The following is a 57,671-nucleotide window of genomic DNA, read 5'->3' as shown; positions in this document are numbered from 1 at the left end:
TAACACAAACTATCATTACATAGTTCCGGAGATAGAGGATGACACAGTGATAAGCCTTGACTGCGAGAAACTTACAGGTGAATACGAGGAGGCCAAGGAGCTGGGGATCAAGACAAAGCCTGTGGTTATAGGACCATACACAATGCTTAAGCTATGCAGATATGTGGGATCAAAGAATGCAGAAGATTTTGCTGATGATGTGGCAGAGGCTTACAGACAGCTTATCGCCGAGTGCGATGAAGAGAATGTGGAGTGGCTGCAATTTGATGAACCATCATTGGTGAGAGATATGGATGACGATGATAAGGCACTTTTCCACAGGGTGTATGACAGGGTATTTGCAGATCGTGCAGACTGTAAGATACTTCTCCAGACATACTTCGGTGATGTGAGGGATGTGTATGAAGATATCATAAATATGCCATTTGCCGGAATAGGCCTTGATTTTATAGAGGGCAAACAGACCGGTCAGCTTATAGACAGATACGGCTTCCCTGGGGATAAGGTACTTTTTGCCGGCCTGGTAAATGGCAAAAATATATGGAGAAATCATTACGACAAGACTCTCAATGTAGTAGGGCAGCTCCGCGATAAGAAGATAGATGTGGTTCTGTCTACATCATGCTCACTGCTTCATGTGCCATACACACTTAAGCAAGAGACGAAGCTATCACAGGACTATCTGAGGTTCTTTGCATTTGCAGAGGAGAAACTTATTGAACTCTCGGAGCTTGCGGCACTTGCCGAGAGTTATAACTATACAGAGCTTGAGGCATACCACAAGAATCAGGAGTTATTTGCGGGAACAAGAGACTGCAACAGCGACGAGGTGAGACAGAGGCTTGCGGCAGTGACTGAGGCAGATTATGCAAGACTTCCGAAGAGAAGCGAGAGGCAGGCACTTCAGAAGAAGGAATTTGGGCTTCCTGAGCTTCCGACAACCACTATAGGTTCATTCCCACAGACTAAGGATGTGAAGTCACAGAGAGCACAGCTCAGAAAGGGAGAGATATCTGAGCAGGAATATGTGGACTTTGTAAAGGGAAAGATAAAGGAATGTGTAAAGTGGCAGGAGGACATCGGACTGGATGTGCTAGTGCATGGCGAGTATGAACGAAATGACATGGTTGAATATTTCGGTGAGGCACTTGGCGGATTCCTGTTCACTGAGAAAGCATGGGTACAGTCATATGGAACGAGATGCGTAAAGCCGCCTGTGATATGGGGTGACGTATACCGCAAAAAGCCGATCACGGTTGATTGGTCTGTATATGCGCAGTCGCTCACAGACAAGATCATGAAGGGAATGTTGACCGGTCCGGTGACGATACTCAACTGGTCATTCCCAAGGGAGGATATATCAATCAAGGAATCTATATCACAGATAGCGCTTGCGATCAGAGATGAGGTGCTGGATCTGGAGGCGCATGGAATAAAGATGATACAGATAGATGAGGCTGCACTCAGAGAAAAGCTTCCACTCAGAAAATCTGATTGGTATACGGAGTACCTTGATTTTGCGATACCTGCATTCCGTCTGACACACAGCGGTGTGAAGGCTGAGACACAGATACACACACATATGTGCTACAGTGAATTTACGGATATCATACCTGCCATAGATGATATGGACGCGGATGTGATCACATTTGAGGCGTCAAGATCCGATCTGCAGATCCTGGATTCTCTCAGGGAGAACAACTTTGAGACAGAGGTGGGACCTGGCGTATATGATATTCACTCTCCAAGAGTTCCGTCGGTGGCAGAGATCGTGAAGGCGGTAAATGTCATGCTCACGAAGATAGGCAGGGATAAGCTTTGGATCAATCCGGACTGCGGTCTTAAGACCAGAGGTGTGCCTGAGACTGACGCCAGCCTCAGAAATATGGTTGAGGCTGCCAGACAGGTAAGAAAATAATATATAAAATGCTTGACAAATTCACATAAATATTACGCAAGTCAGTCATAATGATGATCTGGTTATACGGCTGGAGAAAGAGGATGAATACCGGGAAGTCGAGAATCTGGTGCGGGACAGTTTCTGGAATGTGTATCGTCCCGGCTGCCTGGAACACTATGTGCTCAATCAGCTGAGAAATGACAGTGCATTTGTCCCGGAACTGGATTATTCGTTGCAGAAGGCTGCAGGACTTGGCTGCGGTGCACTATGCTTTGAGGGGAATATTGATTTTTATGGCAAAAGCGGATTCAGACCGGCAAGCGAGTTTGGCATTCGCTATCATGGACTTGATGAGGGGGAGGATGCATCGTTTTTCCTCTGCAAGGAGCTGATTTCCGGATATCTTGATGGAGTCACGGGTGAGTACGCTCCGCCAGAAGGATATTTCGTGGACGAAAAGGCTGTGGAAGAATTCGACAGGCAGTTTCTATATAAAGAGAAAAAGACACTGCCCGGACAGATATTTTCATAAGGAGGACCCGCCGTAAAATAAAAGAAAATTGTTACTAAAGCTCGCAAAGTTGCATAATCTGCCGAAAAAAGGTTGGAAAAGTTGCAAAAATCACCGCGAAAAGGTTGGAAAAGTTGCAAAAAATTGATATCATAGGGATAGAAAAGTTGCAAATGCAGTACGTGGGGTGATTTTATGCTGGAAAGATCGGCAAAAAAATATATAGATTCATGGATTCAGAGCGGCAGAGACGCTTTGCTCATAACGGGAGCGAGACAGATTGGTAAGACATATCTTATAAAAGAATGCCTCAGGGAAAGTGGAGTGCCATATGTGGAATTGAATTTTATTGACCAGCCGGAGCTTGTCACATTGTTTGGCGGTGCCAGAGATGCAAAGGATCTGCTTATGAGACTTAGTCTGGTGACAAAACAGCCTCTTGAGAAAGGCCGTACGATCATATTTCTGGATGAGGTGCAGGAGTTTAAAGATATAGTGACAAGAGTGAAGTTCCTGGTGGAAGATGGAAGCTACAGGTATATCATGAGCGGTTCGCTTTTGGGCGTAGAGCTGAATGATCTCAGATCTGCGCCGGTTGGATATCTGCGTGTATGTGATATGTATCCGATGGATCTGCACGAATTTATGGTTTCTGTTGGTGTGAATCAGAATGTGATCGACACACTGAAGGAATGCTTTACGCAGAGGCTGCCTGTTGATTCGTTTGTACATGAAAAAATGCTTGATGTATTTAATCTGTATCTTATCGTGGGCGGAATGCCGGAGGCGGTCAATACCTATGTGGAGACAAATGATCTTGCGAAGGTAGCGGAGGTACATGAAAAGATAGTTAAATTGTACAGAAGTGATTTCACAAAGTATGAGACAAGGTACAAGCTGAAACTGCAGGAGATATATGATGTTATGCCGGGACAGCTTGATCAGAAAAATAAACGATTCCAGATCAATAGTATAGGTAAAGGCCTCAGTTATGATAGGGTTGCAAATGATTTTCTGTGGCTTAAGGATGCTGGGGTTGCGATACCGGTCTACAATATAAGTGAGCCGAAACTTCCGCTTGTGATCAGTGAGAATAGGAATCTCTTTAAACTATTTTTCTCCGATGTAGGGCTGCTGACAAGTAGGTATTCGGATCAGGTGAAAATGGCGATACTGAATAAAGAAAAGTCTATAAACAATGGTGCGCTATTTGAAAATATGGTTTCCCAGGAACTACTCAGCAAAGGTCATAAAGAATATTATTTTAACAGCAAAAAGCAGGGTGAGCTTGATTTTGTAATAGAACTGAATGGTAAAGTAGTTCCACTGGAGATAAAATCGGGTAAGGATTACAAACGACACTCTGCGCTGTGCAATGTCTTGGCTGATGAAAATTACGGAATAGAATATGCATATGTTTTTTCGGAGGGAAATGTAGAGGTCAGCGGCAAAAAAGTATATTTTCCGATATATATGACAATGTTTCTGGAAAACGAAAAGATGGCTGATACGGTATATAAACTCGACCTCTCAGGGTTGACGTTCGATAAGGATATGTAGCATCAGTTTTCGCCTGTTGGCGAGCCGATGTTAAAAAAATAGGAGAGACAGCATGAAGATAAAGATGTGCGGAATCACGACCCCGGCCGATGTGGCCGCGGTGAATGAAGTGAGACCTGATTATATAGGAATGGTGATGTATTTCCCGAAATCAAAGAGAAATGTCAGTGCGGAGACTGCGCGCAGGTTGCTTGAAGAACTGAGGAAAGATGTGAAGAAGGTTGCAGTGGTGGTATCCCCGGATGCGGAGCAGATAGCGGAGATAGGTGAGCTGGGATTTGATGTGATACAGATTCATGGACAGACCAGCGATGAGCTTATAGAGAGTGCGCATTTGCCTGTGTGGAAGGCGTTTAATGTGAAGGATATGGATATGTACCCACATTATCAAAGCCTTTCGAATGTTGCAGGTTATGTGTTCGATGCCGGTGAACCTGGAAGTGGCAAGACATTTGACTGGAACAGTTTGACGGATATCGACAGAGATGGAAGGCTGTTTGTGCTTGCCGGAGGTCTCACGCCGGACAATGTGCGGCGGGCGATAGAGCAGGTGCATCCTGACGTAGTCGATGTGTCATCTGGCATAGAGTACGATGTGGTAGGTGGCGTCCAAAAATCGGGCAAGGATCCGGAGAAGATGCGCCGGATGAAGAGGAATACCGCTGCTTGGCAGATTTCGGGTAAATCTGATAATTGATTCTCGCTAATCACAGTCAAAATGGTGAAAAAGATACAAAATTGTATCTAAATACTCATATAAGCGGAAAAAAGGACAAAGTTTGGAGGCTTTGTCCTTTTTCATGAGATAAACTTAATTTAGCGATAATTTTGTATCTATTTCACATGCATGGTAAATCCAAATTCCCACTCATCCTCGTCAAATCTGTATTTCTCATCAAGCTCGGGGCCGCAGCTGTTGGAGCCGATTCCGTTCTGGCGATAGTCTATGCACAGGACGGACTTGTCACTCTCTGGCAGCTCGTAGTTGTGGGTTGCCACTGTGAGTTCCTCTGCGGTGTAAGGCGAGGCGTTCATTGAAAATGGCACAGCGGATGTCACGGTTATGCTGTGGGCTGTTGTAGCTGCGATCGTTTCGGCTGTCTGCGCATTGCAAATGCTCTGATATGATGAACCGTTGACAAAGTTATTTTTGTCGGAGCTATTCCTGTCAGACTCGTCGCTTGCTCCAGGGGCACTGACCTGAACAAGGCTACAGTCAAAGTGGCTTCCATTTTCCTGTGGCATGATATAGTCCTCGTGCATCTCGTCAATGGATGCAGAAAATGAGCCATGCCAGCTTGCATGGTGCTTGTCTGCGTAGCTTTCATATGGACCCATACCGATATAATTTACATTTCGCATATCTTCTATCAAAATCATCCTCACGCCAAATCTTGGGAGCGTAGGGAATTCAGCATTTTTCTTTACATGCATTTTTGATTTTATAGTTCCTTCAGGTGTTATTATCCATTCAGCGTTTATCCTCAGAACAGGCTGTACCGTTGGTGCTGAGAGGCTTGACGTGCACGATATCACGGCACATCCATCTTTTATAATGCAGCCAGTCTCATATGTCCTCTCGGATATCATGTCATAGTGGGCTCTTAACCACTCGTTCTTGATATTTCTGTCGTTGTCTGTAGGCGCGCGCCAGATAGTCTTATCGCATGGAGCAGCGAGAAGTTCCTGACCGTCCATTGCAAAGCCTGTAAAGTTTCCTGTGTTCCTGTCAAATATATATTCAAAATTACTTCCGCTGACAACAAATTCTGTGTCGCTTTCCGATACATGAAGATGGGCAGAAGCTGTATCCTGAGTAGTCAGATATTGTTCCGCCAAATTCTGCGCCTTGTCCAAAGACGATGCTTTATCCAGGACCTTGTCTGCGTTCTGTTTTTGTGTGGCAAGTTCTATCTCGTCAAATCCCAACACATCACCTTTCTTTACGAATGCACTGTCACAAGCTGCCTTATATATCACACGGAGAAACATTCTGTGTGTAATAATATCTTTTGTGCAATCGGCGACATCTGAACATTCAACAACACTGGAACGATCAGTAACATCTGAGCTGCCAGAAATGTCAGCATGACTTGCTGCATATAAGTCTGACAATGATTTCTGTATATTTGTAGTAGGGTTCAGGCTGACAGTTCCATCGCCGTGAGGTGCCACGGAAGGAACATCAATATTTCCGGATGTAACCACCTGTCCATCACAAGTGACTTCATAGCTCATAGTGAGGTAGTCCCTGATGTCAGTGAAATCCATGTAGTTGTGCAGAGTCAAAACTCCATTTGTCTCATCATATCCAGTGATCCTTACCGGGCGGTTGATGTTCTTGAATTCAAGAAGTCCTGTGTGTGGTCTGCGGTCCGGATACACCAGACCGTCCATACAGAAGTTGCCGTCGTGGATAGTCTCACCGCTGTCTCCACCGTAGGCGTACATATCCTTGCCGTTTGCCGCCTTGCCCCTGTATATGGCGTGGTCGCACCACTCCCACACAAAACCGCCACAGGTGGTCTCGTGGCTGTCGAAGAACTGGAAGTAGTCCTCCAGATCTCCAGGGCCGTTGCCCATGGCATGACAATATTCGCACAGGATGTAAGGCTTGTCGCCATCACCATCTATATACTCAGCCATCTCGGATATGGATGGATACATTCTGCTGTAGAGATCCAGATTACTGTAATCGTATTTTCTCTTGCCGTCTGTATACTGGGCGCTCTCGTAGTGGGTGAGACGGGAGCTGTCATAGGACTTGACCCATGCCAGAGCCTTCTCAAATGTCACGCCGTATGCACTCTCATTTCCCATGGACCAGATGACCACGCTGGCACGGTTCTTGTCCCTGATGACGCAGTGCCTGATGCGGTCCAGTATGGATTCGCAGAATTCAGGGTTGTCTGCGATCGGCTCATTCCACCTTGCAGCCTTGTTCTCCCAGCTATTATCCGAATAGAATAATTCACTTGGACCATGAGCCTCTATATCCGCCTCATCTATCACATAGAATCCATATTCGTCGCAGAGCTCATAGAAATAAGGAACATTTGGATAATGGCTTGTCCTTATGGCGTTGACATTGTGCCGCTTCATGAAAGACATATCCCTGATGATCTGTTCTCTGCTGATCGTAAAACCGGTCACAGGGTCAGAGTCGTGTCTGTTCACTCCGTGGAACTTGATCGGCATGCCGTTGATGTACACGATCTTATTCTCTATCGTTATCTCCCTGATTCCTATCCTGTCAGTGATGACCTCACCGGCGCATCTTATGATGACAGTGTAGAGATATGGCTTTTCTGCATTCCACAGCACAGGGGAGTCAATCGACAAAGTAATGCTGCTGGAGCTGGCTGTGGTTTTAATCTCGGCTGCATTGGTATTGGCATCGCTCTGAGCGGAAATTTCACATTTTACACAACCTGATGAACATATGCTGCCATCGGCGTCCAGAATAGTAACTTCAATATCAACATTTGAATCAGCGCCTTTATCAACCACTGTTTCCGATTTTGATGAAAAACGGTCTTCAACGCAGGAATATTCTGTAAATGCTGTGAAGTCTATGGTTACATCTGCCTTAGTTGGCTCCGTTATATCGTCACAGCTGGTCTTTATGAAATAGTCGTATACAGCACCCTCAGAGCGTTTCAGGATATATACATCCCTGAAAATACCGCTCATGCGGAACTTATCCTGATCCTCAAGATAGCTTCCGTCGCACCATTTGAGGACCAGCACGCAGAGCCTGTTGGAGCCGTTTCTTATGAATTCGGTTATGTCAAATTCACTGGTCGAATGGGATACCTGGCTGTAGCCAACATACCTGCCGTTGAGCCATACATAGAAACAGGAATCTACACCCTCAAAGTTCAAGTGCGCGAGTGGCGCGTCCTCGTTCTGATCGTAGTCGAAGTCGGTCACATATGCTCCGCATGGGTTGCCCTTTGGAACATAAGGTGGGTCAAATGCAAATGGATACCTGACATTGGTATACTGATGATAGTCGTATCCGTGCATCTGCCATACTGATGGAACCGGAATATCATCGAAACCGGATATATCATATCCCTCACTGTAGAATTCGTCTTGAAGCTTGTAAATGCTGTCGTAGTAGCGGAACTTCCAGGTTCCATTCAGAAACTGTACTCTGTCCGAGAGATCCCTTGCATCAAGGGATGTGCTGTATGCCTTCCCAGCAGGAATATAGTAATTCCTATTCGGCATGGTGTTCTCATGCAGAATATGCAGATTTTCGTAGTGACGCGGAATGATCATAACAATACCTCCTGTGGTTAATTTAATATATAAAACGTTGTATATTCGTAGTTTGTTAGATATATTATAAGATAATGTCACATGAAAAGTCCATACATATAATGAGACAAAATATGCACATTCTAGTTTTATAAGACGGATACGCCGCACCCTGCAAGTCCGCTTGCAGGGTGAAGTCTCTGAACAGACAAAAGAAAAAGTATAAAGCATACAGGATGTGCCTGCACACGCTTCAAAATAGTGTAAAAATAGTGAAATAATAGTGTAATTTGCCATATAGAAAGGAGCCACACATGTATACAAACTCAGCATATCTTCACAACTCACTGCTCGACATAGTGGACAAGAGCAGACCGCTCATAGTCACAAGCTGCGGAACGTACAAGCTGTATACACAGAAAGAGTTTACGACCTACAGACCTAAGGGGCGTAAGGATTATCAGCTCATATATGTGGCGGCGGGAAAGGCACATTTTGAGATAAATGGGCAGGATGTGATCGCCTGTCCCGGAAACATGGTGATATACAGGCCGAGACAGATGCAACGGTATGTGTATTACGGAGACGAACACACGGAGGTGTTCTGGGTGCATTTCACCGGGGGAGAGGTGAAGCAGACACTCAGGCGGTACGGAATAAATGACGATGTGAATATGTTCTATGGTGGAGACCATGCTGAGTACAGAATTTTGTTCAGGCAAATGATACAGGAGCTACAGCTCTGCCGGGATGACTATGAGGAGATGTTGGAATACATATTCAGACAGATGCTTATCTCAGCTCACAGGCAGCAGGAGCAGGATGATTCAAAAACCTTTTCGGCCATGGCAGAGGAGATGGACCGTGCGGCGGCATATTTGGGAGAGCATTATAACGAAGAGATAGTGGTGGAAAGTTATGCAAATGAGCATAACATGAGCGTGAGCTGGTTCATACGGAACTTTAGACAGCGCATCGGCACCACGCCCACACAGTACATCATGTCAAAGCGTATAGCCAACGCCCAGATGCTTCTCGAGAGCTCGGACTACAACATGACGGAGATAGCAAAGATAGTTGGATACGATAATCCGCTTTACTTTAGCAGGGTGTTTAAAAAAGAAAAAGGAATGTCTCCTATGGAGTACAGGAAGTCGATCAGGCGGTGATGGCAGTTTGGACTATGCGCAGACAAACAACTGGAAATTCTTATAGTAAAGTGTATATAATATAGAAGAAACTGCCATGTGTTGTGGCTAAGTTAGTAATGAAAGATGATTGAATGATTGGAGGAACTGAATATGAAGGTTTTAATGTTGAATGGAAGTGCGAAGTCACAAGGCAATACATATCGTGCGCTTTACGAGGTAGGAGAGCAGCTTAACAAAGAGGGAATAGACTATGAGATATTCCAGATCGGTGCAGATCCACTGAGAGACTGCATAGGCTGTGGACAGTGTACGGAAAAAGGCTGTGTGTTTGATGACGATAAGGTAAATGAGTTCGTTGCCAAGGCAAAGGAAGCAGACGGACTGGTATTTGGAACACCTGTATACTATGCTCATCCAAGCGGACGTGTGCAGTCATTCCTTGACAGAGTATTCTACAGCAGCGGCCGTGCATTTGCATTCAAGCCGGGTGCATCTGTGGCAGTTGCAAGACGTGGCGGAACATCAGCATCATTCGATGTGATGAATAAATACTTTGGAATATCACAGATGCCGGTGGCTGGCTCTACATACTGGAATCTTGTACACGGACGCGTGCCTGGAGAGGCTGAGCTGGATGCGGAGGGTATGCAGACCATGAGGAATCTTGCTAAGAACCTTGCATGGATGCTCAAATGCTTTGAAGCCGGCAAGGCAGCAGGTGTTGCACTCCCTGACACGGAGAGAGGCAACCAGACGAACTTTATAAGATAAATTAGTAAAGATTATAATATCGTGAAGCAAATGACAAAGATTGAGTTTAACCTAAATCAGAACATAGTGTTAATGGTAGAAAGAGAGATTACATATGTAATCTCTTGAACTATAGTCAAGGTATGGAAATGGTAAGTATTCTACTGCTAACACTTTTTAAAATATAAATGCGTTTGATTCAAAGGAGATTTGGTTTGTGTTTGTTATTGCTGATAATGTGGCATCCGACAATGATCTGGTGATTCATGTAATTGCGTTTATATTGTGCTTATGATAAATAGAATATGTCAAAATGATAAGCGAGCTGTGGCCTTGTAAAGATCACAGCTCGTCGTCCGTCTCGATATAATCCGGCCGGTTATTGTTCATGGTTTCCTGGCTGGAGATGGTTCTCTGGCGTTTTTCCTGCCGGTAGGCATTAGGCGACATGCCGGTGGTCTTGCGGAAGATCTTGTGGAAAGCCTCGGCGGACTGGTAGCCGCATGAAAATGCAATACTTTCTATAGAAAGCTCAGATATGGTAAGCATATGCTGGGCTTTTGTTATGCGGAAATTCTGCAGGTATTTCACAGGACTCATCCCGGTGTACTGCTTGAACAGGTCGGAGAAATAGCTTCTGTTGATTCCAACGTAGTCAGACAGCTCCTCCACCTTCATTGGCATATAGAGATGTCGTTGTAACTGAACATATTAGCAAAATAATTTGTTGACATCAATATAGATATACTACATTATTGAATTACAAACTAGGTTGATCTGAACTTATATATAATTAAAGAGGGGGATAAAACACAATGAAAAAATAAGACTAATTCTGGTAATGTTGGCTATACAAAGAAAAGGGGATTGCCAGTTAATAAAAATAATAACTTGGTGAAAAGGACGTGGCAAAAGGGATTTGGTTATTCTTCAGGCACTGGAAACAGTAACTATATGTGGACATATTCAACTTTGAAGAAACAAATTGACAGTGGAAATCCGTGTATGTTTTCTATTGCAAATGGATACTATTATAATCATACTGTTGCAGTGGTAGGTTATAAGGAATATAAGAATATGAGAACGGGAAAGGTGTATACGTTTTTGGTGGCCCACGATGGCTGGAGTACCACAACAAGATACATAGCAATGAAAAATACTGGTGCGAGCTATGTCGCGTGTCAAACATCGATAAAGGTTCCGTCAAAAAAGAAGTAGAGGAGAAGAAAATATGAATATGGCAATTGTTGTGGCTGCAATCGGAGTTGTGGCAGTCCTTGTATCAATAGTTGGTATAGCGACTAAAAAGATGCCTTTGGTGATTACGGCAATGGCATTATTAGGTATTTGCATAATAGTTACGGGGGTAGAATTGTATAATGCACAAATGTGGCAGGAAATAGCTGTTGGGGCATTTGCTGTAGGGGGATTGTGCGTATGTGCATCTATTATTATGATGATAATTAGGTGGAAAAGAAAGTAGGAATTTGTAATATGTGTCAGCACTTATATTCTGGAATATCACAGATGACGATCACAGGCTCACCATATTGGAGAATTTTGCACACAGACGCCTGCTGATTTTTAGAAGAATATGCTGATGGCATTGATTTACTTTTGGTTAGCATACAGTAATAATGTCTGGTGCCTTTGCCACTGGAGATAATTTTAAAAATCATCATCTGTATCAATATAATCCGGCCGGTTGTTGTTCATGGTTTCCTGGTTGGAGATGGTTCTCTGGCGTTTCTCCTGCCGGTAGGCATTGGGCGACATGCCGGTGGTCTTGCGGAAGATCTTGTGGAAAGCCTCGGCGGACTGGTAGCCGCATGAAAATGCAATACTTTCTATAGAAAGCTCAGATATGGTAAGCATATGCTGGGCTTTTGTTATGCGGAAATTCTGCAGGTATTTCACAGGACTCATCCCGGTGTACTGCTTGAACAGGTCAGAGAAATAGCTTCTGTTGATGCCTACGTAATCCGACAGCTCCTCCACCTTCATAGGCATACTGTAGTGGTTCTGAATGTAGGAGATGGCGTGGTTTACGTAGGCATTTCCCGATGGAGTCTCCAGCTTGTCTTTCTGTGCATTTGCGATGACAGACAGAGCGAGGTAGAGCATGCCCATGAGCCTGAAGTGGTCTGCGTGATCCGAGGTGTTGTGAGCAAGCATATCAAATACGTACTTTTTCAGTTTGTCGCCATCCTCGCAGGTGAATATAGGCTGGTTCTGGGTGAGCCCGATACTGCTCAGCGTGTCGTGGGCGCATCTGCCCGAGAAACCGAACCATACATAACGCCATGGATGGTGTTCGTCCGATATATATGTGGCGGGGGTGTCAGGTTCAATGAGGAAGCCCTGACCCTTTTTCAGATGATAGTGGGCTCCCTTCACATAGAAGTCGCCCTCCCCCTCAAGTACAAAATGTATAAGGTAGAATGTTTTGACCGCAGGGCCTGCCTTGTGCAGCGGTTCGGTTATCGAGTGTCCGAACACATTCAGGTAGAGGTCTGTATCATTCTCCTGGGGGAATTCCATTACGATCTTATTTTCCATTTTACAAACTCCGCATTTTCTTAATAAAGTAACTTCATAAATTGATCTGATAATCTTCAGGAGATTTTGGCAAAGTCCATATACAGATTCTCGTACTGTTCTAAATTTATAAGATTTGAACGTTTCTGTAATGAAGGCATATGAACTCGTTCTCTCATTATAATATATAAGAGTATAACATACATTCAACCGGATTATCCATACAATAATATGTTCCGCCAGAAAAAACAATCTAACAAATGGACATATATTTGCAACGCTATGCCATGTTCAAAATCTGTATATTGTTATAGAATTATATTCACAAAGCAAGAAGCGCAACGGCGTAGCGCAGAAAATGTGCGCAATATGGACAACAAAATAACGGACATTAAGAAAAAAATATAAAAAGATGGAGAAAGGTGGAGTTACAGACAATGAAGAAAATCGCAGAACTAAAGGAAATTATCGCAGGTGGAGAGTTTGACGAGAAGCTTGCACAGATCTATCTCGACAAGGATATGATCCCATACAACAGGCAAAGATATGTAAAAGCTCTTGATAAATTTACAGAGTTATTCGGAGATCAGGAGGTTGCTATCTACAGCGCTCCCGGAAGAAGTGAGGTGTGTGGAAACCATACAGACCATCAGAACGGACATGTACTTGCTACATCGATCAACCTTGATGCCATAGCAATTGTGGCACCTAGAGAGGACGGCGTGATCGAGCTTGTGTCAGACGATATGCCAAAGGAAGTTATCAATGTAAATGATATCGAGCAGGATCCTGCACTTGAGGGAACAACAACAGCGCTTATCAAGGGCGTTGTTGCAGGAATCAGAGACTACGGATTCAAGGTAGGCGGTTTCACAGCATTTGTGACAAGCGATGTGCTCATGGGAGCTGGAATGTCATCATCAGCAGCATTTGAGAGCCTTATAGGAACTATCCTTTCAGGCCTCTACAATGACATGAAGGTTTCATCAGTTGATGTTGCAAAGATAGGACAGTACGCAGAGAACGTATACTTCGGCAAGCCATGCGGACTTATGGATCAGATGGCATGTGCAGTCGGAGGACTTATATATATCGACTTCTTCGACAAGGCTAATCCTGTCATCAAGCAGGTCCCAGTTGACTTTGAGGCTCACCAGTACAGCCTGTGTATCGTTGACACAAAGGGTTCACATGCAGACCTCACAGACGACTACGCAGCAATCCCTGCAGAGATGAAGCAGGTTGCAAATTACTTCGGCGAGGAACTCCTCAGCAGAGTTTCAGAGGAGGATTTCATCAGCAAGGTTGGTGAGATGAGAGCCAGCGGCAAGGTGAATGACAGAGCAGTCCTTCGTGCGCTTCACTTCTACACAGAGCAGGACAGAGTTGCAGAGGGTGTTGCAGCACTTGAGAATCAGGAATTTGACCATTTCCTCGATGTTATAAAGAGAAGCGGAGATTCATCATTCAAGCTTCTTCAGAATATATACAGCGCAAAGGATCCACTCACACAGAACGTATCAATAGCACTTGGATTCTCAGAGAAGTTCATCGGCGAGGATGGTGTGTGCAGAGTACACGGCGGCGGATTTGCCGGAACCATCCAGGCATTTGTCAAGAATGCGGCTGTTGCTGAGTACAAGAAGAACATCGAGTCGATCTTCGGAGAGGGCGCATGCCACGTCCTCAAGGTAAGACCTTACGGCGGAATCAAGGTAGTTGAATAGATATTTGCGAAACATGACAGTGTATAGTGTTTGAGGCAATTTAACATACCAATCAGGGGTCGTTTCCACTTAACTCAGCCTGCAGCGCATGTAACAGCTGGCTTGCCAGCTGTTGTGGGTAATAGTCAATGCTGATTTTTTAGCATTGACTATTACCTAAGGACCGGCGGCCTCGTATTCCCCTGATTTGGTAATGTTAAATTACCTCAAACATAATACAGGTTTATGGGTTTCGCAAATATCTGTGCGTGAAAAAATATAAGGATATGTAGAAAGAAGGGTTACAACCATGATAGATACAAATATCAAGCAGCTCGTTGAGTACGGAATTGCAAATGAGCTGATAGAGGAAGAGGATAGAATATATACGACCAACACCATCCTCGAGATGCTGAAGAAGGACAGCTACGAGGAGCCGGGTGAGGTGCCAGCTATAGATACACCGGAAAAACTTGAGGAGTGTCTCAAGGGGATTCTGGATTACGCAGTTGAGAATGGACTTATCGCAGAGAATTCAGTTGTCCTCAGAGATCTGTTCGACACGAAGATCATGAATGCGCTGGTTCCAAAGCCAAGCCAGATCATAAAGACGTTCAGAGAGAAGTATGCAAAGTCCCCAGAGGAGGCGACAGACTTCTATTATAAGCTCAGCAGAGCAACAGATTATATAAGAACATACAGAGTTGCAAGGGACATCAAGTGGGTAAAGCCTACAGAGTATGGTGATATCGACATCACCATCAACCTTTCAAAGCCTGAGAAGGATCCGAAGATGATTGCCCTTGCTAAGACCATGTCACAGTCATCATATCCAAAGTGCCAGCTGTGTATGGAGAACGAGGGATATGCGGGAAGGATCAACCATCCAGCAAGAGAGAATCACAGGATCATTCCTATAGAGGTAAATGGCAGCAAGTGGGGATTCCAGTATTCTCCATATGTATACTACAATGAGCACTGTATCGTGTTCAACGGACAGCACATCCCTATGAAGATAGAAAAGGCTACATTCCAGAAACTCTTTTCATTTGTTGGACAGTTCCCACATTACTTCCTGGGATCAAATGCAGACCTTCCTATAGTAGGTGGATCTATCCTCACACACGATCACTTCCAGGGCGGACGTTATACATTTGCCATGACAAAGGCACCTGTTGAGACAAAGATTACATTTGCAGGATATGAGGATGTTGAGGCAGGAATCGTGAAGTGGCCTATGTCAGTCATCAGACTTGACGGAGAGGATCCAGACAAGATCATAGAGCTTGCCGACAAGATTCTCGGCGCATGGAGAGGCTACACAGATGAGGATGCGTACATATTCGCGGAGACAGACGGAGAGCCTCACAACACGATCACTCCGATCGCAAGAATGAGAGATGGCAAGTACGAGATGGACTTAGTCCTTCGTAACAACATCACCACAGAGGAGCATCCACTTGGTCTCTATCATCCATGGGAGCAGTACCACAACATCAAGAAGGAGAACATCGGACTCATCGAGGTAATGGGACTTGCGGTACTTCCTGCAAGACTCAAGGGCGAGATGGAAGAGCTGGCAGAGGTTCTTGTGGCAGGTGGAGACATCAAGGCTCATGAGAATATCGCAAAGCATTACGACTGGGTACAGACTTTCATTGGAAAGTACGACATAAATGCAGACAACGTACACAAGATCCTTCAGGATGAGATCGGCGATGTATTCGCAAAGATCCTTGAGTGTGCAGGCGTTTACAAGAGAGATGAGGCCGGAAAGGCTGCATTCCTCAAGTTCGTAGATTATGTGAATGCACAGTAATATAGTGTGCACTAAAAATGCAATAATATATGTGTATCTGTGACAGACGTATTCCATAACTAATATTTATTAATGCCACATTTTATTGTGCATAACAGGATGTAGTGGTATAGTGTTGGAGAAAACGTCATTACAAAATAAAAATGTTTATAAACTGGTGATCGACATTTGCGCAAGACATTAACAGTGCCCCCAAAAGCACAGGTGTCCGGCAGATGGTTATGAGTCACAGTATCATAAAGGAGGAAAACATTATGAAAATTTTGGTAACAGGCGGAGCAGGTTATATAGGAAGTCATACATGTGTTGAGCTGCTTAATGCAGGCTACGAGGTAGTAATTCTCGACAACCTTTACAATGCCAGCGAGAAGGCAGTCGACAGAATCAAGGAGATAACAGGAAAGGATCTCACATTTTACAAGGCAGATATCCTTGACAAGGAAGCTATGGACAAGATATTTGCAGATGAGAAGCCTGACTGTGTAATACATTTTGCAGGACTCAAGGCAGTTGGTGAATCAGTTGTAAAGCCACTTGAGTACTATCAGAACAACATCACAGGAACTCTTAATCTGTGCGAGGTTATGAGAAAGAACGGATGCAAGAACATCATCTTCTCATCATCAGCTACAGTATACGGCAATCCTGCATTTATCCCTATCACGGAGGAGTGCCCAAAGGGAACACCTACGAACCCATATGGCTGGACAAAGTGGATGATCGAGCAGATCCTCACAGACCTCCACACAGCAGATCCAGAGTGGAATGTAATTCTTCTCCGTTACTTCAACCCAATCGGAGCTCATAAGAGCGGACTTATCGGAGAGGATCCAAAGGGTATTCCTAACAACCTTCTTCCATATGTTGCACAGGTTGCAATCGGAAAGCTTCAGAGCGTTGGAGTATTTGGCAATGATTACGACACACCGGATGGAACAGGTGTGAGAGATTACATCCATGTAGTAGACCTTGCAGTTGGACATGTAAAGGCTATCAACAAGATCAAGGAGAATCCTGGAGTTAAGGTATACAACCTTGGAACAGGAAATGGTTACAGTGTCCTTGATGTTATCAAGGCGTTCAGCAAGGCCTGTGGACATGACGTTCCATATGTGATCAAGGAGAGACGTCCTGGAGATATTGCAACATGCTACTCAGACGCTTCACTTGCCAAGAAGGAGCTTGGCTGGGAGGCTCAGTACGGAATCGACGAGATGTGTGCTGATTCATGGAAGTGGCAGTCGATGAATCCAAATGGATATAATGACTAATTCCAAAATATAAATAACATAAAGCAGCAGAGCACCGACAAATACTATATATAATCAGATGTAGATTTGCCGGTGCTCTTTTCTGTGTATTGACTTTTTAAAAGAGACGTTGTATAAGTAAGTAAACTACGCTTTCTGCGGTCTTTGTTAATTATGCCCTTTTTTAGGGCTTTATCAGATAGAAATGGGTGTTTGACATATGAGACTAGAAATACTGCTTTCGTGTATGAACCTTCAGGATGAGGATATCATAACGAAATCCCATATAGAGTCCGACACGATCATAGTCAACCAGTGTGGATATGATGGGTACAATGAATATGACAGGAACGGACATAAGACAAGAATTTTTTCGGTGAATGACAAGGGTCTTACCAAGAGCAGGAACTATGCTATAAAGCATTCTGAGGCGGATGTTTGTCTGCTGTGTGATGACGATGAGGTGTTCAGCAGGAATTATGAAGAAGGGATACTGACTGCGTACAGAGATCTGCCAGAGGCGGATGTCATCATATTCAACATAGGCAACAGACCTGCCCATTGGGGCGACATGCCTAAGAAGCTTGGATATCTGGATCTCATGCATGTGGCATCCTGGCAGATATCATTCAAGAGAGAGAGCATAGTCAATAATAATGTATATTTTGATGAGCGCATGGGTGCGGGCTCGGGCAACGGAGCTGAAGAGGAATTCAGATTCCTCACGGATTGCAGGAAGAACGGACTTGCAATATATTATGTACCATTTGTCATAGCGGATGTTGCGCAGACAAAGTCAACATGGTTTAAGGGGTATAACGAAGAATTTTTCATAAACAGAGGTAATACGACAAGATACATCATGGGTTATGTACCGGCGGTATTGTACGCAGCGTATTACAGCATAAGGAAGAGACATCAGTTTGACAGTGATATATCATGGTTTAAGGCCTTCAGACTTATTATGAAGGGAATACATGAGAACAGGTTAGGGAAGAAGAAATGAGTGAAAAAATATTAAGTGTGATAATTCCGTCTTACAACAGCAAGCCATATCTTGACAAATGTCTTGGATCACTTGTTGTTCCGGAGCTTATGGACAAAATAGACGTGATAGTGGTAAACGATGGCTCGACAGACGGCAGTGAGAGTATATGTGAGGAGTACATTGAGAAGTATCCTGACAGCTATTCACTTATTAATAAGGAGAACGGAGGACATGGCTCAGCGATAAATGCCGGAGCTGAGAAGGCCAGGGGCAGATACATGAAGGTGCTTGACGCCGACGACTGGTTTCTCACAGAGAGTATTCCTGAGTTTATAGGAAAGCTCGAGAATGCCAGTGCGGATGTTGTTCTGACATGTCACCACACCATCAATATAACAACAGGGGAGATAAAGAACTGGAGATGTTTCCCTGATGAATTCGACAGAGAATATACTATGGAAGAGGTCATGTCAGACTGGAAAAAATTTGACAGAAGCCTCACATTCCATGGAATAACATATAGAACACAGTTTTACCGTGAGAATGGAGTCAGACTTGCAGAAAAAGTATTCTACGAGGATCACGAATATGCGACATATCCATGCTGCTTGGCAAAATCCATACTGCCACTCGATATGTTCGTGTACGAGTACAGGATCGGGGATGTGTCCCAGAGCGTATCCGCGCAGAATCAGTTCAAGAGAATCGACCATACCAAGATGGTCATAGTAAAGATGCTCAAGAACAGAGAGGACATCTCGGAGCAGTGGGCTCTTGAATACTGCGACAAGAAGATACATCTTCTTCTGCTGAGCTTCATGGTAACTTCCATGCTATGCGATTCCGACAGAAAGAGAGGTGTTGCACGGGTAGATCAGCTTATGAGTTATATAGTCAAGAGAGACAGACACGTCGTTGATATGACATTGAAGCATTATAAGATACTTAAGCTTCTGAATGCTGCGCATGTGGGTCTGGAAGGCTATAACAAAATGCTTAATTCAAAGCTTTACAACAAGGTAAGGCACAATAAGAGTTTTGAATAGATTTACTATGGAGGATTAACGAAAAATGAAAGTAAAAAGCGGAAGCTTTTTAGAAGTTTTTAATTATAAAGATCTTTTAAATCAGCTTGTCTCAAGAGATATAAAGTTAAAGTATAGAAGAAGTTTTCTTGGATATGTGTGGAGTATCCTGAACCCATTGCTCATCATGATCGTAATGGTTATCGTATTCTCCAAGATGTTCAACAGATCGATACCACACTTTCCTGTGTACCTTTTTGCAGGACGTATACTGTACGAATTTGTAATAGGTGCATGTGGTAAGGCACTTGGAAGTATAACAGATAATTCGTCACTGCTTAAGAAAACGTATGTGTCAAAGTTTATGTTCCCGCTGGCAAAAATCACAAGCTCACTTGTTGACTGCCTGTTTTCACTGGGAGCGTTTCTTATCGTTATCATATTCACACGTTCACCATTTTATTGGACGATGCTGTTGTTCCCGTTCATATTCCTTCAGGCCTATATATTTGCCTGCGGATTGGGCTTTTTTCTTGCACAGCTCCATGTATTCTTCAGAGATACAAGATATATATGGAATGCGGTCACCACAGCGTGGATGTACTGTTCAGCGATATTCTATCCTATAGATATGCTGCCAGACTGGTTGAAGTTACTTGTGAATTACTTCAACCCACTGTATGTGTATATCAAGCAGTTTAGATGCATAGCGCATCAGGGAGTGATGCCTGATCTCACTACTATCGGTCTCGGATTCCTCTATGCATTCTTTTTCTTTGGACTGGGAGTGCTGTGTTTCAAGAAGAATCAGGACAAGTTCATTCTGTATATTTAGGAGGTGTGGCAGTTGGCTAACGTAGAAGAGAAAAAGAACGAACTTGATGATAAGAAGATTTTCACCTCAAATGCACAGCGTACAACAACTGTGGCAAAGGGTGAGACCATTATAGAGCTCAAGGATGTGACCATAAGATTCAACAAGAACAATCTGAAGGTGGACAATCTGAAAGAGTATTTTATAAGACTTGTGACAAAACAGTTGATGTTCCAGGAGTTCATAGCGTTAAAGGACATCAATCTTGATATAAAGAAGGGCGAGGCGTGGGGCTTCCTTGGAACCAATGGTGCCGGAAAATCCACCCTGCTCAAGGTAGTCAGCAGAATATTGAAGCCTGCCAGCGGTACTGTTAAGGTATCGGGAACTGTGGCAGCCCTCATAGAGCTTGGAGCCGGAATCGATCCACAGCTCACGGCCCGTGAGAATATATTTCTCAACGGAACTCTGCTGGGATATTCAAAGGCATTTATAGAGTCAAAGTTTGACGATATAGTTGAGTTTTCAGAGTTGCAGGATTTCCTTGACTCTCCGGTCAAGAACTTTTCTTCAGGTATGAAGACAAGACTTGCATTCTCCATAGCGACGGCGGTTGAGCCGGATATTCTCATTGCGGATGAGATACTTGCTGTAGGTGATATGCGATTCAAGAAGAAGTGTGCGGCCAAGATGACTGCCATGCTGGAGGATGGAACGACCCTGCTGTATGTATCCCACAACATAGCTGCTGTCAAGAAGCAGTGTAACAAGGCTATGTGGCTGGATCATGGAAATGTAGTTATGGTGGGAGATGCTGATACGGTATGCGATGCATTCAAGGCCGAGATGGATGCACCTGCACCGGCAAAGGCCCAGAGCAAGGACAAGAAATAACAAGAAATCAGGCAAGATGTTTGATATACAACACAGGAGGATTGGATAATGTTACAGAATGTGAAGTTGCAGAATGTGATGCTGCAGATGAATCTGGATGTGAACTTGATAGAGTATCCTGAATTCAGCGCCATTGGAAAGGGAGAGGAATCACCATTTATATACGACTCAGAGAAGAAATGTCATGTTGTTGAGAAGCTCACAAAGGTTAATTTCATGAGCTATTACAACTGCATTCAGGTAAAACGCTGGTCAGAGTATACAGGGGTAAAGAACTTCAAGCTCCACCTCACAATGAAGGGAAAAGCTACAATATCCGTATATGCAATATATTCAGCATCCGTTGCGGTTACCTACAATCCACTTGTATCACAGGTAGTTGAGAGTGATGAGGTTTCAGAGGTGGTTGTGAACATACCAGAGACAGATAAGGCTCTTGTAGGTTTCTATATGGATACCCTGGAAGATACAGAGATATACAGCGGATACTATTCTGCTGACATCGAGGAGGACAGAATAAGAGATGTAAATATCTCTCTTGTCACAACAACATTCAAGAAGCAGGAATATATCAAGCGTAATATAGACCTCATCAAGTCAAATGTACTCTATGATGGAAGCGACCTCAAGGGACACATGTTTGTACATGTCATTGACAATGACAGAGAACTCGATCCATCAGAGCTCGACAGTGAGGATCTCAAGGTTTATATGAATAACAACGTAGGTGGAGCCGGCGGTTTCACCCGTGGAATGATAGAGGCACTGGAGCTTCCAAAGAAGCCTACACATGTACTCCTCATGGATGATGACGTTATGGTCATGCCAGAGAGTTTGTTCAGAACATATTATCTGCTCAGACTCCTCAAAGACGAGTACAAGAAGTGCTTCCTGAGTGGAGCCATGTTCGATTACGACATACGCCAGAAGCAGTATGAGGACGTGGGATTTGTCCACAAGGCAGACGGATCATACGGTCCGGTCAAGTCAGCTATGGATATGAGGCTTCTCAAGAACATAGTTGCAAATGAGAACTACAGTTTCAATGTCGATGATGCATATGCAGGCTGGTGGTACTGCTGTATACCTGTGGAGCACATCGAGGACAGAGGCTTACCACTTCCGGTATTTGTCAGAGGTGACGATGTAGAGTTCTCACTGAGAAATAAGCCGGGATTTATAGCACTTAATGGTATCTGTATATGGCATGTGGGATTTGCAGGCAAATTCAACGCCGCCATGGAGCTTTATCAGGTTCACAGAAACAGTTTTGTTATCCAGGCGGCAAGCGGAATATGTCAGGATGTGGATTTCCTTGCGAGAGTAAAGGGAATGTTCTGGAAGGATATAACCAGATTTGCATACAACAATGCTGAGCTGCTCATAGATTCCATTGAGGATTACCTCAAGGGACCAGAGTATATCATGCATCTTGACGGAGAGCAGAGCCTCAAGGAGCACAATGCTAAGAACGAGAAGCTTGTGCCGCTGGCAGAGCTTGGCTATGCAGGGGATCTTCCTACAGATCCATACAAGTATGAGAGTCTTAATCTGTTCCGCAAGGCAATGTATGTGCTCACGATAAACGGACATCTTCTTCCAAACTTCATGCTCAGAAGAACACCGTATATCATCGCGTACGACTGGTTCTTTGTTCCGGGAAAGAATTACATGAAGAAGACTCTCGTTGCCGTGAACAAGAACGGTGGAACAGGAGTCAGAAGAACGATCAACAGAAAGCGTTGTTTTGCGCTTATAAAGAGATATAGAAAAGTATTGGCTAAATACAAGAAGACACATGTGGAAGTTGAGCAGGCTTACAGAAATGCATTTGACGAGATGAAGACAACTAAGTTCTGGAAGGAATATCTGCATATATAAAGTGATATGGAAGGAGTATCTTTAGGGTATGGCTACTATTAAAGGTATAAAAAACCGTTTGGCGGCTGCGGGAAGAGCACTGGGGGGAGATTACACCTCAGAGAAGAACGGTTCGAAGCCAAAGGATAAGCTCAAGGCGTCCCAGCGAGTAAATGCGGCGCAGAGGGCGATGAGCGGTGATTACGCTCTCAGAGACGGCAAAAAGCCTGTTGTAAAGGTCGAGCCTGCTGAGATCAGGATGAATAAGGTATTCACCACGAAGGAAAAAGCAGAGCCTGAGATCAAAGTGTTTGAGAAGCAGGAGAGTGCCAGACAGAGAGAAGAAGAGCGAGTAGAGTGGAGAAAGAAAGCGGTGAGACGCGACAGCGACAAGACAGTCGGATGCATACATCCTGATTACTGCTGTGGCTGCGGCGCGTGCTACAGTGTATGTCCGGTAAATGCTATAAGCATGAAGTATGATTCAGAGGGATTTCTTGCTCCTGTAGTGGATCGCAGCAAATGTACAAACTGCGGTCTGTGCAGAAAGATCTGTCCATCTATAAATCTTGAGTATAAGAACACTGTCGAGCCTGCATGCTATGCGGCATATGCAGACGATGAGATAAGGGCAAAGAGTTCGTCAGGTGGAATATTCACACTGCTGGCTGAGTATGCATTTGAGCAGGGTGGAGCTGTATGCGGAGCAGGATACACAGACGATTTCAAGGTTGAACACTTTATCATAGAGAGCCCGGATGATCTGGACAAGCTCAGAAAATCCAAGTATGTTCAGGCTGATGCATCGAAGGTGTATGCGGACGTTAAGAAGATACTCAAGGAAGGCAGAGTGGTAGTATTCTGCGGATGCGGATGTCAGGTCGCAGGACTTTACGCAACACTCAAGAATGTGGATATATCAAATCTCTACACAATAGATCTGATGTGCCACGGCGGTCCATCGCCAAAGCTGTTCGATGATTATCTGAACAAATACCACGGCAAGGATCAGGGCAAGGTTGCTGATGTTGGATTCAGAGACAAGGACTACTTCGGCTGGTCTACAGAGATGACTGTAAAGTACACTGACGGAACAGTTTATCACAGAACAAGGACACAGGATCCATATTACAGAGCATTCCTTCCTTGTATATCGACGAGAAAGTTCTGTGGACACTGCGCATATGCGAAGCTTCCGAGAACAGGTGATATAACACTTGCAGATTTCTGGGGAATCCAGAAGTACAACAGAGATTACACTGACGGCAAGGGAACATCCATTGTGTCAGTCAACAGCCCACAGGGTGAGAAGATATATGCTGCCATAGCAGACAAGCTGCTCCTGAACAAGGAGATACCTTGTGATGATGTACTCAAGACAGGACAGCCATTTGACCACTGCTTCAAGAATCATCCTGCCAGACAGAGATATTTTGAGCAGATAAAGAATGGCTCATCCATGGAGAAGGCGTACGATTATGCCATCAAGGACAAGTACGATGTAGGTATATATGGCGTGTGGTTCGGTGCGAACTACGGAAGTGTTGCTACCTATTACGCACTTCACGAGATCATCAGATCATTTGGTCTGTCAGTGCTCATGATAGACATGCCTGCAGCCAAGACCGGAGCCGGCAAGCCTGACACCCATGCGAGAAGATTTGCAAAGGCACATTACCATGAGAGCAAGAGATACACACTGAAGGATATGAGGGAGCTCAATTCCAAGGTCGATACATTCATCATGGGATCAGATCAGGTGTGGAACAGAGGTATAAGCAGAGGCTTCGGCTTCTCATTCTATTTCGATTTTGTTGAGCCGGATAAGAAGAAGATCGCATTCTCTGCATCATTTGGACATGACAGGGATTTCTGTAATGTACAGGACAGGGAGACGATATCTGAATACATGAGACAGTTTGATGGAATATCCATTAGAGAGACCAGTGGAGTTGAGATCTGTAAGGATGTGTATGGAATAGATGCGGTGAGAGTTCTCGATCCTGTATTTGTTGCAGACAGAAAGGTATTCGATTCACTGGCAGACAAGGCAAAGAAGAAGCACGATGGCAAATATATGCTTGCATATATACTTGATCCAACTCCGGAGAAGAGAGCCGCAGTGGTTGAGGTTTCAGAGAAGCTCGGCCTTGAGGTAGTTGTTCTTCTGGACGGACGTCCAAAGGACCCGGTGAAGAACCGTCAGATCATGGATATGGACGACAAGATCGTCGACGACATAACAGTCGAGGACTGGCTGAACTATTTCAGAAATGCAGATTTCGTTCTCACTGATTCATGCCACGGAATAAGCTTCTCACTTGTATTTGAGACAAACTTTATCGGACTTGCAAACAGTGCAAGAGGAATGACAAGATTTGAATCCCTCGTGGATGTATTCCAGGTGAGAGATCATTACGTTCAGGATGCGGCAGACATTCTTGGAAATGATGAGCTGTTGAAGCCTGTGGATTACGACAATGTTAATAAGATACTTATGTCAGAGAGGGAGAGATCCCTTGCATGGCTTAAGGAAGTATTGTTCAGACCTAAGGAGTTTGAGGGTTATAGAGCATATCCAATTATAGATAAGAGATTGGCGGAAGATAAGGAGGATTAAGTAACATGGCAAAGTATGATTACCTCATAGTAGGAGCCGGATTATTCGGCGCAGTATTTGCATACGAGGCAGGCAAGAGAGGCAAAAGCTGTCTGGTTATAGACAAGCGTCCACATATTGCCGGCAACATTTACACAGAGCAGGTGGAGGGTATAAATGTTCACAAGTATGGCGCACATATATTCCACACATCTGACAAGAAGATCTGGGAGTATGTAAACCAGTTTGCAGAGTTCAACAACTACATTAACTCACCTGTAGCTTCATACAAGGATGAGCTGTACAACCTTCCATTCAACATGAACACATTCAGCAAGATGTGGGGAATCAAGAAGCCTTCAGAGGCAAAGGCAATCATCGAGAAGCAGATCGCAGATCTGAACATTGGAGAGCCAAAGAACCTTGAGGAGCAGGCACTCAAGCTTGCCGGTACAGATGTGTATGAGAAGCTTGTCAAGGGATACACAGAGAAGCAGTGGGGAAGACCATGTACAGAGCTTCCTGCATTCATTATCAAGAGACTGCCTCTGAGATTCATATACGACAACAACTACTTCAATGACCGTTTCCAGGGAATCCCAATGGGCGGATACACACAGATCATTGAGAAGATGCTTGAGGGCGCTGAGGTCAAGACTGACACAGATTACTTCGATTTTATCAAGGAGAATCCTGACATCGCAGACAAGACTGTATACACAGGTATGATAGATGAGTTCTTCGGATTCCAGTACGGACCACTTGAGTACCGTTCAGTAAGATTCGAGACAGAGGTACTCGATGAGGAAAACTACCAGGGAAATGCTGTTGTGAACTACACACACAGAGATGTTCCATACACAAGAATAATTGAGCACAAGCACTTTGAGTTTGGAAAGCAGCCAAAGACAGTTATCAGCCGTGAGTATTCAGCAGAGTGGAAGCCGGGCGTAGAGCCATACTACCCTGTAAACAACGACAAGAACAATGCGCTTTACGAGAAGTACAAGGAGCTTGCAGAGACACGCAAGGATGTAATATTCGGCGGAAGACTTGGACAGTACAAGTATTATGATATGGACAAGGTAATCGCAGCAGCACTTGAATGTGTTGAGGCGGAGTTCTAATCGTGAGATAGAGCATATTATAAAGCCATACAAAGGGACGCATACCGGAATACAGATTTTCCGTATATGCGTCCTTTTTGCGTGCCGGAAGCATGGGTGATACGTCAAAATAAAAAAGATATACACTTTCGACAGAACGTGATAGAATTATACTAATTATGGGCATGTTATTTGGTGGATACGATGCCCAGGGGGTAAAAATTAAAAGGGTAAAGGGTGTATATGTTATGACAAGGAAGAGGATTGCGGTACTGACAGCCCAGGCTGATGAGTACACCCAGGGTAGATTCCTCTCGGGGTTTTTTGAGAAGGCATTTCAGCTTGATTATGATGTGTGCGTGTTCTCAATGTATCTGAAGTATCAGGATACAGCTAGCAGAGAAGTGGGGGACGCCAACATATTCAACCTGATAGAATTTGACAAATATGATGCGGTGGTCATATGTACTGACAGGATCAGGACGCCGGGAACAGAGGAGGGACTCCGGTGGCGTGTGGAGCATGAGTTTGATGGTCCGGTACTGATAGTCGGCGACGAGATAGAAGGATATAAATCCATAAATATTGATCACAGAAAGAATATATGCGGGCTTATGGATCATCTCATAGAAGAGCACGGATACCGTGATATAGTGCTGCTTGATGGCTGGGAGAATACTGCCAATTCCGAGCTGAAGAAGCAGGGATTCTTTGACAGCATGAAGAGTCATGGTATCGATGTGGATGAATCGTCGGTCTACTATGGCAATAACTGGTTTGACTCAGGACGCCAGACCGCAATGGAGATAACAGAGAACAGAGACAGACTTCCACAGGCTGTGGTGTGTGCCAGTGATCACATGGCACTGGGGCTGGCGGCTGAGCTGGAACAGAGAGGCGTGAGGGTCCCTGAGGATATAGCGATAACGGGATATGACGCTGCGGAGACGAACGATGACAGAGTCATACCGCTGACATCGGTTGATATACCTGCAAAGGTTGACGGCGAGTACGCCGCAAAATGGATAGACGCAGAGATAAACGGAAGATCTCTGGAGAACTATAGGAGCAGTGCGTCTATACACTGGGGAAAAAGCTGTGGATGTGAGCAGTGTACGGAGAAGCCGGGAAAGAGAGACGTGACGGCATGGGATATGAACGCTCAGCCGGGAAGCTATGGTTCATACTATAACCATATGATGGAGGATCTGTTATCCCAGAGAGATTACAGGGAATTCTACAATACCATATTCCAGTATGCCCACACGGATGGCAACATGAGCAGTTTCAGTCTCTGCCTGAATGAATATTGGAAGTTTCCTGAGGTCATGATGGGGTCAAATGCACTGAGAGTCGGATACACGAAGAATATATACAGGGTCATCAGAAGCTGCGGTGATGGAGACGGTGCGATAGATTTCGATGACTGTTTTGACGTGTCCAGACTGATACCTGAGCTGGATGCAGACAGGGATAGACCTGAGGCTTACATATTCACTCCACTCAATTTCGACGACAGATGTTTTGGATATGCGGTTGTGAGCTATGGAAGCGAGTGCAGGGCGTACGATATTTCATATAGCACATGGATCAAGCAGATCATGCAGGGCATGGAGGCGTTCTACAGACAGGCGAGTCTTCAGAAGCTTCTGGACAAGGTCAATGCATCGCAGATCCGTGATGATCTGACCGGAGTGTACAATTATAACGGATTTATGGCGAGGTGCAGGGATATGTGTAACGATGCCGTTACACATGGCAGGAGCATTGAGCTGCTGGCTATAGATATAAAGGGACTGGGACAGATAAATGCAAGTCTCGGCAGAAAGGTCGGGGACGAGGCCATACAGGCACTTGCCAGAATGATCTCGGCATCCCTTGAGAAATCCGACGTATGTATGAGAATGTGTAACGATGAGTTCATCGTGGCATATCAGGTGATGGGAGATGCGGAGGATCACGCAGACGCCATAGTTAAGAGTGTGGAGAGCCGTACCAGGGAGTTTAACAGGACAAGTGGCGACAATTTTGTCATGGAGATATGCTATGCGGTGGACAGACAGATGGTTGCGAATGCGGAGGCTCTGGACAACTATGTGAACGCACTCATAAGCAACAAGAACAATGCCAAGATGAAGGCGTACATTGAGAGCACGAGAAATGCAGAGCTGTCACAGGAGGATATAGAGAAGGACAAGCTTGCCACGGAGATTCTTGACAGGAATCTGCTCACATATCATTTCCAGCCTATAGTTAATGCCCGCACAGGTCAGATCTATGCCTATGAGGTGCTCATGAGATCGGCAGGAGAGCAGTACATGTCTCCTCTCGACATAATACAGAGTGCTGAGAGACTTGGACGTCTGAGCGATGTGGAGAGAGCCACATTTATCAATGTGTTGAGACTCGTTGAGGACAAGCGAGAGGAACTTGAGGGCAGAAAGATATTCTTTAACAGTATACCGGGCTGCAGGCTGTCGGAGGAGGACACCGCTGTCATAGAGAGCAAACTCAGGGAATTTGGTGGACAGGTGGTCGTGGAATTCACCGAGGAGGCTGAGATGAGCGACCAGCTACTGGATCAGATAAAGGACAAGTACGGCAGGATGAACATAGAGACCGCCATAGATGACTATGGCTCAGGTTATTCAAATGTCAACAATCTTCTCAGATATATGCCGCGTTACGTGAAGATAGACAGGATGCTCATGACAAATATACATGAGGATCCGCAGAAGCAGCATTTTGTTAAGGATATTATAGAATTTGCGCATGACAATGATATCGTCACTCTGGCGGAGGGCGTTGAGCTGGATGTTGAACTCAAGGAGGTCATCAGACTTGGCGCAGATCTCATTCAGGGTTACTACACGGCGAAGCCTTCACCGGAGGCGATTGCCGAGATAGATAAGAGGATCATAAACGAGATAGTCCAGTACAATCAGAACGAGATCACAAAGTATGGCAAGAAGACCTATGTCATAACCGATGAAGACGAGATATCGATGGTTCAGCTTGCATTTAACAAATATACGGCGCTTGATTTCAAGAAGATAGATGACCAGTACAGGTACGTCAACATGACAGGTACACCGGGCTTCAAGTCCAACATGCTGATAACCATAGGAGACGGCTTCAGAGGCGAGCTCAGGGTGGACAGCATAAGCCTTGGAGGAGAGAAGGGCATACCTTGTATAAAGATAGAAGACAACTGCGATGTCAGGATAGTTCTCACCGGGGACAATGAGCTGCGCACAGGCGGTATACAGGTAGCCGAGTCGTCAAAGCTCGAGCTTGCCGGAGACGGAGATCTGAGGATCACCCTTGCGGGCGGCAGATACTTTGGAATAGGAAACGATTTTGCGTCGAGACACGGAGATCTGTATTTCAATCAGGATGGAACGCTGTTCATAACGGCCACCGGAATGAGGGGCATTGGAATAGGATCCGGCCTTGGCGGTAATATATATATTGGACACGGACGATACGAGATAGATCAGAGAGGTCAGGAGGGTGTGATGATAGGCTGCATGGACAGCGACTGCACTCTTCACATAGAGAACTGTGACATGGAGATATACAATGGAATTGCCAGGAGTGTATCCATAGGCTCATATAACGGAAGCGCGGATATAGCTATTGACAATATATCCGGCAAGATATCCGGGGCATCCATCTCGACAGCAGTCATAGGAACCATGAATGGAAAGTTCTGCAGGGTTGCCATGAAGAATATCAATATTACCATGAACATCAGGGCAAATGAATGTTATGGTATAGGCTGCCGTGAGGGCGATACGGACGTCAGCATACAGTACGCTTACGTCAAGGTGGTGGCACAGGGCAAGGATGCCTACGCCATGGGTAACAGCACCCACACCGCCAGACTGGAATTCTCCAACTCGGATATCAACACACAGGTGATCAACAGTGTGGGAACTGATATAGGTGCAGAGGAGAAAAATATCGTGATCGGTAACGGTAGAGTGAGCTTCATGGTGAACGGAATATCAAAGAACAGGGAAGTGCAGATGGTCGATCTGTAGGCGCCTATTCCGAAGCGTACAGTTAATCATTATTAATATTGTGTTGTTGACTGTTGTGAAGTATAATACAGCCGATTGACATGATGGGAGAATATTTATGGTTTTTTCGAGTTTAATATTTTTGTTTGTTTTTCTCACTGCAAACCTGATAGCATATTTTGCGGTGAGCCCTGAGAAACGCAATAAGGTATTGCTGATATTTTCACTGGTGTTCTATGCCTGGGGAGGCCCGAGATATCTTCTGCTCCTGGCGGGAGAGACTCTGGTGAGCTGGCTGTTTGCCATTCGCATAGATGAGGCACGTGCCGGATATACCAAGAGATCTGAGAAGTTTTATCTTGTGTGTGACCTTGTGATAATGCTTGGCTGTCTTGCGATATTCAAGTATCTGGGATTTTTCCTTGGCAACATAAAGGCAGTGTTCGGCGTGCCGAAGACCGTGCCTGGAATAGCTCTCCCAATAGGAATCTCTTTCTATACATTCCAGCTCATATCATATGTGGTGGATGTGTACAGGAACGAAGTCAGACCACAGAGAGAATACTGGAAGCTCCTTCTGTATTCAAGTCTGTTCCATCAGTGTATAGCGGGACCTATCGTCAGATATGAGACCGTTGCTGATCAGATAGACAACAGGGAGATAACAGCGAACGATATATACATGGGGCTGAGAAGATTTTCAGTCGGACTGGCAAAGAAGGCGATACTGGCCAATTCCTGTGCCAGCATAGCCGACACCCTGCTCCCGGCGGGAGTAGCGAGCCTCAAGGCTCAGACGACACTTGGAATGTGGATTGGAATGATAGCGTATATGCTTCAGATATACCTTGATTTCTCAGCATACTCAGACATGGCCATCGGAATGGGAAGGATGGTAGGTTTCCACTATGATGAGAACTTTAACTACCCATATATGGCTACATCGGTAAATAATTTCTGGAGGAGATGGCACATATCACTCAGCTCATTCTTCAGGGATTACGTATATATACCGCTTGGCGGCAACAGATGCAGCACAGCGAAGTACATCCGCAACATGGCTATCGTGTGGTTCCTCACGGGAATGTGGCACGGAGCAAGCTGGAATTATATATTCTGGGGAGTTTATTATCTGGGCTTCCTCCTTCTGGAGAAGTTTTATCTGGGCGGAAGACTCGGCCCTGTGGCATCCCGAATATATACGCTGCTCGTTATCCTGTTCGGATGGACCATATTCAGATTTGAGAGCCTTCGTGAGCTTGGAACAGTGCTTGCGGGAATGTTTGGAATAGGAACATCGGGATTTGCAAATATGGCACTTGGAACAATATTTGTGAAGAACATATTCTTCCTGATATTTGCATGTATTGCGTGTACGGATCTGGGCAAGAGACTCAGAAAATGGGCTATAGAAGTTGGAAAGGTCAACCCACTTGTATTCAACGTGTTCAATGTAACTGAGATGATAACACCGGTACTTATGCTCGTGATCTCAGTGCTGGCGCTTGTGGGTGCAAGCTATAATCCTTTCCTGTATTTCCAGTTTTAATGGGTGATTTTTATGAAGAGAAGATATACCAGAAGTCAGAGACAACAATTAAAGAAATTCAGAACTCTGGGTGTTCTTATATTTGCCGCAGTCATGGCGATAGGAGCATTTATTGGTCTGCTGTTTTTTGTCAGACCTAAGAAATCCACGATGGAGAAGAGGACACTTGCAAAGTTTCCGTCATTCACTATAACGTCATTCCTCGACGGATCATACTTCGAGGACGTGTCACTGTGGTATTCTGACACATACCCTATGAGGGATAAGCTTGTGTCGGCTGACCAGAGCCTTAAGAAGCTGTACGGAATACAGCTCGGAACGCAGGTGGTTGGAGGAAATGCCAAGGGCGATGAGATACCTGAGGTGGACAAGAGTGCGGTGACCGCCACTCCTGATGATGCAGGCAAGGCGACAACTGAGAGTACCACGGAGGTTACGACAGAGGATCCTGAGATAGGACTTCCTGCGAGTCTGACATCGAAGAACAAGCAGGATGCGACAACTGAGAGCGGTTCGGTCCAGACGGTCGATCCACCAGATTCAAAGGCTATGGACAATGCGTTCCAGAAGCAGCTTCAGGACAACCTGTATGTGAAGGATGGTTCTGCGTACAGCCTGTACTATTTCGTTCAGGACTCCGCAACAGAATATATAGATGCTATCAACAATGCAGCGGCACAGCTCTCGGGCCAGACAAATGTGTACGATATTCTTGTGCCGAACAATTCAGGTGTCCTGCTATCGGATGACGAGCTGGATAAGCTTGGCGGTTCCGATCAGAAACAGGCGATAGAGTATTACTATGGCATGATGAATGGCGTGAAGACGGTCGATATATTTGACACGTTAAAGGCGCATAAGGATGAATATATATTCTTCAGGACAGATCACCACTGGACCGCGGATGGCGCGTACTATGCGTATGAGGATTTCTGCAAGACGAAGGGCATAACGGCCATTCCACGTGACAAGAGGAAGACGGATACCTTCAAGGGATTCCTCGGAAGCTTCTACAGCACCCTGCAGAACTCTGACATGAAGAATAATCCTGATACGATATACGCCTACGAACCGATAGGAACAAATGACATGACCTACTGGAACGAGGATGGCTCGGAGCAGAAGTGGAATGTCATAATGGATGTGAATGGATGGGATAAGGGAACCATGTATTCTACATTTGTGGGCGGTGACACGCCGATGGCAGTGATAGAAAACCCGAAGGTGACAGACGGTTCATCGTGTGTAGTAATGAAGGAGTCCTACGGAAATGCATTTATTCCATTTCTTGTGGATCACTACTCCAAAATATATATCATAGATTACAGATATTCACAGGTAAACATCCTTGACTTTGTGAAGAGCAAAAAGGTCAATGATTTTATCTGTATAAATAACATATCTCTCATAGGAGATAAAGATGTGGCGGCTACTATAAGCAGTCTGCTGCACTAGGGCATAATCGGAGGATTTGCAGACAGATGCCCGGAGATGGTCAACAGATATATGGAGACTGTTTCTGAAGGTACCAGAGGATTGTTCATGTTCTGCACCATAGATAATGACAAGGATGTGGATGTGTTCCAGGCGCTTGCAACTGTCGACAGACTTCTCTATCAGGAGAAGCGTGCAAAGAAGCTTCGCCGGATGGCTGAGTAAGACAGATATAAAAGACAAAATATATAAAGGCTTGAAAGAAGGAGAATGTATCATGGAGAGGTTAGGTTTCATAGGCATGGGTAATATGGCACAGGCACTCTGTGCAGGATTTGTGAATTCAGGGAAGATAGCGGCTGAGAGTGTATATGCATATGCACCACACTATGACAAGCTGGTGAAGAACTCAGAGAAGTATGGATTTACCCCGTGTAAGACACTTGCAGAGCTGGTGGATGCCGTGGATACGGTCATCATGGCATGCAAGCCTTATCAGATCAATGACGTTCTCGTTGAGATAGGAGAGAGACTTCACGGCAAGGCTCTTGTGTCGGTGGCAGCTGGCTGGGATTTTAAGAAGTACAGTGAGTATTTTGACAGTTCGGTGAGGGTGCAGTTTGTGATGCCGAATACTCCGGCAATGGTATATGAGGGAGTTATGCTCTTTGAGGCACAGAATTCCCTTGAGGAGGAAGAAAGGACACAGATCAAAGAGCTGTTCGCGGCTGTGGGAATTGTGGAGGAGCTTCCATCGAATCTCATGGGAATAGGAGGCGCAGTAACCGGCTGTGGTCCTGCATTTGTGGATCTGTTCATAGAGGGATATGCGGATGCAGCGGTTAAGTATGGTGTGCCTAGACAGACTGCGTACAGACTCATATCACAGATGATACTTGGTTCAGCAAAACTTCAGCTAGAGACAGGGGAGCATCCCGGCGTGTTGAAGGACAATGTATGTTCCCCTGCGGGAACAACCATCTGCGGTGTTGCATCCCTCGAGGAGTCAGGCCTCAGGAGTGCATGCATTAAGTCTATAGATGCGATCATGAATAAGTAATAACGGCAAAGCCCCTGTATGATTGAAATATCATACAGGGACTTTTTTATTTCTTGACTTTTTTATTTCTTGAATTTTGAGAGGATGCTTATAAGCTGCCTTATGTTCAGCGGCTTTGACAGGTGTTCGTTCATGCCCGCCAGACGGCATCTTTCGAGATCTTTAGCAAATGTGTTGGCGGTGATGGCGATGATAGGAATGTTCTGTGCATCCGGATGCTCGAGCTTTCTTATGGCGTAGGACGCCGAGATTCCATCCATCACAGGCATCTGAAGATCCATAAGGATGCCGTCGTAGGTTCCGGCAGCAGATGTGGAGAACATGGCAACGCACACGGAGCCGTCCTCAGCGCGCTCACAGGAAATACCATTCATACCCAGAAGTTCAGACACGACCTCATAGTTGAGTTCGTTATCCTCTGCCACCAGAAGGTGCATTCCTACACACAGGGATTCTGCGTCGCTGCTATCACCGGATTGTCCAGACCACAGATCATCCTTTATGATATAAGGGACGTCGATGCTTACCTCGATGATAGTTCCACCACCCGGATTGCTCTGTACTGTGATGGTACCCTGCATTAGATCCACAAGCTCCTTCACTATGGCGAGCCCCAGACCGCTTCCGCGCACTTTGCTGATCCTGGTGTCTGTCTCGCGGGAGAATTTGTTGAACATGCTCGCCTGATATTCAGGCTTTATTCCAATTCCCGTGTCGCTTATTCTGGCGACGAGACGTATCTTATCGGAGCCCGGTATATTCTCCTCATATAATTCAAACCCAACGTCGCCATGACCAGGTGTGAACTTGATGGAGTTAGACAGCAGGTTAGAGTAGATCTGTTTCAGCTTGAGTCCATCGGCCAGGATGTAGTCGTGATATATATCGTGACAGTTGAAGGTTATATTGAGTCCGTCGTTCATGAGAGCCTGATCGAAAACCATGTTCAGAGTATGACACAGCTCGGATACAGATGTTTCACAAGGCTTAAGCTGCTGTCTGCCGTTTTCCAGATTCGTTATGTCAAGGATGTTGCTGACGAGCTGTTCTATATAAGCCCCGGACGTCCTGAGCTTGCCCAGACAGTCGTCTATCTTGCTTGGATCGCCTAGTGATCGCTTTGCTATGTCGGCAAATCCCATTACGGCATTCAGAGGTGTTCTTATGTCGTGAGCCATCTTGGACAGAAACTCGGACTTTGCCTCGTTTGCCTTGTTGGCCTCCTCTGCCAGGAGCATCCAGCTCTGTTCACGTCTCTTTTGTTCGCTGATAAGCCTTGTTGCATACAGTATGTTGGTCACGTTGCCAAGAGCATCTCGCTTCTTCACAATAAATCTTGCCGAGTGCCAGTTGCCGTCGTTGGCGAGATAATCCATGGCTATGGTCTCGTCTGTGTGGAGACGTTCTGCGATGGTCGACAGATCAAAGAAATCAAGTATCTTGTCCTGATATTCGGGAACGACGAAGCGGTGACACAGCTCCTTCATCTTGGAGGAAGCTCTTCCCATGCGGCCTGTAAGTCTGTGTACCTTGTTATCGCTGGACACCTCCTCGTACATGTCCTGTGTAAGATCTATCCTGTATATTGAGAAGTAGATCTTGCTTATGGCAGATATGATCTCATTGTTCAGGTTAGCCTCGTCAAGTGCCTCCTGGAGCTGCCTCCTCGAATTTTGTTCAAAGCTCACAAGCTCGTCTATCTGCTTGAAGCCAATCAGCACCCTTGAAGATGAAGCCGCTGAAAAAGGGAATATCTCAGCCTCAAAGTTTTCCTGGCCCGCTGCGTTCGGAGTCACCCGGTATCTGTAAGAAAGCTTAGGGTGAGCGGCAAGATGATTCTGTATATGCTCTGCGCTGAGGATTTCTGTGAAGTCCGGGGCAGATTCTTTGATGACATATTTTTCGTAATACTGTCCGATCAGCTCTGAGTAGCAGAATGTTTTCCCAGCTTTGATGTCGTGTATGTGGGCAGCATTTGCCGCTGGGTCAAGCTTTAAAGGCTCGAGAGAATCATTCTGAAGATCCACGCAGTAGACGGATATGTAGTCCGTGCACAGAACAGACATGAACGTCCTTTCGCGGTTCAGATCCGACAGGCTCTTTTCGAGAGAATTATTGCGCTGCTCAAGAAGCTCGGTCATTCTGAGAGTCTCCCTTACATTTCCGAGATGACCGCCCACAACCCCAAGCAGACTTATAAAGGATTCCGAACTATCTATGTGGGGATTGTCCACACCGATAAAGCCTTTGAGCTGGTCCTTATAGAAGATAGGAAATGCTATTTCAGAGTGGATATCCTGCATGACCAGAAGCTGATACTCGGAAGGCATGAGATCCTTCACATCCTCCACGTTATCTATGATCATACTGTCGCCGCGCTCAAATGCTTCCAGCCAGTAAGGCATGTCGGCGGAATCTACGGACTGAAGATTGTCAATCCATGGCTGCACATTGTCACCGCACCACTCATATGAGTTGCGGAATACGTTGTCAGTCTCATCCCAGTCAAAAATATAAACTCGTTCTGACGAAGTGCAACTTCCGATGATACGGAGCAGAGTCTGTATGGATGCTCGGAGTTCAAAACGGTTCTGGGCTCTGTCAATGGCAACCATCTGCTGTAGTATAACAAAATTATCCATAAAATACCCCCCCTTTAGGTGTGTAGATTTTTGATATATTAATACATAAAGCTCTGTTTTTAAGACAATTTTACCTATTTTGAGAGAAAAAATCCATATTAATGTCAATTAATTCCATAGACAATATTTGTTAAAGACAATAGAATTAATGCGGGTATTTACAAAGATTTTGCGTAATTATACAAAAGATCCAATATATGAAAAATACAAAAGCAGTTGCAAGTGAAAATACTACATTGAGGAGTGGATCAAATGAGAGAAAAAGTTTTGATTGTTGATGACATCGAACTGAACAGAGAGATTCTGGCGGTTGCGCTTGGCGATGAGTACGAGGTACTGCAGGCATCAGATGGTGTACAGACGATAGAGATCCTGAAAACGGATAGCGAGGGGATAACTGCTATGCTGCTGGATCTCATCATGCCGAATGTGGATGGATACGCTGTACTGGATTATATGAGAGAGCATGGTCTGCTGGAGAGAATACCGGTTATCGTCATAAGTGCTGAATCCGCAAGGGATGTTGAGGTGAAATGTCTTGAGATGGGTGTTACGGATTTCATAAGAAAGCCATTTGACAGTGTTACGGTCAGGAGAAGAGTCAAGAACACAGCCGAGCTGTTCATGTACAAGAATCATCTGGAGGATAAAGTCAGACTGCAGACAAGAGAGCTGGAGGAGAAGAACAAACTGTTTCAGGCTCAGGCAGAGCAGATACGTGAGACCAATGAGAAGATAGTGGATGTTTTAGGCACGGTTGTTGAATACAGAAATCTTGAGAGCGGTGAGCATATCAAGAGGGTAAAGGAATTTACCAATATACTTGCAGAGAAGGCTGCGGAGAAATATCCGGAGTACGGCCTTACACCGGAGAAGATAGCTGTAATAGTTGCAGCCAGTCCACTTCATGACATAGGCAAGATAGCCATTAAGGACAGTGTGCTCCTGAAGCCGGGAAGGCTTACAGATGAAGAGTTTGAATATATGAAGACCCACACGACAAAGGGCTGTGAGATACTTACACAGATTGCAGGCACGTGGAGTGAGGAATACGAGAAGATCAGCTATGAGATATGCCGTCATCATCATGAGAGATATGATGGAAAGGGCTATCCTGACGGACTGGCCGGTGAGGATATACCGATATCGGCACAGCTTGTGTCCATAGCGGATGTGTATGACGCTCTTGTGAGTGATCGCGTGTACAAGAAAGCGATAGAGAAGGGCAAGGCATATCAGATGATACTTGATGGAGAGTGTGGAACATTTTCACCGAGACTTATAGAGTGCTTCAAGGAGTCCAGACAGGAATTTGAAGAGCTTGTGTGCAGATATGAGATGAAGAAGGAGAACCAGATATGAACATCAGAGAGTGTTATGATACAATAGGAGCAGATTTTGAGGATGTACTTGGCAGACTTGGCAGTGAGAGCCTTATACAGAGATTCGCACTTAAGTTTATAGATGATGGAAGCTACAATGAACTGACAGAGGCTCTTGCGGAGAAGAATGCCGAGAAGGCATTCAGGGCAGCACATACACTGAAGGGGATATGCCTGAACCTTGGACTTAAGAATCTGTATACAGTGAGCTCGGATCTGACAGAGAAGCTCAGGGGGAGAGAGCTTGATGGATATGAGGCTTTGTATGAGAAGGTCAGTGAGCAGTATAAGATAACTGTAAATGCTCTTAAGAGTGTTGAATAGATCATTGTAGTGTGAGAAAATAGAAGAGATTTATGAGATGAAGAAGAGGACTATTGCCAGAATGATGGCAGCTGTTATGGCCGTGAGTATGCTTGCTGGTTGTGGTGATTCAGACGGCGATACAGCGAAGAAGGTGAATCTTGATCCAGATCATCCGGTATCACTGAAGATATGGCATTACTACAATGGAACCCTAGCAGGCAATATTTGACGATCTGGTTGATGAGTTCAATGCTACCAAGGGCAAGGATGAAGGGATATCTGTCCAAGCCGGTGAACATAGGAAAGTTTGAGGAAATGCTCTACGAGGTATGGAGCAGTCATAACAGAGAATTCAGCGTATTGCGCTAAGGGGGGTAAATATGACACAGCACTTGCAGACGATGATGTGTGAATACACCATACTGATAATCATGCTCTATATAGGTGTGAGATGTCTTAATCAAAGAAATAATAAGATCATAAGATCGTTTTCTCATTTTGTATTCGGAGTAATTGCTTTCCAGATAATAAATATACCTGTAAGAATGGTTGACGCAGGACTGGTGCGTATGCCGGCCGCGGTGGTTTTTGTGTTGAATTGCGGATTCATGATCGCAGAGACATTTGTGACATATGAATGGTTTTATTTTTTCGAGAGCATACAGAATTCATTATTTGTGGAAAAAAAGATAATACGGGCATTGCGCAGTATTCCGCTTGTTCTGATGATTGTGCTGTGTGTGGTCTCGTGGTGGACAGGCTGGCTTTTCTACGTGGATGATACGGGCATGTATCGCAGAGGAGCATTGTTCGCACTTCAGGTGGTACTTCCATATACCTATGTATTTGTGACACTCGTCAGTGCGATAGTATATTCCATTACCAGAAGAGAGAAAAGATCTGCCGTCATCATAACTATAGCACTCATACCTGCGCTTATATGTTCAGTGTTGCAGATTGTTGCGGGTGGTTCTTATGTTCTGGCTGGACTGACGCTTTCGGCGATGTTCGTGTATATAGAGCTCTGCATGGAGGATATCAGAAAGGTTGAGAAGCTTGAGGTTATCGAGAAGGCCAACCACGAGCTGGAGAATGCCCTGGATATGGCGAATAAGGCTAACAACGCTAAGACGGTGTTCCTCAACTCCATGTCTCATGATATAAGAACCCCTATGAACGCGATAATAGGCTTCACAGACCTTCTGAATGACAACCTGTCCGACCAGGACAAGGCGCGCGATTATATAGCCAAGATCAGATCATCAAGTGATTATCTGCTGTCCCTTATCAACAATGTATTGGAGATGGCAAGGATAGAGAGCGGCAAGACAGAACTGGACGAGAGCAGTATATCACTTAAAAGTCTTGATTCGGTGTACTGGCTGTTTGAAAGTCAGATGAAGGAGAAGAACATAGACTTTACATGGAATGTGAATGTGAAGCATAACAATGTTCTATGTGATGTAGTGAAGATAAAAGAGATACTCATGAACATCATCAACAACGCATATAAGTATTCTCTTCCAGGAGACAGCGTTGCGGTGAAGATCGATGAGCTTCCATGCGACAGGGATGGTTATGTGAGGATACGCACAGTGGTCAGTGACACGGGAATTGGAATGTCGGAGGATTTCCTGGAGCATATATTTGAGGATTTCAGCAGGGAACAGACATCCACGGAGAGCGGACAGTTTGGAACAGGACTTGGCATGGCTATAGTTAAGAAGATAGTCGACCTTATGGGGGGAGATATAGATGTGCAGAGTGAACCGGGAAAGGGTACGACATTTACTGTTACACTTGAGCATCGTATATCCCAGAATGTTGAGGATGCTGGTTCGGTAGAGAAGCGCAACGAGGATTATTCATTTGAGGGCAGAAGGATAATCCTGGCGGAGGATAACGATCTGAACGCTGAGATAACAATGACGATACTTGCCGGTGCAGGCATGGAGGTCGACAGAGCCGCAGACGGAATCCAGTGTATAGACATGCTGGAGAAAGCGGAGCCGGGATACTACGATCTCATCCTCATGGATATACAGATGCCGAACATGGATGGTTACAAGGCAACCATGATCATACGAAAGCTGGACGACAGACGCCTGGCGGATATACCTATAATCGCTATGACTGCAAATGCGTTCAACGAAGACCGTAAGAAAGCCTTTGAGGTGGGCATGAACGGATACATAGCCAAGCCGATAAGCGCAGAGGATCTAAAGATGACGCTGGCTGGGATCGTGGAAGAATAATTTTGATGATTTTTCACATAATAACTCCAAAGCAATTATTTAACATGCAATGGAGGGTTAATACTGTTTATGAAGGCGACAGGAATAGTGAGAAGGATAGACGATCTCGGAAGGATAGTCGTTCCGAAGGAGATAAGAAAGGTTCTCAGGATAAGAGAGGGGGACCCGTTGGAGATATTTACCGGCAAGGAGGGCGAGATAGTTCTCAAGAAGTATTCGCCCATGGCTGATCTGACTGCATTTGCACAGCAGTATGTGGAGGCCATATCCCAGAGCCTTGGACTGCCGGTTGCCATCACGGACCGGGATTCAGTCATAGCGGTGGCGGGAATGCCGAAGAAGGAGCTGATGGGCAAGGAGCTTCACAGTGAGCTTGAGAGCGTGATAAACGACAGGAAAGCGATAGTTGCCCGCAAAGGCGATGCGAAGTTCATACACATAACCACAGACGACCTGGATTACGATGGACAGGTGGTGCAGACCATTATATCAGAGGGCGATGCAGTGGGCTCTGTCATCGTGATAGTGCGTGACAGCGGACACAGAATAGGTGAGATAGAGCAAAAAGCAGCGGTGATCGCGGCGGCATTTCTGGGCAAACAGATGGAAGGGTAGCCGGTAATGCAAGAATTTGGCAAAAAGTGAGTAAAATCAAGGGGTTTCGGCCTCGAAATCCCTTATTTTCCTTGACAAATATAACCATTTTAGGTATAACTATACATGTTGAGCTCAGAGTTTTCTGCTTTTGCGGGTAGCAGGCGGATGACAGAGAGCATTTATTTTTTAAAGGAGGAATTATCTAATGAATAAGACAGAATTAGTTGCAGCAATCGCTGAGAAGACAGAATTATCAAAGAAGGACGCTGAGGCAGCATTAAAGGCTTTCACAGACGTTGTAGCAGATGAGTTAAAGAAAGGTGAGAAGATTCAGTTAGTTGGATTTGGTACATTCGAGGTATCAGAGAGACCAGCTAGAGAGGGTAGAAACCCAAGAACTGGCGAGACAATGACAATCGCTGCTTCAAAGGCACCTAAGTTCAAGGCTGGAAAGGCATTAAAGGATTCAATCAACTAATCTTTAAGGGTTTGATATGAGACTTGATAAATACCTTAAGGTATCCAGAATCATCAAGAGAAGAACCGTGGCGAACGAGGCATGCGATGCCGGAAGAGTCATGGTCAACGACAAAGTGGCTAAGGCCGGAACCGATGTCAAGGTTGGAGATGTTATCGAGATAGAATTTGGCAACAAGACGGTGAAGGTCAGAGTTACAATGATTGCAGATTCCACTAAAAAGGAAGATGCCAAGGATATGTTTGAGTATGTGTAAAAATATGCCGGAATATACATAGTGTATTCCGGCATATTTTTTTTGTGGGCTCATATAGTTTATTAAATAGCTTGAGAAGGTTTCTGAACATGGGGGAAGTTAATAAGGCAAAAACCCACAAGGTGGTCATGGACAACAGGAACAGTCTGTCCATGACAGGGATCAGCAAGGTCACATCCATAGATCCTGATCTGGTTCTGCTGGTGACCGAGCAGGGGAAACTCAAGATAATAGGCAAGAATATGCAGGCGACAAATCTGGACCTTGACAAGGGAATACTGGATCTCACAGGAAATATCAACTCCATGATATATTCGGGTGACAAGGAAGGTGCTTTTTCTATAAAGGGGTTGTTCAAGTGATGAGCGATATGGCGGCAGGGCAGCTCTGGGGATATGGGATATGTGTTGCAGCCGGAGCGTGCTCAGGTGTACTGGGATCGCTGTTCTGGTTCATCTCAAAGCTCTTTAGGAACAGCCGCACGGTGGCGTGGATATGCGATATTACACTTTGGTTGATATTAAGTGTAGTAGTTATGGCGGTCAGTTACATATGCTGTGACGGAGATCTGAGACTATATATTTTTTTAGGATTTTTTTCAAGCTTTTTACTTGTATTTTTTACTATAAATTGGGCTGCTTCGAAAATTGCAAACCATATATTGTGTAAGAAAAAACAAGATTCAAAAAATGTGAAAATGTGACGGCAAAAAGTGCGTTGACATAATTAGTCTTAAATAGTAAAATTATGTCAATATGTTCGTTTGGATACGAACTTTTTGTATATTATTACAAGAAAAGACAAGTAATAAAGTAATGAATGGGGAGTTTCTAATGAGTAAGACGGTCGGCAGATCAAAGTCAAAAAAGAATAACAAGATCACAACGAAGCTTGGAATGGTTCTGGTTGTGAGCTGTCTGATATTGCTGGCAGTGGTTGTACTGTACAAAGCACAGAGCCTGAAAGCACAGAAGGAGAGCCTGCAGGTTCAGGCGGCGGAGCTTCAGGAACAGCTTGACAGTGCGAAGGAAGATTATAAGAAGCTTGAAGAGCGTGAGAAATATATGCAGACAGATGAGTATGTTGAGGATGTGGCCAGATCACAGCTAGGTCTCATATATCCTGACGAGATCGTGGTAAAGCCTGAGGAATAAAGTCAGAACATAGCGGATGCTGATTTCAGCATTCGCTATTTTTTTGCGCATTTGACGGATATACTTCTTGTCACTATGAACAGGAAGGCGGGAAAATGTTGATGAGAGAAAAGGTAAATGGGTTCGTCGGAGTGATGGCGGTGGCTATTCTGTGTATGGTCAGCGGCTTATGCATGGTCTGGGGGATAGCCCCGGTGGTTCTGGCTGTGTATGTGGCGGCCTGTGCGGTGTGTGGGAGATACATGATAACCTGCATCGGGTGTGCGGCGGGAGTCGCAGCCGGATCTATGGGCATAGCAGGGCTGTTGCACGCATATGAGTATATGATACCGGGGCCTGTGTATTCCGGTGTGATGGTGACGGAGAAATATCTGGTGCTGCTGGGACTTGCGATGTGTCTTATGAAGATCGTGTACTCCAGAAATTCCGGATCGTATGTCAGGGTGATCGTCGTCATGTCGGCTGCCGTGCTTATGGGAAACATAGTGGTATATGCGGATAACATGCTTATGGCTGCAGCTTATGGAGTGGTGGAGGCTGCGATATTCATGTGTGCCAGTGTGATACTGAAACCGGGGATTGGACTTCTATATACATATATCTGCGGGGATGCCTCGGATGTGGAGAGGGATGAGAGCTGGAATATAAGTCAGGGCATAGTGAGCCTCATGGCGCTGGCGGCGGTCGTTCTGTGGGTTGTTCCGGGTGAGGATATCTACGGTGTGAATCCGGCATTTATGCTAGCTCTGGTTCTGATATTGTACGCGGTGTATAGAACTGGAGCGGTGTACGGATGCGGAATGGCGGCGGTGGCGGGAAGCATCGTGTCGGTCAAGCTGAATGACAGCAGGTGGCTCATGTGGATGCTCCTTGTGACGCTGGTCATGCTCATAGGCCGAGCACTCACCGGGAGAAGAAAGGTGTCTGCAAGTCTGTTCTATGTTCTGGGGTGCGTTCTTGCCTCCGTGGCGGATGGAACAGTGCTGTGGAACGGCTCTGGGCGGGAGATCGCATTTTACTATATAAATATCGCCGTTCCGGTCGTATTGTTTGCGTGTATACCTAGTGCTCTGCTGGGCGCCATGGACGAGGAGACAGATCCGGCGTGTCTTCAGGCGGCTGCTGCGGAGATTAACAGACTCACGGCCTGCAAGATAGAAGATATGGCAAATGTGTTCAGACGGCTCGATTATACATTTGCCGGGAGCGATGAGCCGGCGATAAGCCTGGGACAGATCGGCGAGCTCGTGGATGGCTTCAGGAGACAGATAGATCTGATAGGTGAGGCGAGGGAGATATCCGATGAAAAGCTGCTGGGGCAGATAAGATCGCTGGGGATGGACGAGGTCAGGGTCACGGCCTCCATGGACAGTGGCAACAGGAGCCGATACTATGTGGCGGGAAGAACGTCAGGTCAGGGCATGGTGCTGTCAAGACAGGTGGCTGATGTATTGAGTGGGTACTTCAGGAAGAATATAAGGGCGGGCATGGATTCGCCGAGCCTTTTCTTCGATGAGTACAGATCTGCCGTGTACGAGGAGGCGGCGCGTTACAAGGGGCGTTACCATGTCAGAAGGATAAAGAAATATGGCTCTCCGGTGTCGGGGGATAATTTCTCGGTGAAGGAGTATGAGGATGGCAGGCTGGTGATGATGCTGTCTGACGGCATGGGAAGCGGAAGCCTGGCCTCCTGCGAGAGCTGCATGATGCTGGACACCATGGAGGAGCTGCTGGAGGCGGGATTTGCCCCGGAGTACAGCATTGCATTTGCCAATCGATGTATGTCCAGGAGAAATAAGGGCAGAATATTCACGACATTTGATATGGTGGTCATAGACATGTACGACGGCACCATGAGGAGCTTCAAGCAGGGGGCGTCGGTGACCTATGTGATACGCCCGGGCGATGATGGAAATGAGGTCCGCCAGATAACGAGCACTACTCTTCCCGTGGGCGTGCTGGACGATGCCGAGTGCGACATGGCGGATGTGAAACTTGCGGCGGGGGATGCCGTGGTCATGGTGAGCGATGGGCTCTCGGATATGGATGTGTCCGATCACATGCAGGATGTGCTCAAGGGAATAAGAGTGGGTGACAGCAGACGGATGGTCGATGATATACTGGGCGCCATGATAGGACAGGGGGATGTGTCGCTTCGGGATGACGTGACGGTCATGGCGGCGGTGATATCAGGATCTGAGAAAAGTAGCGCAGCCTGAGTAACTCTATGCTATAATATGAAATTATGATATTTACAGAAGGATAAATGTATGGATGTATTTGAAAAAGATGTTCTTGAGTATATAAAAAAATACCACATGTTTGATGGTATAAGTCACTGCGTGTGCGGTGTGTCCGGCGGCGCGGATTCGGTGAGCCTGCTCACGGTGCTGGCAAGGCACAGGGCGGAGCTGGGAATAGATATACACGTTGTACACATAAATCACATGATACGCGGTGAGGCTGCGGATGGTGACCAGAGCTACGTTGAGACTTTGAGTGGTGAATATGGTGTCACATGCGACTCTTACAGGATCGATGTCAGGAAGCTTGCGGAGCAGGCCGGACAGACCGTGGAGGAGGCCGGACGCCATGCAAGATATGATGCATTTGACAGGATGCGTGCCAGATATGCGGATGAGGGCTGTGTGATCGCAGTCGCCCACAACCGCAACGATGTGGCTGAGACGGTTCTGTTCAACATGGCGAGGGGAACCGGAATGGGCGGCATAAAGGGTATAGCCCCGGTGAGGGATCACATAGTGAGACCGCTTCTTGGGAGCGACAGGAGCCACATAGAGGAATATCTTGACCGGCAGGGGATCAGATACTGTACGGATGCCACCAACAATGAGGATGATTACACCAGGAACAAGATAAGACACAGGATACTTCCTCTTATGAATGAGATAAATGGACAGGCCACGGAGCACATTTGCCAGATGGCCATGATGGCGGCTGATTACGAGCGGCTTGCTGCCGGACTGGTTGATGATTTCCTGACGGGACAGGGAATTGATGTCAGAAGTGAAGGCTGTGGCTGGACCGGAGACAGCACTAACCGGAGATATGAGCTGGACATGGCGGCTCTCAAGGAGCAGGACAGGCTCGTGCAGGAGCTTGTCATAAGAAAGCTCATCGGAATGGTGTGCGGAGGCCTGAAGGATATCGGCATGAGCCATGTGTCGGAGGTTACGAAGCTGTACTCGGCTGACACCGGGGCGGGGATCAATCTTCCTGCCGGTGCGAGGGTGTGGCTGGAGTACGGCAGACTGGTATTTGCCGGCGGTGAGAACCGCGCCGGTGACCAGAGCTGTCAGGACGGCGGGCTGCCGGGCTGCGTGGACATAGACATCACCTGTGATGGTGAGTATGAGCTGTGTGAGGGAAGGCTTACGGTCAGGATCTACGACAGACCTGAAGCCCTTGATCTTGCAAAAAAAGAGTGTACGAAGTTTCTTGATTATGGTAAAATAAAACAGTGTCTGCAGTTGCGGACATTTGAAAACGGGGATTATATAGTCGTTAATTCTGCGGGCTCGAGAAAGAAGCTCAACCGTCTGTATACTGACTGTAAGATACCGGTGGACAAGCGGCGTCATATTCCACTTGTGACATCCGGGCAGGAGGTCGTGTGGGCCGTGGGACTTAGGATTGGCGAGAATTATAAAGTGACAGAAGATACACAAAAGATAATTGAGTTGAATTTTAACAGGAGGAAACAGAGTTGAAAGAACAGATTGGTGTTATGCTCAGCAGCAGTGAGGTGGAAAACAGAATAAGCGAGATGGCAGCAGCCATAGATAAGGCATATGAGGGAAAGACGATACATTTGATCGGAATCCTTAAGGGAAGCGTGTTCTTCATGTGTGAGCTTGCGAAGAGAATGAAGAGTCCGGTCACCATGGACTTCATGTCTGTGAGCAGCTATGGCGATGGAACAAAGTCATCAGGTATTGTCAAGCTGAACAAGGACCTTGATGAGTCTATAGAGGGAAAGGATGTAATCATCGTGGAGGACATTCTTGATTCGGGAAGAACCCTTTCATACCTTGTGAAGCTTCTCGGCGAGAGAAAGCCTGCAAGCCTTGAGGTTGTGACCCTGCTTGACAAGCCGGACAGAAGAGTTATCCCGGTTGAGCTGTATATGACAGGTTTTGAGATCCCTGACAGATTTGTTGTGGGATACGGCCTTGACTGTGCCCAGAAGTACAGAAACCTTCCATATATAGGTGTCATAGAGCAGTAATATATTGATTAAGGAGCATATACATGGAAAATATGGATAAGAGAAAATTCAGGAATGGAATGATAATCTATCTGTTGATCCTGATAGTTGCTTTCATCCTCATAAACAGATGGATGCAGAGCGACAAGATTGAAGTGACCACCACTTACAGTTACACAGATCTGACAGAGGATTTGGATGATGGCAAGATATTGGCATTGTCGATACAGCCAAATGCAGAGATTCCTACGGCGGTAGTTCAGGTGCAGTTCACCAACGGAAAGACTCTTGCATTTTATTCCACAGATGTCAATGATGTCGTGAAGATTTATAACGACTATCAGGCAAGTGTGGACAAGTATAATGCGACCGTAAGCTCGGATGACGATAAGAAGGTCGTTGCCAGATGCAGCCTGAACGATGTGGAGAAGACGAGCATATGGAGTGTGATAATTCCGTATGCCCTTGTCATGATCGTCATGTTCTTTGTCATGCTGCTGTTCGTGAGATCATCACAGGGCGGTGGAGGCCAGATGATGAACTTTGGCAAGAGCAGGGCGAAAATGACAGAGCCTGATGAGAAAGAGAAGGAAGATAAGAAAAATAATAAGAAGAAAATAACATTTGACGATGTTGCCGGTCTCAGTGAGGAGAAAGAGGATCTCGAAGAGATAGTGTGCTTCCTCAAGAACCCGGGCAGATTCATCAAGGTCGGTGCACGTATACCGAAGGGAGTTCTTCTTGTCGGCCCTCCTGGAACAGGTAAGACACTCATGGCAAAGGCCATAGCAGGAGAGGCGGGGGTTCCGTTCTTCAGTATTTCAGGATCAGACTTCGTGGAGATGTTCGTCGGTGTCGGTGCAGCGAGAGTGAGAGATCTTTTTGCACAGGCAAAGAAGAACGCACCATGTATCGTATTTATAGATGAGATCGATGCCGTTGCCAGACAGAGAGGTACAGGACTTGGCGGTGGACATGACGAGCGTGAGCAGACTCTGAACCAGCTCCTTGTAGAGATGGATGGATTCGGAGCGAATGAGGGAATCATAGTTCTTGCAGCTACCAACCGTGTGGACATACTGGATAAAGCGATCCTCCGTCCGGGACGTTTTGACAGAAAGATATCTGTCAATCCTCCTGATATCAAGGGCAGAGAGGAAATCCTCAAGCTTCATGTTGCGAACAAGCCTCTGGCAGAAGATGTTGATCTCAACGAGATCTCCAGAACAACAGCCGGATTTTCGGGAGCTGATCTTGAGAACCTGATGAATGAGGCTGCGATCTCTGCTGCGAAGGCCGGCAGGGAATATATCAATAAGGAAGATGTCGACAAATCATATATCAAGGTTGGAGTCGGTGGTGAGAAGAGGAGCCATGTGGTCTCCGAGGAGGATCGTAAAATCACGGCATATCACGAGTCGGGACATGCGATACTGTTCCATCTCCTTCCATATGTTGGCCCGGTGCATATTGTGTCTATCATACCTACAGGTACCGGAGCCGGAGGATATACCATGCCGCTTCCACAGGGTGATCAGGAATATATTACTAAAGCGCATTTGCTCAACGAGATAAAAGTTAGCATGGGCGGAAGAATTGCAGAGAAGATCATATTTGGCAATTTTACCACGGGTGCTTCACAGGATATCAAGATGGCCAGCGGTTATGCAAGATCCATGGTTACGAAGTATGGAATGTCCGAAAATCTTGGATTTATCAACTATGAGAGCGATGATCAGGAGGAGGTATTCCTCGGGAAAAATCTTGGACATACCAAGCCATACAGCGAAAAGATAGCCGCCGCCATAGATGAGGAGGTTAAGCAGATCGTTGACGAGTGTTACAGGGAGGCTTATGAGATTCTGGAGCAGAATGTGGATGTTCTTCACAAGTCTGCAAAGCTTCTTCTTGAGAAGGAGAGAATAACAGGAGCTGAGTTTGAAGCACTGTTCGATAGAGACGATGCTAAGGATGCAGATGCAGATGTTCAGAGCAACGGTGCAGAGCAGAGTACAGCAGAGAATGTAAATGCAGCAGATAATGCTGTTGCAGAGCAGAAAGCTGAGACTCAGACAGACAAACAGTAATATATAAAGACAATACAGATGCCCGCAGTTTTCTTGCGGGCATTTGGCTTATGTTGGATATATGACGGAAGGGAGAACAAGGGATGAAGATAATAAAGAGAGGGATAAATGCGGTGATACCGTTCCTGCTGGCGAATATATATCTGCTGGCAAGGTGTCCGGAGTGGAATATACCACTCATGCCGCTTATAGTTGTGGTGTTCATAGCAGTATATGTACTGCTGACCGCGATGCCGCTTCTCGGTCTGAAGAATATACAGTCTAAGGGTATCAGAAGGTGTCAGAGGGGATGCGAGAATCTGTATTCTTTCCTGGCGGCAACGGTCATGTCTGTGGCTGTGCTGATACTAATGTTGGTGCATGTGATAGATGTTGGGGCGTGGACATGGAAGAACTGGGTTCTGTACATACTCACGGCGGTGGCTGTACTGGCGGTCACATTCTGGGTTGGAATAATAAGAATATATGTGTCATCCAGGCAGCTCGGTATCAAATGGAGAGTGATCGGTATACTGTGCGGTTGGATTCCGGTGGTACATCTGATAGTCCTTGGCAAGCTGATAAGTCTGGCATCAGGTGAGACGGTTCTGGAGAACGAGAAGATTATAAAGGATAAGGCAAGACAGGCTGACCGGGTCTGCGCCACCAGATATCCAATACTCATGGTACACGGAGTGTTCTTCAGGGATTTCAGGTATCTGAATTACTGGGGAAGGATCCCTGCGGCACTTGAGGCGAATGGTGCGACCATATTCTACGGAAACCATCAGTCCGCCGCATCTGTGGCTGACTCCGGACGGGAGATAGCTGACAGGATACAGCAGATATTGAAGGAAACAGGATGCGGGAAGGTGAATATCATAGCCCATTCCAAGGGAGGCCTTGACAGCAGATATGCCATATCGAAGCTCGGCATGGCCCCTTATGTAGCATCACTCACAACGATTAACACTCCGCACAGGGGATGCGAATTTGCGGATTATCTTCTGGGCAAGATACCGGAGAAACAGCAGCAGACCGTGGCAAATGCCTACAATTCTGCACTCAAGAAGCTGGGTGACACAAACCCGGACTTCATAGCTGCGGTGACGGATCTCACGGCATCAGCGTGTGAAAACCTGAACAGAGAGCTCCCTGATCCGCAGGGGGTATACATACAGAGCACGGGTTCATGTATGAAGAAGCCTTCCGGCGGACGCTTCCCGCTCAACACCACCAACGCATTCGTAAAGCAGTTTGATGGTGAGAACGATGGACTTGTCGGATATGAATCTTTCAAATGGGGCTCAAACTTCATATATCTGAAGCCTCAGGGCAGGCGTGGAATCTCCCACGGAGACGTGATAGACCTGAACAGGGAAAATATAGATACATTTGATGTGAGGGAATTCTATGTGGAGCTTGTGAGTGATCTGAAGAGACGCGGTTTTTAGAAAATGCCCGGTGTTTTGTCTAATGTGAACAATAAAAAGTAAAAATCAGGTAATATTCAGGAAATGTATTGTGATATTGCACAATGACATTTGCCAAATAAAAAAATGTTTGGGCAGACTTTTGACGGGATTTGTATATAATAATACTTGTAACCCCCAATACATTATATAGTTTTGGCTACACCCCATAAAAGTAACAAAATACCTTCTCCAAAAGAGACAGTCGTTCGGTGACTGTCTCTTTTACTTTTGGTGAAAACAGAAATTGGGCAGGATGGTCTGATATGAGGCGATTCCTGCTGTATATTTGCAGCTAATATATGTTTTATCTTGTTGCCTAATCTCCCGAAAAGTATTAATATAAAAAAGAGTATGTGCAAGGGAGATTTTATTGTATGGTGGAAAAGAAGACCAATGGGCAGAAGATACATGATTATGTATATAATGTAAAGCCCATACTAAATAAAGGCGGACTGTTTGCGGACGGAAGCAAATATTATGTCAGCCCACAGGAGCCGGATGTGGATCAGGATGTGAATGTCAGATTCAGGACTACAGCCGATAATGTGGATGAAGTGTTCCTTATATATAATGAAGAAAAGATACAGATGACAAAGGAGAGTTCCAACAGAATATTTGACTTTTATACCGCAACGATACCTGGAGGTCTGCCATTCATAAGATATCATTTTGAGATACATTCGGGAAGGGTCACATGCTTTTATGACAAGCTGGGACCTACGAAGCAGAACGACAGAGAGTACGACTTTGAGATATGTCCGGGATTCAAGGTACCGGAGTGGGCAAAGGGTGCGGTATTTTATCAGATATTTGTGGACAGGTTCTGCAACGGGGATACTTCCAATGATGTGCTGGATAATGAGTACGCATATATAGGTACCGGTTCAGTTCAGGTAAAGGACTGGAATCAAAGGCCGAGCATCATGGATGTGGGACGTTTCTATGGCGGAGATCTCCAGGGTGTCAAGGATAAGCTTGATTATCTGCAGGATCTGGGAGTGGATGTAATATATCTGAACCCTATATTCGTATCACCATCCAACCATAAGTATGATATACAGGATTACGACTACGTTGATCCACACTATGGAAGAATAGTTGACGATGAGGGTGACTGCCTTCCGGGCGGATGCCTTGAGAACAAGCAGTCGTCGAGATATATCAACAGAGTTACAAATAAAAAGAATCTTGAGGCCAGCAATCAGCTCTTTGCCGAGCTGGTTGAGGAGATACACAAGCGTGGCATGAAGGTCATCCTGGATGGCGTGTTCAACCACTGTGGTTCATTCAACAAATGGATGGACAGGGAGTGTATATACGAGAATCAGGAGGGCTACGAGAAGGGTGCGTTTGTATCGAAGGACAGCCCTTACAACACTTTCTTCAAGTTCTACAATGACAATGCATGGCCATACAATACAACATATGATGGCTGGTGGGGTCATGACACCCTGCCAAAGCTCAACTACGAGGATTCGCCGAAGCTGGTTGAGTACATCATGAAGATAGCAAGGAAATGGGTGTCACCTCCGTATAATGCAGATGGATGGCGACTTGACGTGGCTGCGGATCTGGGACATTCCCCAGAGTACAACCACCAGTTCTGGCGGGAGTTCAGGAGAAATGTTAAAGAGGCAAATCCGAATGCGATAATTCTGGCTGAGCACTATGGTGATCCAAAGAGCTGGCTGAAGGGAGATCAGTGGGATACTGTCATGAACTACGATGCGTTCATGGAGCCTATCACATGGTTCCTCTGCGGTGTTGAGAAGCACAGCGACGAGTTCCGCGGTGACCTTCTGGGTAATTATGACGCGTTCAAGGGCGCGATGAACTATCACATGTCCAGATTCCTGAGACCATCGATAGACGTGTCCATGAATGAGCTGTCCAACCACGACCATTCCAGATTCCTTACGAGAACCAACAGAAAGGTCGGACGTCTTCACACCATGGGAGCGGATGCTGCTGATCAGGGCGTGGACAAGGGTATATTCAGACAGGCTGTCGTATTCCAGATGACGTGGCCGGGAGCTCCTACCATATACTATGGAGATGAGGCTGGTGTGTGCGGATGGACAGATCCTGATAATAGAAGGACTTATCCGTGGGGCCACGAGGACAAGGAGCTTATACAGTTCCACAAGGATATGATAAGAATACACAAGTCCTACGAGGCACTTAAGTCTGGCTCTGTATTATATCTCCACGGCGGACACAAGATACTCTGCTATGGAAGATTTACTGACAACAAGCAGGTGGTAGTCATCATGAACACCAACTATGAGGATGTGGATTTGAAGCTTCATATCCGTCAGATCGGAGTGTACAACCATTCGATCCTCAGAAGAGTCATGCTGACAAATGAAGAGGGGTACACGCTGGAGCCACAGGATTTCATGGTGGAGCACAACGTACTCACGATCAAAGCTCCGAAGATGAGTGCGATGGTGCTTGTTCGTGCCTGATGGCCGGAAGACAAAGATATACAAGACAAAGATATATGACATAAAAATATAAAAAAGTTCCTTTGGACGAATGATGTTATTGAAAGAATCATTTGCCGGGGAGCTTTTTTATTTGCAAGAGTAATGCTTGCACAGAAAATGGATTGAAAATGGAATTGCTTGCCCGTGTTATCGTCTAAATCTGCGGCGAGCCGAATTCTATGTTTGTCCATGACTTTGTAACGATCCAAGAAACACCATCCAAGAAACACAATTTAGAAAACAGATAGATTAAACTACAGGTTGGGTGAAAAATATAGGGAGATAGGGTATATTGGACAAAATAGTATTGTAAAGAAGGAGGCAGATAGAATATGAGAGTATTGCTTTTGCTTAGGGGATCTGCCGGTTGTGGCAAATCTACATGGATCGAGCAGAATGGATTAAAACCATACACACTTTCAGCGGACGACATCAGACTGCTTTGTCAGAGTCCGGTGCTGCAGGTGGATGGTACGAGAGGAATCAGTCAGAACAATGATGGTACGGTGTGGAAGACATTGTTCAGCCTTCTTGAGATCCGCATGCAGAAGGGCGAATTTACGGTGATAGATGCCACGAATTCCAAGACTTCGGAGATGAACAGATATAAGAATATGTGTGAGACGTACAGATACAGAATGTATTGTGTAGATTTTACAGATATACCTATAGAAGAGGTGAAGAGAAGAAATGCCGGGAGGGAGGAGTTCAAGAGGGTATCAGATGACGTTATTGACAAGATGTACTCCCGCTTTGCCACACAAAAGATCCCTTCGGGAATCACGGTCATAAAGCCGGACGAGCTTGACAGCATCTGGATGAAGAAGAGGGATTTCTCCCAGTATAAGAGGATCCATCACATCGGGGACGTTCACGGATGCTATACAGCGCTGATGAAGTATCTGGATGACAATGGCGGTATAAAGGATGATGAGTTCTATATATTTACAGGTGATTATATCGACAGAGGCGTGGAGAATGCGGAGGTTGTAAATTTCCTGATATCTATCATGGACAGGAAGAATGTTCTCATGCTTGAGGGCAATCACGAGAGATGGCTGTGGCTGTGGGCAAATGACTGCACCGGCAGGTCGAAGGAGTTTGAGCTTGTGACAAGACCAATCCTCGATGCTTCCGGAATCGACAAGAAGGAGGTGCGGAAGCTTTACAGAAGGTTTGGACAGTGTGCTTACTATAGCTACGGTGATAATGTATATCTGGTGACCCATGCGGGACTCAGTGTGATTCCCGACAATCTCACATTTGTGGCAACTGATCAGATGATACATGGAGTCGGAGCTTACAATGATTTCGAGAAGATCGCAGAGACATTCTACGGGAAGATGCCGGCGAATTACTATCAGATCCATGGACACAGGAACACCAAGCTGCTCCCGGTGCGGGTGAATGACAGAGTGTTCAACCTTGAGGGCAGAGTCGAGTATGGCGGGGAACTCAGATGCGTTCGGGTGGATGCTGATGGAATCCATGAGGTGGAGATCCACAATGATGTGTTCAAGGCACCTGAGATACAGGAGGAACAGACCGTTACCACAAGCTCTGTTGCAGATGTGATCATCTCCTTGCGGGGGAACAGGGACATACAGGAGAAGACATTTGGCAATATTTCGTCATTCAACTTCACGAGCAAGGCATTCAATGACAGGGTGTGGGATGAGCAGACCACAAGAGCAAGGGGCTTGTACATTGACACATTCAAGGGAAGAGTCGCAGCGAGGGCGTATGACAAGTTCTTTAATATCAATGAGCGCCCTGAGACAAAGTTTGATATGCTGCAGAATAAGCTGCAGTTTCCGGTGACTGCCTATGTCAAGGAGAACGGTTTCCTGGGACTCGTGAGCTACGATGAGTACAACGACGATTTGTTGATAGCGAGCAAATCCACCATAGAGGGACCATTCGCCGGCTGGCTGAAGGATATGATATATGAGAAGGTGACACTGGAGAATATAGAGAATATGAAGCGGTTTGCGAAGGACAATAATGTGACATTTGTATTTGAGTGTGTTGATATGAAGCATGATCCTCACATCATAGAGTACCCGGAGAGCAATCTGTATCTGCTTGATATAGTTTACAACCAGATAAACTATGCAAAGTATGATTACGATGCGATGTGTGATACAGCCCACCGGTTCGGCCTGACACCAAAGAAGAAGGCTTGCGAGCTTGCAACCTGGCAGGAGTTCTATGACTGGTATTATGATATCCTTGAGGATGATTACGAGTATAACGACAGAGTCATAGAGGGGTTTGTCATCGAGGACAGCGCCGGATATATGACAAAGCTCAAGCTTGCATACTACAATTTCTGGAAGTTTATGAGGACAATATCCCATGAGGCTATCAGAAACGGATATATCAAGAAGACATCGGCACTCACCACCCCTCTTGCAAATGAGTACTATGCGTGGGTGAGAAAGCTTCACGATACAGAGGATCCCGCAAATGTTCCGAGGGATATATGCACGCTTAGAAGATGGTTTTATAATGACATGAAGCAGGCGGAAGGCGATAGCCTGATATAGGTGATCATAAGAGATAACACGGTGAATGTTTGACGGGTTATGTTATATCATGGCAGCAGCCAGACATAGAAAATTATCCAGGCTGCTGCATATATTTACATGGTACGCTGAGTAGGAATGAGAGGTGATATTGTATGATATTTTATACGTCAGATCTTCATTTTGGACATGCAAATGCTATAAAATTTGATGAGAGACCATTTACAGATGTGGATGATATGGCTGATGGAATGATACATAACTGGAACAGCAGGGTAGGAAAGAATGATACAGTGTATATTCTCGGGGATTTCTGCTTTAAATTGAAAGATCCGGAGCCGATCCTTGCAAGACTTAAAGGACACAAGCGCCTCATCCTTGGCAATCACGATCAGGTAATAATGGGAAGTGAGAAGCTGCAGTCCTACTTCGACGATATACAGAAGATGGACTATGTGAGCGACAGAGGTAAGCTGATAGTTATGTGTCACTTTCCGATAGCTGAGTGGAATAAGAAGAAAAGCGGGGCATACCATTTCTATGGACATATCCACAAGAGCAGTCCTGAAGTGTACAGCTTCATGACCGGCCAGGGACGTGCTTACAATGTAGGCTGCATGATCAACAACTACATGCCGTGCACCGCTGACGAGATCATCCGAAATAACGAGATATATCAAGCCAGATTACAGTCAGAGGCTAAATGATAAGAGGTATAAGGACGTATGTATATGTAACTGGCAACCTGTATTTTCAAGTTTTGTAATTCCACATGCTTCCAATAACTGCCGGAAGTAAAATCAGAATGCATCATGCAGCGAAAACATAGAAGTAAACGGAAAAGAAGGAATAAGGAGGAATTGTATAATTATGAAAATATTAAATGACATATAGTGTAATTTAATGCTATAAAAAACCAGCCCATAGGTGTTAACGAAAAAGTAGATTACCACCGTGTAGGCTTTTTGCGCTTTCCCGGATGGGCACAATCCCTCGTCAGCACCTATGGG

46 protein-coding genes (1 of these 46 cut by a window edge) are annotated in these 57,671 nt (G+C 45.6%); 42 read left to right on the top strand and 4 right to left on the bottom strand.

What is annotated here, in order from left to right:
- The 4 genes from metE to AB5150_RS03705 all read left to right on the top strand — a co-directional run.
- Nucleotides 1–1,918, top strand: the 3' portion of a protein-coding gene (gene metE, locus AB5150_RS03720; protein ID WP_368291228.1) for a 5-methyltetrahydropteroyltriglutamate--homocysteine S-methyltransferase. It extends 347 nt beyond the left edge of the window; 1,918 of the gene's 2,265 nt are visible here — the last part of the coding sequence; its start codon lies beyond the left edge, outside the window; the stop codon is at nucleotides 1,916–1,918.
- 109 nt (nucleotides 1,919–2,027) lie between these two features.
- Nucleotides 2,028–2,432 carry a GNAT family acetyltransferase gene (locus AB5150_RS03715; RefSeq protein WP_349818602.1) on the top strand — a complete coding sequence of 135 codons (405 nt, stop codon included), beginning with the start codon at nucleotides 2,028–2,030 and terminating at the stop codon, nucleotides 2,430–2,432.
- A 174-nt stretch (nucleotides 2,433–2,606) separates the two neighbouring features.
- The gene (locus tag AB5150_RS03710; protein WP_368291209.1) at nucleotides 2,607–3,971 is read left to right on the top strand and encodes an ATP-binding protein; all 1,365 of its coding nucleotides are present in this window, start codon (nucleotides 2,607–2,609) and stop codon (nucleotides 3,969–3,971) included.
- Between the two features lie 52 nt (nucleotides 3,972–4,023).
- On the top strand, nucleotides 4,024–4,668 hold the full coding sequence (locus tag AB5150_RS03705; RefSeq protein WP_118649595.1) for a phosphoribosylanthranilate isomerase: 645 nt from the start codon (nucleotides 4,024–4,026) through the stop codon (nucleotides 4,666–4,668).
- Nucleotides 4,669–4,805: 137 nt separating this feature from the next.
- Here the strand turns inward: AB5150_RS03705 and AB5150_RS03700 are convergent, their stop codons facing one another.
- A complete protein-coding gene (locus AB5150_RS03700; protein WP_368291208.1) occupies nucleotides 4,806–8,258 on the bottom strand; it encodes a glycoside hydrolase family 2 TIM barrel-domain containing protein in 3,453 nt (1,150 codons plus the stop codon).
- 293 nt (nucleotides 8,259–8,551) lie between these two features.
- On the opposite strand from AB5150_RS03700, the gene AB5150_RS03695 reads away from it, so the two are divergent.
- Complete coding sequence (locus tag AB5150_RS03695; RefSeq protein WP_368291207.1) at nucleotides 8,552–9,406, top strand: helix-turn-helix domain-containing protein; 855 nt, start codon at nucleotides 8,552–8,554, stop codon at nucleotides 9,404–9,406.
- A gap of 132 nt (nucleotides 9,407–9,538) precedes the next feature.
- Nucleotides 9,539–10,159 (top strand): flavodoxin family protein, encoded by a 621-nt coding sequence (locus AB5150_RS03690; protein WP_368291206.1) that lies wholly within the window; start codon nucleotides 9,539–9,541, stop codon nucleotides 10,157–10,159.
- Between the two features lie 321 nt (nucleotides 10,160–10,480).
- On the opposite strand, the gene AB5150_RS03685 is transcribed toward AB5150_RS03690, so the two are convergent.
- A complete protein-coding gene (locus AB5150_RS03685) occupies nucleotides 10,481–10,822 on the bottom strand; it encodes an AraC family transcriptional regulator (RefSeq protein ID WP_022217016.1) in 342 nt (113 codons plus the stop codon).
- A gap of 288 nt (nucleotides 10,823–11,110) precedes the next feature.
- On the opposite strand from AB5150_RS03685, the gene AB5150_RS03680 reads away from it, so the two are divergent.
- Nucleotides 11,111–11,356 carry a hypothetical protein gene (locus AB5150_RS03680; protein WP_368291205.1) on the top strand — a complete coding sequence of 82 codons (246 nt, stop codon included), beginning with the start codon at nucleotides 11,111–11,113 and terminating at the stop codon, nucleotides 11,354–11,356.
- A gap of 13 nt (nucleotides 11,357–11,369) precedes the next feature.
- Nucleotides 11,370–11,621 carry a hypothetical protein gene (locus AB5150_RS03675; protein WP_055222234.1) on the top strand — a complete coding sequence of 84 codons (252 nt, stop codon included), beginning with the start codon at nucleotides 11,370–11,372 and terminating at the stop codon, nucleotides 11,619–11,621.
- Between the two features lie 185 nt (nucleotides 11,622–11,806).
- Here the strand turns inward: AB5150_RS03675 and AB5150_RS03670 are convergent, their stop codons facing one another.
- Nucleotides 11,807–12,697 (bottom strand): AraC family transcriptional regulator, encoded by an 891-nt coding sequence (locus AB5150_RS03670; protein WP_368291204.1) that lies wholly within the window; start codon nucleotides 12,695–12,697, stop codon nucleotides 11,807–11,809.
- 416 nt (nucleotides 12,698–13,113) lie between these two features.
- Between AB5150_RS03670 and AB5150_RS03665 the strand changes: the two genes are divergently transcribed.
- The 15 genes from AB5150_RS03665 to proC all read left to right on the top strand — a co-directional run bounded on the left by AB5150_RS03665 (nucleotide 13,114) and on the right by proC (nucleotide 34,805).
- On the top strand, nucleotides 13,114–14,403 hold the full coding sequence (locus tag AB5150_RS03665; RefSeq protein WP_238051028.1) for a galactokinase family protein: 1,290 nt from the start codon (nucleotides 13,114–13,116) through the stop codon (nucleotides 14,401–14,403).
- Nucleotides 14,404–14,692: 289 nt separating this feature from the next.
- The gene (gene galT, locus AB5150_RS03660; RefSeq protein WP_055280173.1) at nucleotides 14,693–16,201 is read left to right on the top strand and encodes a UDP-glucose--hexose-1-phosphate uridylyltransferase; all 1,509 of its coding nucleotides are present in this window, start codon (nucleotides 14,693–14,695) and stop codon (nucleotides 16,199–16,201) included.
- Nucleotides 16,202–16,455: 254 nt separating this feature from the next.
- Entirely contained in the window at nucleotides 16,456–17,472 is a 1,017-nt protein-coding gene (galE, locus tag AB5150_RS03655) for a UDP-glucose 4-epimerase GalE (protein WP_022217011.1), read from the top strand.
- Between the two features lie 199 nt (nucleotides 17,473–17,671).
- Nucleotides 17,672–18,457, top strand: coding sequence for a glycosyltransferase family A protein (locus AB5150_RS03650; RefSeq protein WP_242859110.1), 786 nt, complete (start codon nucleotides 17,672–17,674; stop codon nucleotides 18,455–18,457).
- On the top strand, nucleotides 18,454–19,485 hold the full coding sequence (locus AB5150_RS03645; RefSeq protein WP_117874410.1) for a glycosyltransferase family 2 protein: 1,032 nt from the start codon (nucleotides 18,454–18,456) through the stop codon (nucleotides 19,483–19,485). Before AB5150_RS03650 ends, AB5150_RS03645 begins: the two co-directional genes overlap by 4 nt.
- Before the next feature lie 25 nt (nucleotides 19,486–19,510).
- Complete coding sequence (locus AB5150_RS03640; protein ID WP_015534593.1) at nucleotides 19,511–20,299, top strand: ABC transporter permease; 789 nt, start codon at nucleotides 19,511–19,513, stop codon at nucleotides 20,297–20,299.
- Between the two features lie 12 nt (nucleotides 20,300–20,311).
- The gene (locus AB5150_RS03635; RefSeq protein ID WP_022217009.1) at nucleotides 20,312–21,172 is read left to right on the top strand and encodes an ABC transporter ATP-binding protein; all 861 of its coding nucleotides are present in this window, start codon (nucleotides 20,312–20,314) and stop codon (nucleotides 21,170–21,172) included.
- 48 nt (nucleotides 21,173–21,220) lie between these two features.
- Nucleotides 21,221–23,053: a glycosyltransferase family 2 protein gene (locus AB5150_RS03630; protein ID WP_015534594.1), complete on the top strand. Its 1,833-nt coding sequence runs from the start codon at nucleotides 21,221–21,223 to the stop codon at nucleotides 23,051–23,053.
- A 28-nt stretch (nucleotides 23,054–23,081) separates the two neighbouring features.
- Entirely contained in the window at nucleotides 23,082–25,652 is a 2,571-nt protein-coding gene (locus AB5150_RS03625) for a polysaccharide pyruvyl transferase family protein (protein WP_015534595.1), read from the top strand.
- Nucleotides 25,653–25,657: 5 nt separating this feature from the next.
- Nucleotides 25,658–26,758 (top strand): UDP-galactopyranose mutase, encoded by a 1,101-nt coding sequence (gene glf, locus AB5150_RS03620; protein ID WP_015534596.1) that lies wholly within the window; start codon nucleotides 25,658–25,660, stop codon nucleotides 26,756–26,758.
- Between the two features lie 158 nt (nucleotides 26,759–26,916).
- Nucleotides 26,917–30,783, top strand: coding sequence for an EAL domain-containing protein (locus tag AB5150_RS03615; RefSeq protein WP_368291203.1), 3,867 nt, complete (start codon nucleotides 26,917–26,919; stop codon nucleotides 30,781–30,783).
- 97 nt (nucleotides 30,784–30,880) lie between these two features.
- On the top strand, nucleotides 30,881–32,311 hold the full coding sequence (locus tag AB5150_RS03610) for an MBOAT family protein (protein WP_055272149.1): 1,431 nt from the start codon (nucleotides 30,881–30,883) through the stop codon (nucleotides 32,309–32,311).
- 12 nt (nucleotides 32,312–32,323) lie between these two features.
- Complete coding sequence (locus AB5150_RS03605; RefSeq protein ID WP_055272150.1) at nucleotides 32,324–33,766, top strand: DHHW family protein; 1,443 nt, start codon at nucleotides 32,324–32,326, stop codon at nucleotides 33,764–33,766.
- A 51-nt stretch (nucleotides 33,767–33,817) separates the two neighbouring features.
- Entirely contained in the window at nucleotides 33,818–33,970 is a 153-nt protein-coding gene (locus AB5150_RS03600; RefSeq protein WP_156337929.1) for a hypothetical protein, read from the top strand.
- 52 nt (nucleotides 33,971–34,022) lie between these two features.
- Entirely contained in the window at nucleotides 34,023–34,805 is a 783-nt protein-coding gene (proC, locus tag AB5150_RS03595) for a pyrroline-5-carboxylate reductase (protein WP_055272153.1), read from the top strand.
- Between the two features lie 62 nt (nucleotides 34,806–34,867).
- Here the strand turns inward: proC and AB5150_RS03590 are convergent, their stop codons facing one another.
- Nucleotides 34,868–37,447, bottom strand: coding sequence for an ATP-binding protein (locus AB5150_RS03590; RefSeq protein ID WP_055272155.1), 2,580 nt, complete (start codon nucleotides 37,445–37,447; stop codon nucleotides 34,868–34,870).
- 252 nt (nucleotides 37,448–37,699) lie between these two features.
- Here AB5150_RS03590 and AB5150_RS03585 point away from each other — a divergent pair, with 252 nt between their 5' ends.
- The 19 genes from AB5150_RS03585 to AB5150_RS03495 all read left to right on the top strand — a co-directional run bounded on the left by AB5150_RS03585 (nucleotide 37,700) and on the right by AB5150_RS03495 (nucleotide 57,368).
- Entirely contained in the window at nucleotides 37,700–38,809 is a 1,110-nt protein-coding gene (locus AB5150_RS03585; RefSeq protein WP_022217003.1) for an HD domain-containing phosphohydrolase, read from the top strand.
- Nucleotides 38,806–39,153: an Hpt domain-containing protein gene (locus AB5150_RS03580; RefSeq protein ID WP_022217002.1), complete on the top strand. Its 348-nt coding sequence runs from the start codon at nucleotides 38,806–38,808 to the stop codon at nucleotides 39,151–39,153. Before AB5150_RS03585 ends, AB5150_RS03580 begins: the two co-directional genes overlap by 4 nt.
- A 37-nt stretch (nucleotides 39,154–39,190) precedes the next feature.
- On the top strand, nucleotides 39,191–39,364 hold the full coding sequence (locus AB5150_RS03575) for a hypothetical protein (RefSeq protein ID WP_015534605.1): 174 nt from the start codon (nucleotides 39,191–39,193) through the stop codon (nucleotides 39,362–39,364).
- Nucleotides 39,361–39,504 carry a hypothetical protein gene (locus tag AB5150_RS03570; protein WP_156327926.1) on the top strand — a complete coding sequence of 48 codons (144 nt, stop codon included), beginning with the start codon at nucleotides 39,361–39,363 and terminating at the stop codon, nucleotides 39,502–39,504. Before AB5150_RS03575 ends, AB5150_RS03570 begins: the two co-directional genes overlap by 4 nt.
- A gap of 11 nt (nucleotides 39,505–39,515) precedes the next feature.
- Nucleotides 39,516–41,390, top strand: coding sequence for a hybrid sensor histidine kinase/response regulator (locus AB5150_RS03565; RefSeq protein ID WP_368291202.1), 1,875 nt, complete (start codon nucleotides 39,516–39,518; stop codon nucleotides 41,388–41,390).
- Nucleotides 41,391–41,459: 69 nt separating this feature from the next.
- A complete protein-coding gene (gene spoVT, locus AB5150_RS03560; RefSeq protein ID WP_015534608.1) occupies nucleotides 41,460–42,005 on the top strand; it encodes a stage V sporulation protein T in 546 nt (181 codons plus the stop codon).
- Nucleotides 42,006–42,192: 187 nt separating this feature from the next.
- Nucleotides 42,193–42,465 carry an HU family DNA-binding protein gene (locus AB5150_RS03555; protein ID WP_015534609.1) on the top strand — a complete coding sequence of 91 codons (273 nt, stop codon included), beginning with the start codon at nucleotides 42,193–42,195 and terminating at the stop codon, nucleotides 42,463–42,465.
- 16 nt (nucleotides 42,466–42,481) lie between these two features.
- Nucleotides 42,482–42,721, top strand: coding sequence for an RNA-binding S4 domain-containing protein (locus tag AB5150_RS03550; RefSeq protein ID WP_015534610.1), 240 nt, complete (start codon nucleotides 42,482–42,484; stop codon nucleotides 42,719–42,721).
- 89 nt (nucleotides 42,722–42,810) lie between these two features.
- Nucleotides 42,811–43,083, top strand: coding sequence for a YabP/YqfC family sporulation protein (locus tag AB5150_RS03545; RefSeq protein WP_055272159.1), 273 nt, complete (start codon nucleotides 42,811–42,813; stop codon nucleotides 43,081–43,083).
- Nucleotides 43,083–43,424 carry a spore cortex biosynthesis protein YabQ gene (gene yabQ / locus AB5150_RS03540; protein ID WP_368291201.1) on the top strand — a complete coding sequence of 114 codons (342 nt, stop codon included), beginning with the start codon at nucleotides 43,083–43,085 and terminating at the stop codon, nucleotides 43,422–43,424. Before AB5150_RS03545 ends, yabQ begins: the two co-directional genes overlap by 1 nt.
- Nucleotides 43,425–43,554: 130 nt before the next feature.
- Nucleotides 43,555–43,875: a septum formation initiator family protein gene (locus AB5150_RS03535; protein ID WP_055145071.1), complete on the top strand. Its 321-nt coding sequence runs from the start codon at nucleotides 43,555–43,557 to the stop codon at nucleotides 43,873–43,875.
- 95 nt (nucleotides 43,876–43,970) lie between these two features.
- On the top strand, nucleotides 43,971–46,094 hold the full coding sequence (locus AB5150_RS03530; protein WP_368291200.1) for a SpoIIE family protein phosphatase: 2,124 nt from the start codon (nucleotides 43,971–43,973) through the stop codon (nucleotides 46,092–46,094).
- A gap of 51 nt (nucleotides 46,095–46,145) precedes the next feature.
- Entirely contained in the window at nucleotides 46,146–47,606 is a 1,461-nt protein-coding gene (tilS, locus tag AB5150_RS03525; RefSeq protein ID WP_368291199.1) for a tRNA lysidine(34) synthetase TilS, read from the top strand.
- Nucleotides 47,603–48,124: a hypoxanthine phosphoribosyltransferase gene (hpt, locus tag AB5150_RS03520; RefSeq protein ID WP_022216999.1), complete on the top strand. Its 522-nt coding sequence runs from the start codon at nucleotides 47,603–47,605 to the stop codon at nucleotides 48,122–48,124. Before tilS ends, hpt begins: the two co-directional genes overlap by 4 nt.
- 23 nt (nucleotides 48,125–48,147) lie before the next feature.
- Nucleotides 48,148–50,190 carry an ATP-dependent zinc metalloprotease FtsH gene (gene ftsH / locus AB5150_RS03515; protein ID WP_118649607.1) on the top strand — a complete coding sequence of 681 codons (2,043 nt, stop codon included), beginning with the start codon at nucleotides 48,148–48,150 and terminating at the stop codon, nucleotides 50,188–50,190.
- An 83-nt stretch (nucleotides 50,191–50,273) separates the two neighbouring features.
- A complete protein-coding gene (locus tag AB5150_RS03510) occupies nucleotides 50,274–51,623 on the top strand; it encodes an esterase/lipase family protein (protein WP_368291198.1) in 1,350 nt (449 codons plus the stop codon).
- 395 nt (nucleotides 51,624–52,018) lie between these two features.
- On the top strand, nucleotides 52,019–54,112 hold the full coding sequence (locus AB5150_RS03505) for a glycoside hydrolase family 13 protein (RefSeq protein ID WP_022216996.1): 2,094 nt from the start codon (nucleotides 52,019–52,021) through the stop codon (nucleotides 54,110–54,112).
- Between the two features lie 353 nt (nucleotides 54,113–54,465).
- Nucleotides 54,466–56,682: an RNA ligase gene (locus AB5150_RS03500; protein ID WP_368291197.1), complete on the top strand. Its 2,217-nt coding sequence runs from the start codon at nucleotides 54,466–54,468 to the stop codon at nucleotides 56,680–56,682.
- 134 nt (nucleotides 56,683–56,816) lie between these two features.
- The gene (locus AB5150_RS03495) at nucleotides 56,817–57,368 is read left to right on the top strand and encodes a Predicted phosphoesterase or phosphohydrolase (protein ID WP_015534620.1); all 552 of its coding nucleotides are present in this window, start codon (nucleotides 56,817–56,819) and stop codon (nucleotides 57,366–57,368) included.
- Nucleotides 57,369–57,671 lie beyond the last annotated feature (303 nt).

It is taken from the genome of Coprococcus sp. RTP21281st1_F1_RTP21281_210402 (assembly GCF_040915325.1).
In the GTDB taxonomy this organism is placed as follows: Bacteria; Bacillota; Clostridia; order Lachnospirales; family Lachnospiraceae; genus Coprococcus; species Coprococcus aceti.
This window is presented reverse-complemented; position numbering and strand designations above follow the sequence as displayed.

Excerpts from the sequence above, each read along its gene's own strand:
- AB5150_RS03710 (WP_368291209.1), top strand. The coding sequence starts at position 2,607 with ATGCTGGAAAGATCGGCAAAAAAATATATAGATTCATGGATTCAGAGC.
- AB5150_RS03705 (WP_118649595.1), top strand. The coding sequence starts at position 4,024 with ATGAAGATAAAGATGTGCGGAATCACGACCCCGGCCGATGTGGCCGCG.
- AB5150_RS03700 (WP_368291208.1), bottom strand. The coding sequence starts at position 8,258 with ATGATCATTCCGCGTCACTACGAAAATCTGCATATTCTGCATGAGAAC.
- AB5150_RS03695 (WP_368291207.1), top strand. The coding sequence starts at position 8,552 with ATGTATACAAACTCAGCATATCTTCACAACTCACTGCTCGACATAGTG.
- AB5150_RS03690 (WP_368291206.1), top strand. The coding sequence starts at position 9,539 with ATGAAGGTTTTAATGTTGAATGGAAGTGCGAAGTCACAAGGCAATACA.
- AB5150_RS03685 (WP_022217016.1), bottom strand. The coding sequence starts at position 10,822 with ATGCCAATGAAGGTGGAGGAGCTGTCTGACTACGTTGGAATCAACAGA.
- AB5150_RS03675 (WP_055222234.1), top strand. The coding sequence starts at position 11,370 with ATGAATATGGCAATTGTTGTGGCTGCAATCGGAGTTGTGGCAGTCCTT.
- AB5150_RS03670 (WP_368291204.1), bottom strand. The coding sequence starts at position 12,697 with ATGGAAAATAAGATCGTAATGGAATTCCCCCAGGAGAATGATACAGAC.
- AB5150_RS03665 (WP_238051028.1), top strand. The coding sequence starts at position 13,114 with ATGAAGAAAATCGCAGAACTAAAGGAAATTATCGCAGGTGGAGAGTTT.
- galT (WP_055280173.1), top strand. The coding sequence starts at position 14,693 with ATGATAGATACAAATATCAAGCAGCTCGTTGAGTACGGAATTGCAAAT.
- galE (WP_022217011.1), top strand. The coding sequence starts at position 16,456 with ATGAAAATTTTGGTAACAGGCGGAGCAGGTTATATAGGAAGTCATACA.
- AB5150_RS03650 (WP_242859110.1), top strand. The coding sequence starts at position 17,672 with ATGAGACTAGAAATACTGCTTTCGTGTATGAACCTTCAGGATGAGGAT.
- AB5150_RS03645 (WP_117874410.1), top strand. The coding sequence starts at position 18,454 with ATGAGTGAAAAAATATTAAGTGTGATAATTCCGTCTTACAACAGCAAG.
- AB5150_RS03640 (WP_015534593.1), top strand. The coding sequence starts at position 19,511 with ATGAAAGTAAAAAGCGGAAGCTTTTTAGAAGTTTTTAATTATAAAGAT.
- AB5150_RS03630 (WP_015534594.1), top strand. The coding sequence starts at position 21,221 with ATGTTACAGAATGTGAAGTTGCAGAATGTGATGCTGCAGATGAATCTG.
- AB5150_RS03625 (WP_015534595.1), top strand. The coding sequence starts at position 23,082 with ATGGCTACTATTAAAGGTATAAAAAACCGTTTGGCGGCTGCGGGAAGA.
- glf (WP_015534596.1), top strand. The coding sequence starts at position 25,658 with ATGGCAAAGTATGATTACCTCATAGTAGGAGCCGGATTATTCGGCGCA.
- AB5150_RS03615 (WP_368291203.1), top strand. The coding sequence starts at position 26,917 with ATGGGCATGTTATTTGGTGGATACGATGCCCAGGGGGTAAAAATTAAA.
- AB5150_RS03610 (WP_055272149.1), top strand. The coding sequence starts at position 30,881 with ATGGTTTTTTCGAGTTTAATATTTTTGTTTGTTTTTCTCACTGCAAAC.
- AB5150_RS03605 (WP_055272150.1), top strand. The coding sequence starts at position 32,324 with ATGAAGAGAAGATATACCAGAAGTCAGAGACAACAATTAAAGAAATTC.
- AB5150_RS03600 (WP_156337929.1), top strand. The coding sequence starts at position 33,818 with ATGGAGACTGTTTCTGAAGGTACCAGAGGATTGTTCATGTTCTGCACC.
- proC (WP_055272153.1), top strand. The coding sequence starts at position 34,023 with ATGGAGAGGTTAGGTTTCATAGGCATGGGTAATATGGCACAGGCACTC.
- AB5150_RS03590 (WP_055272155.1), bottom strand. The coding sequence starts at position 37,447 with ATGGATAATTTTGTTATACTACAGCAGATGGTTGCCATTGACAGAGCC.
- AB5150_RS03585 (WP_022217003.1), top strand. The coding sequence starts at position 37,700 with ATGAGAGAAAAAGTTTTGATTGTTGATGACATCGAACTGAACAGAGAG.
- AB5150_RS03580 (WP_022217002.1), top strand. The coding sequence starts at position 38,806 with ATGAACATCAGAGAGTGTTATGATACAATAGGAGCAGATTTTGAGGAT.
- AB5150_RS03575 (WP_015534605.1), top strand. The coding sequence starts at position 39,191 with ATGAAGAAGAGGACTATTGCCAGAATGATGGCAGCTGTTATGGCCGTG.
- AB5150_RS03565 (WP_368291202.1), top strand. The coding sequence starts at position 39,516 with ATGACACAGCACTTGCAGACGATGATGTGTGAATACACCATACTGATA.
- spoVT (WP_015534608.1), top strand. The coding sequence starts at position 41,460 with ATGAAGGCGACAGGAATAGTGAGAAGGATAGACGATCTCGGAAGGATA.
- AB5150_RS03555 (WP_015534609.1), top strand. The coding sequence starts at position 42,193 with ATGAATAAGACAGAATTAGTTGCAGCAATCGCTGAGAAGACAGAATTA.
- AB5150_RS03550 (WP_015534610.1), top strand. The coding sequence starts at position 42,482 with ATGAGACTTGATAAATACCTTAAGGTATCCAGAATCATCAAGAGAAGA.
- AB5150_RS03545 (WP_055272159.1), top strand. The coding sequence starts at position 42,811 with ATGGGGGAAGTTAATAAGGCAAAAACCCACAAGGTGGTCATGGACAAC.
- yabQ (WP_368291201.1), top strand. The coding sequence starts at position 43,083 with ATGAGCGATATGGCGGCAGGGCAGCTCTGGGGATATGGGATATGTGTT.
- AB5150_RS03535 (WP_055145071.1), top strand. The coding sequence starts at position 43,555 with ATGAGTAAGACGGTCGGCAGATCAAAGTCAAAAAAGAATAACAAGATC.
- AB5150_RS03530 (WP_368291200.1), top strand. The coding sequence starts at position 43,971 with ATGTTGATGAGAGAAAAGGTAAATGGGTTCGTCGGAGTGATGGCGGTG.
- tilS (WP_368291199.1), top strand. The coding sequence starts at position 46,146 with ATGGATGTATTTGAAAAAGATGTTCTTGAGTATATAAAAAAATACCAC.
- ftsH (WP_118649607.1), top strand. The coding sequence starts at position 48,148 with ATGGAAAATATGGATAAGAGAAAATTCAGGAATGGAATGATAATCTAT.
- AB5150_RS03510 (WP_368291198.1), top strand. The coding sequence starts at position 50,274 with ATGAAGATAATAAAGAGAGGGATAAATGCGGTGATACCGTTCCTGCTG.
- AB5150_RS03505 (WP_022216996.1), top strand. The coding sequence starts at position 52,019 with ATGGTGGAAAAGAAGACCAATGGGCAGAAGATACATGATTATGTATAT.
- AB5150_RS03500 (WP_368291197.1), top strand. The coding sequence starts at position 54,466 with ATGAGAGTATTGCTTTTGCTTAGGGGATCTGCCGGTTGTGGCAAATCT.
- AB5150_RS03495 (WP_015534620.1), top strand. The coding sequence starts at position 56,817 with ATGATATTTTATACGTCAGATCTTCATTTTGGACATGCAAATGCTATA.